At 40.2% G+C, this 57,671-nt stretch carries 54 protein-coding genes (1 of these 54 running past the window's edge); 42 read left to right on the plus strand and 12 right to left on the minus strand.

The window, feature by feature from the left end; all coding sequences use genetic code 11:
* Positions 1-176 precede the first annotated feature (176 nt).
* The 18 genes from A6E03_RS10220 (at position 177) to flhB (ending at position 16,991) form a co-directional block, all read left to right on the plus strand.
* Positions 177-1,658 (plus strand): sigma-54 dependent transcriptional regulator, encoded by a 1,482-nt coding sequence (locus A6E03_RS10220; protein ID WP_065593811.1) that lies wholly within the window; start codon positions 177-179, stop codon positions 1,656-1,658.
* Between the two features lie 127 nt (positions 1,659-1,785).
* Complete coding sequence (locus A6E03_RS10225) at positions 1,786-2,847, plus strand: PAS domain-containing sensor histidine kinase (RefSeq protein ID WP_065593810.1); 1,062 nt, start codon at positions 1,786-1,788, stop codon at positions 2,845-2,847.
* 2 nt (positions 2,848-2,849) lie between these two features.
* Positions 2,850-4,286 (plus strand): sigma-54 dependent transcriptional regulator, encoded by a 1,437-nt coding sequence (locus A6E03_RS10230; protein WP_065593809.1) that lies wholly within the window; start codon positions 2,850-2,852, stop codon positions 4,284-4,286.
* 100 nt (positions 4,287-4,386) lie between these two features.
* Positions 4,387-4,698, plus strand: a complete 312-nt coding sequence (gene fliE, locus A6E03_RS10235; protein WP_065593808.1) for a flagellar hook-basal body complex protein FliE — start codon at positions 4,387-4,389, stop codon at positions 4,696-4,698.
* A 17-nt stretch (positions 4,699-4,715) separates the two neighbouring features.
* Positions 4,716-6,449, plus strand: a complete 1,734-nt coding sequence (gene fliF, locus A6E03_RS10240; RefSeq protein ID WP_065593807.1) for a flagellar basal-body MS-ring/collar protein FliF — start codon at positions 4,716-4,718, stop codon at positions 6,447-6,449.
* Positions 6,442-7,494, plus strand: a complete 1,053-nt coding sequence (gene fliG / locus A6E03_RS10245; protein WP_065593806.1) for a flagellar motor switch protein FliG — start codon at positions 6,442-6,444, stop codon at positions 7,492-7,494. Before fliF ends, fliG begins: the two co-directional genes overlap by 8 nt.
* A gap of 101 nt (positions 7,495-7,595) precedes the next feature.
* The gene (fliH, locus tag A6E03_RS10250) at positions 7,596-8,393 is read left to right on the plus strand and encodes a flagellar assembly protein FliH (protein ID WP_065593805.1); all 798 of its coding nucleotides are present in this window, start codon (positions 7,596-7,598) and stop codon (positions 8,391-8,393) included.
* Positions 8,393-9,712 (plus strand): flagellar protein export ATPase FliI, encoded by a 1,320-nt coding sequence (gene fliI, locus A6E03_RS10255; RefSeq protein ID WP_065600810.1) that lies wholly within the window; start codon positions 8,393-8,395, stop codon positions 9,710-9,712. Before fliH ends, fliI begins: the two co-directional genes overlap by 1 nt.
* A gap of 54 nt (positions 9,713-9,766) precedes the next feature.
* A complete protein-coding gene (fliJ, locus tag A6E03_RS10260) occupies positions 9,767-10,210 on the plus strand; it encodes a flagellar export protein FliJ (RefSeq protein WP_065593803.1) in 444 nt (147 codons plus the stop codon).
* A gap of 116 nt (positions 10,211-10,326) precedes the next feature.
* Positions 10,327-11,484 carry a flagellar hook-length control protein FliK gene (locus A6E03_RS10265; protein ID WP_065600811.1) on the plus strand — a complete coding sequence of 386 codons (1,158 nt, stop codon included), beginning with the start codon at positions 10,327-10,329 and terminating at the stop codon, positions 11,482-11,484.
* A 40-nt stretch (positions 11,485-11,524) separates the two neighbouring features.
* Positions 11,525-12,007 (plus strand): flagellar basal body-associated protein FliL, encoded by a 483-nt coding sequence (gene fliL / locus A6E03_RS10270; protein ID WP_065593801.1) that lies wholly within the window; start codon positions 11,525-11,527, stop codon positions 12,005-12,007.
* A 7-nt stretch (positions 12,008-12,014) separates the two neighbouring features.
* A complete protein-coding gene (fliM, locus tag A6E03_RS10275) occupies positions 12,015-13,046 on the plus strand; it encodes a flagellar motor switch protein FliM (RefSeq protein ID WP_065593800.1) in 1,032 nt (343 codons plus the stop codon).
* Between the two features lie 21 nt (positions 13,047-13,067).
* The gene (fliN, locus tag A6E03_RS10280; RefSeq protein WP_065593799.1) at positions 13,068-13,451 is read left to right on the plus strand and encodes a flagellar motor switch protein FliN; all 384 of its coding nucleotides are present in this window, start codon (positions 13,068-13,070) and stop codon (positions 13,449-13,451) included.
* 42 nt (positions 13,452-13,493) lie between these two features.
* Complete coding sequence (gene fliO, locus A6E03_RS10285; RefSeq protein ID WP_065593798.1) at positions 13,494-13,880, plus strand: flagellar biosynthetic protein FliO; 387 nt, start codon at positions 13,494-13,496, stop codon at positions 13,878-13,880.
* Positions 13,867-14,736: a flagellar type III secretion system pore protein FliP gene (gene fliP / locus A6E03_RS10290; protein WP_065600812.1), complete on the plus strand. Its 870-nt coding sequence runs from the start codon at positions 13,867-13,869 to the stop codon at positions 14,734-14,736. The genes fliO and fliP overlap by 14 nt, the downstream gene beginning before the upstream one ends.
* Positions 14,737-14,745: 9 nt before the next feature.
* Positions 14,746-15,015, plus strand: coding sequence for a flagellar biosynthesis protein FliQ (gene fliQ, locus A6E03_RS10295; RefSeq protein WP_065593796.1), 270 nt, complete (start codon positions 14,746-14,748; stop codon positions 15,013-15,015).
* Between the two features lie 32 nt (positions 15,016-15,047).
* Positions 15,048-15,830, plus strand: a complete 783-nt coding sequence (fliR, locus tag A6E03_RS10300; RefSeq protein WP_065600813.1) for a flagellar biosynthetic protein FliR — start codon at positions 15,048-15,050, stop codon at positions 15,828-15,830.
* Between the two features lie 30 nt (positions 15,831-15,860).
* Entirely contained in the window at positions 15,861-16,991 is a 1,131-nt protein-coding gene (gene flhB / locus A6E03_RS10305; RefSeq protein WP_065593794.1) for a flagellar biosynthesis protein FlhB, read from the plus strand.
* 24 nt (positions 16,992-17,015) lie between these two features.
* Here flhB and A6E03_RS10310 read toward each other — a convergent pair whose 3' ends face one another.
* Positions 17,016-17,690 (minus strand): flagellar brake protein, encoded by a 675-nt coding sequence (locus A6E03_RS10310; protein WP_065600814.1) that lies wholly within the window; start codon positions 17,688-17,690, stop codon positions 17,016-17,018.
* 262 nt (positions 17,691-17,952) lie between these two features.
* Here A6E03_RS10310 and flhA point away from each other — a divergent pair, with 262 nt between their 5' ends.
* The 22 genes from flhA to A6E03_RS10420 all read left to right on the plus strand — a co-directional run bounded on the left by flhA (position 17,953) and on the right by A6E03_RS10420 (position 38,674).
* Positions 17,953-20,046, plus strand: coding sequence for a flagellar biosynthesis protein FlhA (gene flhA / locus A6E03_RS10315; protein WP_065593792.1), 2,094 nt, complete (start codon positions 17,953-17,955; stop codon positions 20,044-20,046).
* Positions 20,047-20,080: 34 nt separating this feature from the next.
* Positions 20,081-21,565, plus strand: a complete 1,485-nt coding sequence (gene flhF, locus A6E03_RS10320; protein WP_065593791.1) for a flagellar biosynthesis protein FlhF — start codon at positions 20,081-20,083, stop codon at positions 21,563-21,565.
* Positions 21,562-22,452 carry a MinD/ParA family protein gene (locus A6E03_RS10325; RefSeq protein WP_065593790.1) on the plus strand — a complete coding sequence of 297 codons (891 nt, stop codon included), beginning with the start codon at positions 21,562-21,564 and terminating at the stop codon, positions 22,450-22,452. The genes flhF and A6E03_RS10325 overlap by 4 nt, the downstream gene beginning before the upstream one ends.
* Positions 22,445-23,176 (plus strand): RNA polymerase sigma factor FliA, encoded by a 732-nt coding sequence (locus A6E03_RS10330; protein ID WP_065593789.1) that lies wholly within the window; start codon positions 22,445-22,447, stop codon positions 23,174-23,176. Before A6E03_RS10325 ends, A6E03_RS10330 begins: the two co-directional genes overlap by 8 nt.
* A 47-nt stretch (positions 23,177-23,223) precedes the next feature.
* Entirely contained in the window at positions 23,224-23,592 is a 369-nt protein-coding gene (cheY, locus tag A6E03_RS10335) for a chemotaxis response regulator CheY (protein WP_065593788.1), read from the plus strand.
* Positions 23,593-23,624: 32 nt separating this feature from the next.
* The gene (locus A6E03_RS10340) at positions 23,625-24,341 is read left to right on the plus strand and encodes a protein phosphatase CheZ (protein WP_065593787.1); all 717 of its coding nucleotides are present in this window, start codon (positions 23,625-23,627) and stop codon (positions 24,339-24,341) included.
* Between the two features lie 9 nt (positions 24,342-24,350).
* Entirely contained in the window at positions 24,351-26,516 is a 2,166-nt protein-coding gene (locus tag A6E03_RS10345) for a chemotaxis protein CheA (RefSeq protein WP_065600815.1), read from the plus strand.
* A gap of 15 nt (positions 26,517-26,531) precedes the next feature.
* Positions 26,532-27,650: a chemotaxis response regulator protein-glutamate methylesterase gene (locus tag A6E03_RS10350; RefSeq protein WP_065593785.1), complete on the plus strand. Its 1,119-nt coding sequence runs from the start codon at positions 26,532-26,534 to the stop codon at positions 27,648-27,650.
* 10 nt (positions 27,651-27,660) lie between these two features.
* Positions 27,661-28,428, plus strand: coding sequence for a ParA family protein (locus A6E03_RS10355; protein WP_065593784.1), 768 nt, complete (start codon positions 27,661-27,663; stop codon positions 28,426-28,428).
* A complete protein-coding gene (locus A6E03_RS10360; protein ID WP_065600816.1) occupies positions 28,428-29,483 on the plus strand; it encodes a chemotaxis protein CheW in 1,056 nt (351 codons plus the stop codon). Before A6E03_RS10355 ends, A6E03_RS10360 begins: the two co-directional genes overlap by 1 nt.
* A gap of 29 nt (positions 29,484-29,512) precedes the next feature.
* On the plus strand, positions 29,513-30,007 hold the full coding sequence (locus tag A6E03_RS10365; RefSeq protein WP_065593782.1) for a chemotaxis protein CheW: 495 nt from the start codon (positions 29,513-29,515) through the stop codon (positions 30,005-30,007).
* Positions 30,007-30,468 (plus strand): DUF2802 domain-containing protein, encoded by a 462-nt coding sequence (locus A6E03_RS10370; protein WP_065600817.1) that lies wholly within the window; start codon positions 30,007-30,009, stop codon positions 30,466-30,468. The genes A6E03_RS10365 and A6E03_RS10370 overlap by 1 nt, the downstream gene beginning before the upstream one ends.
* A 286-nt stretch (positions 30,469-30,754) precedes the next feature.
* Positions 30,755-31,369, plus strand: coding sequence for a cytochrome c biogenesis heme-transporting ATPase CcmA (gene ccmA / locus A6E03_RS10375; RefSeq protein WP_065593780.1), 615 nt, complete (start codon positions 30,755-30,757; stop codon positions 31,367-31,369).
* Positions 31,370-32,038, plus strand: coding sequence for a heme exporter protein CcmB (gene ccmB / locus A6E03_RS10380; RefSeq protein ID WP_065593779.1), 669 nt, complete (start codon positions 31,370-31,372; stop codon positions 32,036-32,038).
* A 42-nt stretch (positions 32,039-32,080) separates the two neighbouring features.
* A complete protein-coding gene (locus tag A6E03_RS10385) occupies positions 32,081-32,833 on the plus strand; it encodes a heme ABC transporter permease (RefSeq protein WP_065600818.1) in 753 nt (250 codons plus the stop codon).
* A 23-nt stretch (positions 32,834-32,856) separates the two neighbouring features.
* Complete coding sequence (ccmD, locus tag A6E03_RS10390; RefSeq protein WP_065593777.1) at positions 32,857-33,063, plus strand: heme exporter protein CcmD; 207 nt, start codon at positions 32,857-32,859, stop codon at positions 33,061-33,063.
* On the plus strand, positions 33,060-33,545 hold the full coding sequence (gene ccmE / locus A6E03_RS10395) for a cytochrome c maturation protein CcmE (protein ID WP_065593776.1): 486 nt from the start codon (positions 33,060-33,062) through the stop codon (positions 33,543-33,545). Before ccmD ends, ccmE begins: the two co-directional genes overlap by 4 nt.
* Positions 33,542-35,500 carry a heme lyase CcmF/NrfE family subunit gene (locus A6E03_RS10400; protein ID WP_065593775.1) on the plus strand — a complete coding sequence of 653 codons (1,959 nt, stop codon included), beginning with the start codon at positions 33,542-33,544 and terminating at the stop codon, positions 35,498-35,500. Before ccmE ends, A6E03_RS10400 begins: the two co-directional genes overlap by 4 nt.
* Before the next feature lie 3 nt (positions 35,501-35,503).
* Complete coding sequence (locus A6E03_RS10405; protein ID WP_065593774.1) at positions 35,504-36,055, plus strand: DsbE family thiol:disulfide interchange protein; 552 nt, start codon at positions 35,504-35,506, stop codon at positions 36,053-36,055.
* Positions 36,055-36,570 (plus strand): cytochrome c-type biogenesis protein, encoded by a 516-nt coding sequence (locus A6E03_RS10410; protein ID WP_065593773.1) that lies wholly within the window; start codon positions 36,055-36,057, stop codon positions 36,568-36,570. The genes A6E03_RS10405 and A6E03_RS10410 overlap by 1 nt, the downstream gene beginning before the upstream one ends.
* Positions 36,567-37,781, plus strand: a complete 1,215-nt coding sequence (gene ccmI, locus A6E03_RS10415; RefSeq protein ID WP_065593772.1) for a c-type cytochrome biogenesis protein CcmI — start codon at positions 36,567-36,569, stop codon at positions 37,779-37,781. Before A6E03_RS10410 ends, ccmI begins: the two co-directional genes overlap by 4 nt.
* Before the next feature lie 107 nt (positions 37,782-37,888).
* Positions 37,889-38,674 (plus strand): MlaA family lipoprotein, encoded by a 786-nt coding sequence (locus A6E03_RS10420; RefSeq protein ID WP_065600819.1) that lies wholly within the window; start codon positions 37,889-37,891, stop codon positions 38,672-38,674.
* A gap of 69 nt (positions 38,675-38,743) precedes the next feature.
* On the opposite strand, the gene A6E03_RS10425 is transcribed toward A6E03_RS10420, so the two are convergent.
* From A6E03_RS10425 to A6E03_RS10470, 10 genes are all read right to left on the minus strand, one after another.
* Complete coding sequence (locus A6E03_RS10425) at positions 38,744-39,343, minus strand: DUF2238 domain-containing protein (RefSeq protein ID WP_065600820.1); 600 nt, start codon at positions 39,341-39,343, stop codon at positions 38,744-38,746.
* Between the two features lie 253 nt (positions 39,344-39,596).
* The gene (locus A6E03_RS10430) at positions 39,597-40,523 is read right to left on the minus strand and encodes a N(4)-(beta-N-acetylglucosaminyl)-L-asparaginase (protein ID WP_065593769.1); all 927 of its coding nucleotides are present in this window, start codon (positions 40,521-40,523) and stop codon (positions 39,597-39,599) included.
* A 36-nt stretch (positions 40,524-40,559) separates the two neighbouring features.
* The gene (locus A6E03_RS10435; protein WP_065600821.1) at positions 40,560-41,933 is read right to left on the minus strand and encodes a leucyl aminopeptidase family protein; all 1,374 of its coding nucleotides are present in this window, start codon (positions 41,931-41,933) and stop codon (positions 40,560-40,562) included.
* Between the two features lie 16 nt (positions 41,934-41,949).
* Complete coding sequence (locus A6E03_RS10440; protein ID WP_065600822.1) at positions 41,950-42,942, minus strand: ABC transporter ATP-binding protein; 993 nt, start codon at positions 42,940-42,942, stop codon at positions 41,950-41,952.
* Positions 42,939-43,922: an ABC transporter ATP-binding protein gene (locus A6E03_RS10445; protein ID WP_065600823.1), complete on the minus strand. Its 984-nt coding sequence runs from the start codon at positions 43,920-43,922 to the stop codon at positions 42,939-42,941. Before A6E03_RS10445 ends, A6E03_RS10440 begins: the two co-directional genes overlap by 4 nt.
* On the minus strand, positions 43,922-44,944 hold the full coding sequence (locus A6E03_RS10450) for an ABC transporter permease (protein WP_065600824.1): 1,023 nt from the start codon (positions 44,942-44,944) through the stop codon (positions 43,922-43,924). The genes A6E03_RS10445 and A6E03_RS10450 overlap by 1 nt, the downstream gene beginning before the upstream one ends.
* Position 44,945: 1 nt before the next feature.
* Positions 44,946-45,932, minus strand: coding sequence for an ABC transporter permease (locus A6E03_RS10455; RefSeq protein ID WP_065600825.1), 987 nt, complete (start codon positions 45,930-45,932; stop codon positions 44,946-44,948).
* Between the two features lie 107 nt (positions 45,933-46,039).
* Positions 46,040-47,707, minus strand: a complete 1,668-nt coding sequence (locus A6E03_RS10460) for an ABC transporter substrate-binding protein (RefSeq protein ID WP_065600826.1) — start codon at positions 47,705-47,707, stop codon at positions 46,040-46,042.
* Positions 47,708-48,110: 403 nt separating this feature from the next.
* The gene (locus A6E03_RS10465; protein ID WP_065600827.1) at positions 48,111-49,409 is read right to left on the minus strand and encodes an outer membrane protein transport protein; all 1,299 of its coding nucleotides are present in this window, start codon (positions 49,407-49,409) and stop codon (positions 48,111-48,113) included.
* A 454-nt stretch (positions 49,410-49,863) separates the two neighbouring features.
* Positions 49,864-51,090 carry an outer membrane protein transport protein gene (locus A6E03_RS10470; RefSeq protein ID WP_065593761.1) on the minus strand — a complete coding sequence of 409 codons (1,227 nt, stop codon included), beginning with the start codon at positions 51,088-51,090 and terminating at the stop codon, positions 49,864-49,866.
* Positions 51,091-51,979: 889 nt separating this feature from the next.
* Here A6E03_RS10470 and fadI point away from each other — a divergent pair.
* Both fadI and fadJ read left to right on the plus strand, forming a co-directional pair.
* On the plus strand, positions 51,980-53,308 hold the full coding sequence (gene fadI / locus A6E03_RS10475; RefSeq protein ID WP_065593760.1) for an acetyl-CoA C-acyltransferase FadI: 1,329 nt from the start codon (positions 51,980-51,982) through the stop codon (positions 53,306-53,308).
* Complete coding sequence (fadJ, locus tag A6E03_RS10480) at positions 53,308-55,407, plus strand: fatty acid oxidation complex subunit alpha FadJ (RefSeq protein ID WP_065600828.1); 2,100 nt, start codon at positions 53,308-53,310, stop codon at positions 55,405-55,407. Before fadI ends, fadJ begins: the two co-directional genes overlap by 1 nt.
* A gap of 112 nt (positions 55,408-55,519) precedes the next feature.
* Here the strand turns inward: fadJ and A6E03_RS10485 are convergent, their stop codons facing one another.
* Positions 55,520-57,671: the 3' portion of an insulinase family protein gene (locus A6E03_RS10485; RefSeq protein ID WP_065600829.1), read on the minus strand. 626 nt of this gene lie beyond the right edge of the window; the window shows 2,152 of its 2,778 coding nt (coding positions 627-2,778); the start codon falls outside the window, past its right edge; its stop codon occupies positions 55,520-55,522.

Genomic DNA, 57,671 nt, shown 5'->3' on the forward strand with positions numbered 1-57,671 from the left:
ATAAATCAAATATATTTTATGATTTTACCACTAATATCACATTTACAGTATGGTCATCGCTTCATTGTGAGTCATGGTTGCCTTATTTTTCTTATGCTATAAAATGGTCGAGTGATTTCATTGATTTTTAATGAATAAGCCAATTAAATCAAAGAATTAAGGCGTATGATATTTTTATGGAAGGTTTAGCAAAGACTCTAATTATTGAAGATGATGAGCAGAATAGACATAACCTTAAGGTCATTCTTGAGTTTATCGGTGAGCATTGCCATGCTATCTCAACTTCAGAATTGTCTACTTTTGAGTGGAGAGCGCCTTGGAGTGCTTGTTTTTTAGGTCAAGCAACTAATACATCGCAAAAAGAACTGATAAAAAATTCATTAATTGCCCATAACCATATCCCAGTCATTATTATGACTGGGGCTATGTACGATCTTGATGATCTTACTAATTATGTTGGTGAGTTAAACCAGCCTGTTAATTATCCTCAATTAACGGATGCACTTCGTCATTGTCAAGAATTTATGGGCCGCCGTGGTCTTGGTATTCCACACCTTGGTCGAAAAAACACCTTATTCCGTAGTATGGTTGGGCAAAGTTCAGCCATTAGTACTGTACGTCACTTAATTGAACAAGTATCAGGCACAGAAGCGAGTGTTCTTGTATTGGGCGAGTCAGGTACGGGTAAAGAGGTTGTAGCTCGAAATCTTCACTATCATTCACCTCGTCGTAAAGGTCCATTTGTTCCTGTTAACTGTGGGGCAATCCCTCCTGATCTTCTCGAAAGTGAGCTTTTTGGTCATGAAAAAGGGGCATTTACCGGTGCAATTACAGCACGTAAAGGCCGATTTGAATTAGCACAAGGCGGGACGCTTTTCTTGGATGAAATTGGTGATATGCCAATGTCGATGCAAGTGAAGTTACTTCGAGTACTTCAAGAGCGTTGTTTTGAGCGTGTTGGTGGAAATCAAAGCATTAAAGCAGACGTTCGCATTGTTGCTGCAACGCATCGTAATCTGGATGACATGATCGAAAAAGGCATTTTCCGCGAAGATTTATATTACCGTTTAAATGTCTTCCCAATCGAAATGCCAGCACTGCGTGAACGTAAACAGGATATTCCGTTATTACTGCAAGAATTACTGACAAGAATGGAAGCTGAAGGTAGTTCTCGAGTCAGATTAACGCCTCGTGCTGTGAATTCATTAATGGAACATCATTGGCCTGGAAATGTTCGCGAATTAGCTAATTTGATTGAGCGATTAATGATTTTGTTTCCAGGAGAGTCTGTAGATGTAAATCACTTACCGACAAAATACCGTTATAGCGATATTCCTGAGTTTCAACCTGAAAATCACAGTCAGCAGACCATTGAAGAGCAAGAGCAAGCCGCGTTAGCGGATATGTTTGCACATTTTAGTGATGGTGGTGTCCCTCAAATAGCAGCACAAAACTTCGGACCTAAATCAAGTGATTTACCTGAAGATGGTTTAAATTTGAAAGAGATGTTGGCAGATGTTGAAGTCAATATGATTTGCCAAGCACTTGAAGCACAAAATGGAGTTGTTGCAAGAGCGGCAGATATGCTTGGTATGCGAAGAACAACATTAGTAGAAAAAATGCGTAAATATAATCTTACTAAAGATGATATCCGATAATTAAAATTACTGACAATTAATTGACTCGCTAAACTTACGGTTAAACGTAAGTTGTTGATAGTAAGTAATAAAAGGGCTGGCATGTAAAATGCATTAGCCCTTTTGTTGTTTTGGCGGGAATAAAGTTATGCAAGGTAATTCAGAGGGCGAAATCAGTTCACCTCTTGGCACAGTAGAAGAGCAAAATACACGATATAAACAAGTGTTAGATGTTATGCCGGCCGGTGTAATATTATTGAATACTCAAGGTGTCGTGTGTGAAGTTAATCCTGAAGCGATTAGGCTTCTTGGGCCTCCACTATTAGGTGAACGTTGGTTTGAAGTTATTCAGCGATCGTTTGACCCAAGAGAAGACGATGGGCATGAAATATCCCTACGTAATGGTCGTAAAGTACGTTTGGCTATTTCAGCATCAGAAACGGGTCAACTTATTCTTATTACTGATCTGACTGAAACGCGTTTACTGCAATCTCGTGTCAGTGATTTACAACGCTTGTCATCGTTAGGAAAAATGGTGGCTTCCCTTGCTCACCAAGTGAGAACACCTCTATCAAGTGCGATGTTATACGCATCGAATTTGGGTTCCCCTAATTTACCTGCCGCCACCCACAAACGTTTTCAAACTAAATTGGTTGATCGTCTCCATGATCTTGAAAAGCAAGTGAATGATATGTTGCTCTTTGCGAAAGGCGGAGATAACAAAGTGGTTAATTCTTTTACGATCGCTGATTTAGTTGCTGAATATCAACCAATGGTTGAAACCGCATTACAGTCAAACCAAGTTGATTACGCCTTAGAGATAGAAGAAGAAGATACCTTATTAATGGGTAATGCAAACGCCATTGCAAGTGCCATTAGTAATTTGATCATGAATGCCATTCAAGCGATTGGTAAGGAGTGTCAAATCGACGTCTTCTTTAGGCCGGTAAACGGATTTTTAAAAATATCGGTACAAGATAATGGTCCCGGTATTCCATTAGAACTACAAGATAAAATTATGGAACCCTTTTTTACAACACGCTCTCAAGGCACCGGTCTTGGTCTTGCTGTTGTTCAAATGGTGTGTCGAGCACATAAAGGACAACTTGAATTGTATTCAGAACCGGATGATGGTGCGTGCTTCACCATGTCGATCCCGCTAACAGCAACTTATGCTGAATCCGCAACTCAAACAGAATCTGGAGAATAACCATGGCGCAAAGTAAAGTACTGATCGTAGAAGATGATGAAGGCCTACGCGAAGCGTTAATTGACACCTTAGAATTGGCGGGTTATGAATGGATTGAGGCTGATAGCGCTGAAACGGCATTACTTATCCTAAAGAAAGAGCCCGTGGATATTGTTGTCTCTGATGTGCAGATGGCAGGCATGGGTGGATTAGCTTTATTGCGTAGCATTAAATTAAATTGGCCGAATTTGCCTGTTTTATTAATGACTGCTTATGCCAATATCGAAGATGCAGTTTCAGCAATGAAAGACGGTGCGATAGATTACATGGCAAAGCCATTTGCACCAGAAGTACTGCTTAATATGGTTAGTCGCTATGCGCCCGTTAAAAATGAACAAACAGGTAATGCGATTGTTGCTGATGAAAAGAGTCTGAAATTACTTAAATTAGCAGATAAAGTCGCTCGAACAGATGCGAACGTAATGGTGCTTGGGCCTAGTGGCTCAGGAAAAGAAGTCATGTCTCGCTATATTCACAATAATTCTCAGCGCAGTGAAGGTCCTTTTATTGCGATTAACTGCGCCGCAATTCCAGACAATATGTTGGAAGCAACCTTATTTGGTTATGAGAAAGGCGCCTTTACTGGTGCGGTTCAAGCGTGTCCAGGCAAGTTTGAGCAAGCCCAAGGCGGCACCATTTTATTGGATGAAATCAGTGAAATGGATCTTAACTTACAAGTTAAATTACTTCGAGTTCTTCAAGAAAGAGAAGTAGAACGTTTAGGTGGCCGTAAGAGCATTAAGTTAGATGTTCGTATTTTGGCAACCAGTAACCGAGATCTTAAGAAATACGTAGAAGAAGGGCATTTTCGCGAAGATCTATATTACCGTTTAAATGTATTCCCAATAGCATGGCCACCGTTAAAAGAGCGTAAAGGGGACATTATTCCTCTTGCTCAACATTTGGTTGAGCGTCATTGCCAAAAACAAGGATTACCAGTGCCGACGTTAACCTCTCAAGCTATTGCTAAATTAGAGGTGTATTCTTGGCCTGGCAATGTGCGTGAATTGGATAACGTGGTTCAACGTGCGCTTATTTTGGCTGAAGAAAATCATATTACGGCGGATGACATATTACTTGAAGGGGTTGATTGGTCTGATGCAAGAAGCTTACAGCAAATAGTGAGCAGTGAAGCGCCAACAATTAAACCGGAACAACAGGTATCGTCAATAAGTGAAGCGTCAAATGATCCAACTGGCAGCGTCAATGTGGAGTCTTCGAGTTCCTCTACCGGACTCGGTGGTGAATTACGCGAGCAAGAATACATTATTATTCTAGAGACAATAAAAGCGTGTGATGGAAAACGTAAAGATGTAGCTGAGAAATTAGGAATTAGCCCTAGAACACTCAGATATAAGCTTGCAAAGATGCGTGATGCTGGAATCGATATCTCAAGCTAAAACAATGCGTTGCACTTGTTTGTGTTTTGGTATGTAAATTGCTTTATATACTTCGGGTCGTAACATTAAGTCAATTAATTGACTGGGTCGGAGAATAGAAATGAAGATTGGTGGTTTACAGGACGAAATGCAAGCAATGATGCTTGATGCGTCAAATACAACGCGTCCAGCAACAGGTAAAGAAGTCGGTGCGGACTTCAGTGCAATGTTTGCAAAAGCAGTAAATAACGTAAATGGATTACAACAAGCATCAAGTGATTTAGCGGTGCGCTTTGATCGAGGTGATGAAGGGGTTTCATTATCAGATGTCATGATCGCACGTAATAAATCAAGTGTTGCATTTGATGCCACAATTCAAGTGCGAAATAAGCTAGTTGATGCTTATAAAACACTCATGAATATGCCTGTATAGTTTCTAGGAAATAAAGCGTGTCAGAAGAAAATAAAAAAACAGACTTAGCCATGTCTGGTGGTATGTCATCAGGAAGTGCTACGGCACTAGAGAGCTCAATTGATGTTCAAAATCCTGATATAGACGAGCAAAGTTCTTCAAAATTAGATTCAGCACTTGGAAATCTTGATTTATTACGCCAAGTAATATTGGTGCTCTCTGTTTCTATTTGTGTTGCGTTAATAGTGATGCTTTTCTTTTGGGTACAAGAACCTGAAATGCGACCGCTTGGTATGTATGAAACGGATGAATTAATTCAAGTTCTTGACCATCTTGATGCGCAAAAATCAGAATACAAATTGGATGGTAATACCATCTTAGTTCCAGCCTCTTCATTTAGTAAATTAAAATTAGATCTGTCTCGTGCCGGTTTAAATAAATCCGTCGGTGAAGGCGATGATATTTTATTACAGGACATGGGTTTTGGTGTTTCACAGCGTTTAGAGCAAGAGCGCCTAAAGTTGAGTCGTGAACGTCAATTAGCCAGTACGTTTGAGCAAATGCGTCCAATTCGTAAAGCTCAAGTGCTGTTAGCGATGCCAAAACAAAGTGTATTTGTTCGTCATAACCAAGAAGCATCAGCAACGGTATTCTTGACTATGCGTATGGGCGCTAGTTTACGACAAGAAGAAGTGGATTCAATCGTTGATATGGTTTCGAGTGCCGTTCCTGGAATGAAACCAACCCGTATAACGGTGACCGATCAGCATGGACGTTTATTAAGTTCAGGCTCTCAAGATCCAATGGCAATGGCTCACCGAAAAGAGCAAGAATTAGAACGTAAACAAGAGCAAACACTACGAGATAAAATTGATGCAATTTTAATCCCTGTATTGGGGTTAGGTAACTATACCGCTCAAGTTGATGTATCAATGGACTTCAGTGCTATTGAACAAACTCGTAAGCAGTTTGATCCACAGACACCTTCAACTCGAAGTGAATACACATTAGAAGATTATAATAATGGTAATGTTATTGCTGGGGTTCCAGGGGCGTTAAGTAATCAGCCTCCTGTTGATTCTGCAATCCCTCAAGACATTGCTGAGTTAAAAGACGGCTCAGTATTAGGTCAAGGTTCTGTACACAAAGAAGCAACGCGAAATTTTGAATTAGATACCACGATCAGTCATGAGCGTAAGCAAAGTGGCACTGTCGCTCGTCAAACGGTTTCAGTTGCAATTAAAGAGCGTCAAAGCATTAATCCTGACACTGGTGAAGTAACCTATACGCCAATAGCCGCTGAACAGCTTGAAAAAATCCGCCAAATCATCATTGGCAGTGTTGGTTTAAATGAACAGCGTGGTGATTTATTAAATGTATTAAGCGTTAAATTTGCTATCGAAGAACAGCCTATCGCTATTGATGTGCCAATTTGGGAAAATCCAAACTTTAACGATTGGATTAAATGGTTAGCTGGAGCATTAGTCATTATTGCTGTACTTCTCATTCTTGTACGTCCGGCAATGAATAAACTGCTGTTCCCTGAACAAGCTGCAAATGATAACGCCTCTAACGGTGAGGGGAATTCTGATGGAGACATGGGCTTAATTGGCAGTGATTTGGATAGTGATGGCTTTGAATTCGGTTCAGGTATCGACCTTCCAAATTTACATAAAGATGAAGACTTATTGAAAGCGGTTCGTGCTCTTGTAGCAAATGAACCAGAACTTGCGGCACAGGTCGTTAAAAACTGGGTATCTGAAAATGGCTAATGAGATTGTAGAAGCAGGAAAACAAGAGGAAGACAACCAAGAGTTTGATCTTTCTTCATTATCGGGCTCAGAGCGTGCAGCGATTTTATTACTTAGTTTAAGTGAAAATGACGCAGCAAGCATTATTCGCCATTTAGAACCAAAACAAGTTCAGAAAGTAGGTGCAGCAATGGCGACTGTGTCTGACTTAAATCAGACTAAAGTGTCCGCGATTCATCGTGCTTTCTTAGAAGATATTCAGAAATACACCACGATAGGTATGGGTAGCGAAGACTTTATGCGTAATGCACTAGTTGCCGCGCTTGGTGAAGATAAAGCAAATAATCTCGTTGACCAGATTTTATTGGGCAGTGGGTCGAAAGGTTTGGATTCGTTAAAATGGATGGATCCTCGTCAAGTGGCAAGCATCATTATGAATGAGCATCCACAGATCCAAACTATCGTATTGTCTTACCTAGACCCAGATCAATCGGCCGAGATTTTATCTCAGTTCCCTGAACGTGTGCGTCTTGATCTAATGATGCGAATTGCTCATCTTGAAGAAGTTCAACCATCCGCTCTGGCTGAATTGAACGAAATCATGGAGAAACAGTTTGCTGGTCAATCTGGTGCTCAAGCAGCCAAAATTGGTGGCCTAAAAGCGGCAGCAGAGATAATGAACTACCTAGACAACAGTATTGAAGGCATGTTGATGGATCAAATTCGTGACCAAGACGAAGAGACCGCAACACAAATTCAAGATCTTATGTTCGTGTTTGAAAATCTTATTGATGTACAAGATACCGGCATTCAAATGCTATTGCGTGATGTGCCACAAGAAGTTCTACAAAAAGCGCTTAAAGGTGCAGATGATGCGCTTAAAGAGAAAATGTTTAAGTGTATGTCAAAACGTGCAGCTGAACTTATGCGTGATGATCTTGAAGCGATGGGACCAGTACGAGTTGCAGATGTTGAAGCCGCTCAGAAAGAAATTCTGGCAGTGGCGCGTAGAATGGCTGATTCAGGCGATCTTATGCTTACTGGCGGTGCAGACGAGTTCGTATAATATGCTTTTAAGGCGTTAAGTTATCATTGAGCGGCTATTTCTTTGTATTATTGAAATGGCCGTTATGCTTTTTATCTTCTTCTTTTCTACAGGTTTTCATCATGAGTATCAGTACAAAACGTGGCTTTATTCGTCTTACCGATGAGAGTGAACTACAAAAAACCAATATTTGGGAATCGCCTGATTACTCTGATCCGAATCAACCGGCTCGTGAAACTGCCTTAAATTACGATCCTGGCTGGACGCCATCATTACCTAAAGAAGATGAACCAGAAGAATTTATTCTTACTGATGAAATTATTGAGCAGATCAAACAAGGCGCTTATAACGAAGGATTGTTAGAAGGCCAAGAATTCGGCTATAAAGAAGGCTTAGAAAAAGGCCAAGCAGAAGGTTTTGACGCTGGCAAGCCAGAGGGGTATCAAGTCGGTTACGACGAAGGTATCGCTGCAGGACAAGCTGAAATTCAAGAAAAAATTAAGCAATTAATTGAAATGGCAGATAAATTTTCTGCACCCTTAGCGTTAATTAATTCTCAAGTAGAAAAGCAATTGATAGATATGGTTCTCGCTCTGACAAAAGAAGTCATTCATGTTGAGGTAAAAACCAATCCTCAAGTACTTCTTGATACGGTTCGTGAGGCAGTAGAAACGTTGCCAGTGACAGAACGAGAGATCACAATTTCACTTAATCCAGAAGATCTGCAACGTGTTATTGATGCCTATGGCGAAGAGACATTAGCTCAAAAACAATGGACTCTTATGTCAGAACCTTCAATGAATGTAGGGGATATCAATATCCAAGCCTCTGATTCTAAAGTCAGCTACTTATTGGAAGAACGAATTAAAAGTGTGTTAGCTAAATTCTGTGGAGTTAACCGTCACCATGGGGATCAGTAATGTTGCCATTATCTGAACGCCTTTCCCAATATAAAACAACAGGGCTAACCACTCGCGCGATTGCGTCAGGTAAATTAGTACGTGTTGTTGGTTTAACGTTAGAAGCCACGGGTTGTCGTGCGCCTATTGGTAGTTCTTGTTTGGTTGAAACCATTAACGGTGAAATTGAAGCTGAAGTGGTGGGTTTTTCTGGTGAAAACCTATTTTTAATGCCTAACGAACAGGTTTCTGGTGTGCTTCCAGGGGCTAAAGTGACGCCTATCGTCGGTGGCAGCGGTATTCCCGTTGGTATGGAGTTATTAGGTAGAGTCGTTGATGGGGTGGGAAATCCGATTGATGGGCTGGGCGAGATATATACCGAACAAACCGCGTCTTTTACTTCAGAACCAATCAATCCATTATCACGAAAGCCAATTACAGAACCTCTTGATGTTGGTTTAAAAGCAATTAATGGGCTACTTACCGTGGGCAAAGGGCAACGTTTGGGGTTATTTGCAGGTTCTGGTGTGGGTAAATCGGTCACACTTGGCATGATGACTCGTGGTACCACAGCACAAGTGGTTGTCGTGGGTTTGATTGGTGAGCGTGGACGAGAAGTAAAAGAATTTATCGAAGAAATTTTAGGGCCAGAAGGACGAAAACGTTCTGTTGTGGTTGCTGCTCCTGCCGATTCATCGGCATTAATGCGATTAAAAGGCTGTCAAACAGCGCTGACTATCGCAGAGTATTTCCGTGACCAAGGGTTAGATGTCCTGCTTTTAATGGATTCTTTAACTCGTTTTGCGCAAGCTCAGCGTGAAATAGCCCTGTCTGTTGGTGAACCTCCCGCAACGAAAGGTTATCCGCCATCAGTCTTTGCTAAGCTTCCAGCATTGGTAGAGCGAGCAGGTAACGGCAATGATGACCAAGGTTCGATTACGGCATTCTTTACCGTGTTAACTGAAGGTGATGATTTACAAGATCCTATCGCAGATGCATCACGAGCGATTCTTGACGGACATATCGTACTTTCACGTGAAATGGCGGATGCAGGGCATTACCCAGCGATTGATGTTGAGAAATCGGTTAGCCGTGTTATGCCACAGATTACTGACGAAGAGCATATGCTCATGTCGAAAGCGGTGAGACAAGTACTGTCTATCTGTCGTAAAAATCAAGATTTGGTTTCGATTGGTGCGTATAAACCAGGAACGAACCCCGCGATAGATCAAGCGTTTACGCTTAAACCAAGATTAGACGAATATTTGCAGCAGCGCATGAAAGAAACGGTTCCTTTCGATATGTGTAAAAACATGCTGAAAATGTTGTTAAGTGGCTAGCGGCTATTTTACTCCCTTTACGGTAATCCCCTTTGATGACTATTAGGAAATTGCATGAGCAGCGCCTTTGATTTTTTACTAGAACAAGCTCAAGAGAGAGAGAACCAATCGGTACTGGCGTTAAATAAAGCCAAAGCTGAATTGGACAATTTTTATGAGCAAGTAAAACAAATTGAAAAATATCGTTTGGATTACTGTAATCAACTGCTAGAACGTGGTCAAAAAGGCTTAACTGCAAGTCAATATAGCCACTTGAATAAATTTCTCGTTCAGTTAGATGAAACGCTAACAAAACAAAAAAGCGCGGAATCTCACTTCACTTCCCAAGTGGATAATTGTCAAACCTATTGGCAAGAAACACGAAAACAGCGTCGTTCTTATGAGTGGATGATTGATAAGAAGAAAACGGAACGTCAAAAGGTTCTCGATAAACAAGAGCAAAATATGATGGATGAGTTTTCAACGTTACAATTTTCTCGACGAACTCAACGCGAATAGTCTTTGTGCTTCTCTTTTCTTTATTAAAAAGTGGCTTAATATTTGCTTTAAAATATCAAATATTGAGCCTCTAACGCTCTTGTCAAAAAATTTACACTCAATGTAGAGAATATACTATGAGCAGTCATGATTTATCATTAAACAGTATCAATAAAAATGTGCCTATAAAGCCTGATACAAAAACGGCTGCCGTAGAAAAACAGGATTCAGAAGGCTTTGTAGAAGAGCTAAAAGAGTTGATGGGGTTCAGCGAAAAAGAAGACGTCAAAAAAGCAGCGGTCGAAGATAAATCGACAGCGGATGACGTCGGTCAGTCAGAGAAAAAAGAAAAAGCCGACGAACTAGAAAAAAAAGAAGACAGCATAGAAGAAAAAGTGGGTGAAGGCTCTGAGCTATTGTCTCGCCTTGAACAAGCGAATGGCACACTTGTAGATAGAAAAAAAAACCTTGATAAAACCGCTGAGTCGAGTGAAAAAGGCCTAAATAGCAGTAAAGCAGTCGGTGATGAGTCTGGCCCAATTCAAGACATTCAATGGGGAAAACAAGCTAAAGCTGCTAATGGCGAAACTCAATCCAAAGGCGACGCTTCTGGCAACAAAGAATCGAATAAAGAGTTGTTAACGTCAACGGCTCTTATTGGCAAAGCGGAAGCGGAGTCAGGTAAATTAGCTGAAGCTAAAAAAGCGAAACTGGATATTTCAGCATTAGGCATGACAGATGTCGTTAATGGACAAGCAATCAATTTAACCGAATCAAAAACAACCGATTCTTTTGCCCAGCAACTAGCAACGGCATCAGGAACGACGGCAACACAACAGGCCACTTCAGCTCAAAAGTCGGATCCAGCGACAATGCCTTTAAATATTCGTCAAGAACAAGTGAGTGATGACGTTGCTGAGCGTATAAATATGATGATGGCAAAAAACTTAAAGCACGTTGATATTCGTTTAGACCCACCAGAAATGGGGCGTATGCATATTCGTTTGAATATGGGAACAGACAGCGCGGGAGTTCAGTTTACCGTATCGAACCAGCAAGCTCGTGATGCGATTGAACAAAGTTTACCTCGCCTACGTGAGATGTTCGCTCAGCAAGGTATTCAATTAGCGGATACATCCGTTCAGCAGCAAAGCTCTGGGGATTCATCACAATATGGGTATCAAAAAGAAGAGTCTTCACGCCAAGGTTCAGGGTTTGGAGAGTCCTCTACTGAAGAGCATGAAATTAATGTTCAAGTGTCAAAATCAAATGACGGCATTAGTTTTTACGCCTAATTTAGAATCATAATTAACGATTTACCTAAAAGGAAAAACAATGGCAGAACAAGGTGATTCATTAAACAATAAAAAGAAACTGACCATTATTATCGCATTGATTGTATTATTAGTTATTGGTGGTGCCGCGGCTTGGTTTTTCATGCTGAATGAACCAAAAGTGGAACCAACTGAGAAAGATATTGCTGCACTAGAAGCAAAAATGCCTGCGTTATATTTAAATCTCCCTCAGCCATTTATTTTTAATGTGACCGGTGATAAGCGTGATCGCCTCGTTCAATTAAAAGTACAAGTTGTCATGCGTGGTACAGATAATGAAACCACTGCAATTCAACATACACCTTTAATTGAAAGTGTCTTATTGTCGACTTTTGCAGCGGCTTCTGTTGAACAATTAAGAGAACCTCGTGGTCGTATTGATCTTCGAGAGCAGGCAACACGCGATATTCAAGATGCCTTTACCAAAATTACAGCTAAGCCTGTAATTGAAAAAGTATTATTTACTGACTTTGTAATGCAATAGGTTCAATGTGACAGATCTCTTATCCCAAGATGAAATTGATGCTCTACTCCATGGTGTAGATGATGTAGAAGACGATCTACCAGGTGCAGATGAAAACGTAGGTTCTACCAAGAGCTTTGACTTTTCATCACAAGATCGAATTGTTCGTGGTCGTATGCCTACGCTCGAATTGATTAATGAGCGTTTTGCTCGTCATATGCGTATTAGCTTATTTAATATGTTAAGAAAGACGGCAGAAGTATCGATTAATGGTGTATCAATGGTGAAATTTGGTGAATACCAAAACACACTTTATGTACCAACTAGCTTGAACATGGTGCGTTTCCGTCCATTAAAAGGAACGGCACTTGTTACAATGGAAGCCCGTTTAGTTTTCATCTTGGTGGAAAACTTCTTTGGCGGCGATGGTCGATTCCACGCCAAAATTGAAGGTCGTGAATTTACACCAACAGAGCGACGTATTATTCAATTATTACTGAAAGTGGTTTTTGAAGATTATAAAGAAGCTTGGTCTCCTGTCATGGGGGTGGAGTTTGAATATTTAGATTCAGAAGTTAACCCAACGATGGCGAACATTGTGAGTCCAACAGAAGTGATCGTAGTTAGTTCATTCCATATTGAAGTGGATGGCGGCGGTGGTGATTTCCACGTGGTATTCCCTTATTCAATGGTTGAGCCTATCCGCGAATTGCTTGATGCCGGTGTTCAAAGTGACAAGATGGATACCGATGTTCGTTGGAGTAAAGCGCTTCGTGATGAAATCATGGATGTGCCAGTAGAAATGAAAGTTAATTTATTAGAAAGCCAAATTTCATTACGTGATCTAATGGATTTACAGGTAGGCGATATTATTCCCGTTGAAATGCCAGAAGCGGCGACCGTCTTTATAGAAGAATTACCAACTTATCGCGGTAAGGTTGGAAAATCTAACGATAAATTAGCAGTGCAAATCACTGAGAAAATTAAACGACCTGATATGGTAAAAACGGATTTAGCCTTTTTAGGCAAAGACGTATTGTTTGATTTAGATGATGAATAAGTATAAATAAGGTAATTGAACATGAATTCAAATGAGCAACAAATGGCTGACGAATGGGCAGCGGCATTAAGCGAAAGTTCGGAAGCGGTTACTGCGCCTTTAGATGATTTAGAAGAAAGATCACCGGCATTTAATGAAGATGAACGCCGTAAACTTGATACGATTTTAGATATTCCAGTCACTATTTCTATGGAAGTAGGGCGCTCGCAGATCAGTATTCGTAATTTATTGCAACTTAACCAAGGCTCAGTGGTTGAGCTTGACCGTATTGCGGGTGAATCATTAGATGTCATGGTTAACGGTACGCTTATTGCTCACGGTGAAGTTGTTGTCGTGAATGATAAATTTGGTATTCGTCTAACTGATGTAATTAGCCAAACAGAACGTATCAAAAAGCTACGTTAATTTAGCTACTTAGCTAAGTCACTGAACGAAAAGGGAAGGTATATGAAACAGCTATGGTTATTGGCCCTCGTGCCCTTTCCTTTGTTCGCTGCAAGCACCAACAATGTTGATTTAGCAGCAACATTGGGTTCACTTATTTTTGTCATAGCGCTCATCTTATTTTTTGCATGGTTGCTAAAACGGATGAGGGTCCCAGGTGTCGTGGGGGGAGCTGGCAGTTCAATGAGTATTGTAAAGCAGCTTCCTGTTGGTACTAAAGAGCGTATTGCTGTTGTCCAAGTCGGAGAAGAGCAATTTCTGATCGGAATTACCTCTCAAAATATCAATATGCTGAGTAAGCTTGAAACCCCGTTAGAAATAACAGAAAAAAAGCTAACACCATTTTCAACCCAACTAAGCCAACTGATGAAAAAAGATGCTAAAAACTAATTTAATTGCCGCCACTTTGGCGGTTTTTTCACTCTTCTTTATGACATCCTCTGCATGGGCAATTGATGATTTAGCAAGCGCGATCCCTGCCACGGCTGCTAGCAGTGAAAATATGACCTTAACGGCGATGGAAAAAGATTCTGGTGCCGCGAAAACCATCGCACACGGTAGTAGTTCTGGTGGTGGTATTCCAGCTTTTACCATGACAACTAATGCGAATGGTGGTGAAGATTATTCGGTTAATCTTCAGATTTTAGGGTTAATGACGATGCTAGGCTTTTTGCCTGCCATGGTTATTTTAATGACCTCATTTACTCGTATTGTTGTGGTTATGTCGATTCTTAGGCAAGCCATGGGTTTACAGCAAACACCATCGAATCAAGTTATTATTGGCATCGCAATGTTTTTGACTTTTTTCATCATGGCACCGGTGTTTGATAAAATAAATAACACCGCTATTCAGCCTTATATCAATGAAGAAATTAATGCGCGAGAAGCGTTTGATGTCGCTCAAGTGCCTATGAAAGAATTCATGTTAGCGCAGACTCGAGTTAAAGATTTAGAAACGTTTGTGAATATGTCGGGTGTCGATGTCGACACTCCTGAAAACGTTCCTATTACGGTTATTATTCCTGCCTTTATCACTTCTGAATTAAAAACGGCATTCCAAATTGGTTTTATGCTTTTCTTACCGTTCTTAATTATCGATTTAGTGGTGGCCTCCGTCTTGATGGCGATGGGTATGATGATGCTTTCGCCTATGATCGTATCGTTACCGTTTAAATTAATGTTATTTGTACTGGTTGATGGTTGGAATTTAATTCTTTCAACTCTCGCCGGTAGCTTTATGACTTAAGGAGCAAGCATGACCCCTGAAATGGCGATTGAGCTATTCCGCGGTGCACTGTACATGGTGCTTATCATGGTGTGTGCCATTATTATTCCAAGTTTATTAATCGGCTTAGTTGTCGCTGTTTTTCAGGCTGCAACCTCTATTAACGAACAAACCTTAAGTTTTTTACCGCGTTTAATCGTAACGTTATTAGCATTGATGTTGTTCGGGCATTGGATGACGAGAATGCTAATGGAGTATTTTTACGAATTGATCGCGCGAATGCCTACGATATTGTATTGATGGTTTTATTTTAGTAAGCATAAGCTGATGTTATGGAATACCCAACTCAACTAGTTTTAGATTTTATAGCGACCTATTTTTGGCCCTATACTCGCATTTCAGCCATGTTAATGGTGATGTCTGTATTTGGGGCTCGTTTTGTGTCGCCAAAAATTCGACTTTATTTAGGGTTGAGTATCACCTTTGCTGCAATGCCAGCTATTCCCGCGATGCCATCTGACATTCAACTGGTCTCTTTTCAAGGCTTTATGATTACGGCAGAGCAACTCATTATTGGTGTTGCCATGGGGATGGTGACCGTCTTTGTTACCCAGACATTTGTATTGCTTGGGCAAATTTTAGGTATGCAATCAAGTTTAGGCTTTGCCTCAATGGTTGATCCTGCAAATGGTCAGAATACCCCTTTGCTTGGCCAATTGTTTATGTTCTTGTCTATCTTGTTCTTTTTGGGAACAGATGGTCATTTAGAAATGATCAATTTTGTAGTGATGAGTTTCACTACATTACCCGTCGGAATTGGAAAATTAACCAGCGTTGATTATCAATCCCTTGCAGGTTGGCTTGGCATAATGATGAAAGCCGGCTTAAGTATGTCTCTCTCTGGGATCATTGCTTTATTAACGGTTAACTTATCATTTGGTGTAATGACTCGTGCAGCACCTCAATTAAATATTTTCTCTTTGGGCTTTGCATTTGCACTACTGGTCGGATTATTGCTGACGTCTTATATCATTCTTGGTTTGTTTACCCATTACGACTTACATTGGGGTCGTGCAGAAGCCCAAATTTGTAGCTTGATAAGATTGGATTGCTAATGATTGAATTAAAAGTAGTGGAGGTCAGTCATGGCAGAAAGTGACGGTCAAGAACGCACCGAAGACGCCACGTCCAAACGCTTGCAACAAGCCAAAGATAAAGGGCAGGTTGCAAGGTCAAAAGAATTAGCGTCAGTATCGGTACTCGTCTGTGGTTCAGTGGCGTTAATGTGGTTTGGTGAAGATGTTGCCAAAGCCCTTTTCTCCATCATGGAACGTTTATTCTCCCTTTCTCGAGAAGAGATTTTTGACACCAATAAATTACTAGAAATTGTTGGCGGCGCATTAGGTGCATTAGTCTTTCCTGTATTATTGATACTGGTTACCTTGTTTGTTGCGGCATTAATTGGGGCTGCAGGTCTTGGTGGGATCAGTTTTTCAGCAGAAGCGGCGATGCCAAAACCATCGAAAATGAACCCAATGTCAGGCATTAAACGTATGTTTGGTATGCAAAGTTGGGTTGAGCTTTTAAAGTCGATCTTAAAAGTGTCACTTGTAGGAGGAACCGCCTTTCATTTGATCAATAAAAGTAAGGCCGATTTATTTCAACTGAGTTTAGATACTTATCCATCCAATATTTTCCATTCTCTTGATATTCTGTTGAATTTTATTCTATTAATAAGTTGTACTTTATTGATTGTGGTTGCGATTGATATACCTTTTCAAATTTGGCAACACGCGAATCAATTGAAAATGACAAAACAAGAAATTAAAGATGAATACAAAGAGACAGAAGGTAAGCCTGAGGTAAAAGGCCGTATTCGTATGTTGCAACGAGAAATGACACAGCGACGAATGATGGCAGATGTTCCCTCGGCGGATGTTATTGTTACCAACCCCGAACATTATTCAGTCGCTTTACGTTATGATCAAAGTAAAGACTCAGCACCAATTGTGGTGGCTAAAGGGGTTGATCATATTGCAATGAAGATCAGAGAAATTGCTCGTGAACATAATATTGATATATTGCCAGCACCACCGCTTGCTCGAGCGTTATACCACTCAACAGAAGTAGAACAACAAATCCCTGATGGGTTATTTGCGGCTGTTGCTCAGATCCTAGCATACATATTTCAGATGAAGCAGTATAAGAAAAAAGGTGGGACGAAACCTGAGCTTGATGAAGATACGTTAACCATTCCAGATGAGTTAAAGAAGTAGGAATAATGTAGTTATGCTATTTCTTTATAAATGCCAATTTTTTAGCATGCACTGGTGATGAATAGTCTGTAAGTCAGATGTATTTATACTTTCTGAATTAAACATAACCCCTAATTTAGAGTGCTTTTCTTTAGCATCAATATTTTTGATTTCGCCAGTAACCGTAATAGGATCGGTTGTTTCTAGTTCTATCGATACATTGACTTTCTGATTGATAAGATTGTCTGGATTCAACTTGGCTGGAAGTGAAATAGCACACCCCCCAACAGAAAAGTCAGTCATTAAGCCTGTAATGTTATGGCTTCCAACGGTTAAATTGCATGAAAACTTAGTTTCAAGGCGTTGATGAGTACGGATCTGTCTCATTGATATGCTGTTGGGTGCATGAAGGCAAATCATCTCCATTGGACGATAAATAACAGAGTGAACCTGTGTCCTAAATGCGATGACATCGCGATGCGTCGTATTGGTAATTGATCGAAAGGTAACTTCAGCGCCTTCTAGATAGATCTTATTAAACTCTAAAGGAGGTGACATAGGATATTCAATAAAGACGTATTGACCCTTTTTAAAGCCAATCAGAGTTGAACTTGCTTGGGCTGATTGACCATTAGGGCAAGTGATTTCGATAATGACTCTAGCACCAATATCCATTTTATTAAGTACGTTTTGATCAGTACTAAGTGATACGTCATTCATGTGGCTACCAAGTAAAAAACAAGCTTCTAATTATACAAATAACGATGTTATTTTCAATCTAGATTGTTATTTTCATTTGAAAATTAAGTGGTTAGCTCAAAAAGTTTACTTGTTGTTATCTCTGTCAGAAAAGTGGAAGATAAAGCCAAAAAAGTGACATTAATCTGGCTCGAAATTTGCTTTATTAGAAAGGTAATCATGTTATCAGTTATTTATTATTGATAATCGTCAGTAATAACGTCGAGTATAAGAAGCAAAAGTAATGAAATTTCAAATGCCCTTTCCAAATCAGCTATCTGGCTTAAAAGGTAAACGTATCCCGCCATTAGGTGCACCAATATTGGTGTTATCAACGTTAGCGATGGTTATATTACCAATACCTGCATTTTTACTCGATCTCATGTTTACTTTTAACATTGCTTTGGCAATGGTTGTGCTATTAGTCACCATCTATTCGCGTAGACCTCTTGATTTTGCTGCTTTCCCTACCATTCTTTTGGTCTCTACATTATTGCGTTTAGCATTGAACGTAGCCTCAACTCGAGTCGTACTCCTGCATGGCCATGAAGGTCCAGGAGCTGCAGGTAACGTCATCGATGCGTTTGGTAATGTTGTTATCGGTGGTAACTATGCGGTGGGTTTAATCGTATTTATTATCTTGATGATCATTAACTTTATGGTTGTAACCAAAGGTGCAGGACGTATTGCCGAAGTAAGTGCGCGTTTTACCTTGGATGCATTACCGGGTAAACAAATGGCGATTGATGCGGATTTAAACGCTGGACTGATCGATCAAGAACAAGCACGAACGCGTCGTTTTGAAGTAACAAAAGAGGCTGATTTTTACGGCTCAATGGATGGTGCGTCTAAATTCGTAAAAGGGGATGCCATTGCCGGTATTCTTATTCTTTTTATTAACATTATTGGTGGTCTGGCCATTGGTATGAGTCAGTTTGATCTTGGTTTTGGTGACGCGATTCAAATTTATACATTGTTAACCATTGGTGATGGTCTAGTTGCTCAGATCCCATCGTTACTATTGTCTATTGGTGCGGCGATCATGGTGACTCGTCAAAACACAGATGAAGATATGGGTGAGCAATTAGTATTCCAACTCGTTGATAATCCTAAAGCATTAATGGTGACCGCGGGTATTATGTTTGTGATGGGTATTGTCCCTGGAATGCCTCATTTCCCATTTATTCTTCTTGCCCTTCTTACGGGTATGTGGGCGTATTACCTGACTAAAAAGAAAGAGAAAGAGGGCGAAGATAAGAAAGCGGCCCCTCCAATGGAACTGTCATCATCTCAACCTAAAGAACTATCATGGGATGATGTGCAACCTGTTGATGTTATTGGATTGGAAGTCGGCTATCGATTAATTCCAATGGTAGACAAAGAACAAGGTGGTGAATTACTTGATCGTGTGAAAGGGGTTCGTAAGAAACTATCCCAAGATTTTGGTTTCTTAGTTCCAGCCGTACATATCCGAGATAATTTAGAGCTGCCACCAAACGTATACCGAATTACCTTAATGGGTGTTGCAGGCGGTGAAGCTGAAATTCGCCCAGATAAAGAATTAGCGATTAACCCCGGTCAAGTTTATGGGTCGATTGAAGGTGAACCAACCTTTGATCCCGCTTTTGGTTTAGAAGCCGTTTGGATCAATGGTGAACAAAGAGAGCACGCTCAAGCTCTTGGCTATACCGTTGTAGATGCAGCAACGGTGTTGGCGACACATTTAAGTCAATTATTAACAAATAATGCAGCGCAGTTGTTAGGTCATGAAGAAGTTCAAAACTTACTTGAGTTACTTTCACAAAGTTCCCCTAAACTGGTTGAAGGGCTAGTTCCAGATCAACTGCCGTTAGGTGCTGTTGTTAAAGTGCTTCAGAATTTATTGAATGAAGCAATTCCAGTTCGAGATATTAGAACTATTGTCCAAACTTTGTCGGAATATGCGCCAAAGAGTCAAGAACCTGACATTTTGACGGCCGCAGTTCGAATTGCATTAAAACGTCTAATTGTCCAAGAAATCAATGGTGTAGAGGCTGAAATGCCGGTTATTACATTAGTCCCTGAGTTGGAACAAATATTGCATCAAACAATGCAGGCATCAGGTGGTGAAACCACGGGAATTGAACCTGGATTGGCAGAACGTTTACAAGCCTCTTTAACTTTAGCGACTCAAGAGCAAGAGTTAAAAGGAGAGGCTGCCGTTTTATTAACTTCTGGGGTATTACGTTCGACATTAGCCAAGTTTGTTAAGAATACAATTCCTAACTTACGAGTGCTTTCTTATCAGGAAATACCAGATGAGAAGCAAATTAGAATAGTTCAAGCTGTTGGTCACTAACCGCGTCGACTTCATTTAGCGCAGGAATACGAAATTGAAAATTAAACGATTTTTTGCAAAAGATATGCGTTCAGCTCTAGTTCAAGTAAAAGAAGAACTAGGGAGTGATGCCGTTATTATGTCAACTAAGAAAGTAACGGGTGGTATTGAGATCGTTGCAGCTATCGACCCTAATTCGCAGCAGGGTTCATTTCCTACGAAAGCACCTCGTAAAATTGAAGAAGATAAAGTCAGTGTTGGAAAAGGGTCCATGACACGACGCTTTGCTAATATGATCAAACAATACGGTTCTAATAGCGGTTCGACTGCCCAAGAATCAGAACCTGCGAAAGCAGAAAGAGAAGAAGACAGCTTAGCCGCATTATTAAAGCGCCAATCTAAATTTCAGGGTCAACCTTCTAACTCTTATCAATCAATGACGTCTCAAACTCCAAAACTTGACACCTCAGGGATGACTCGTGCGATTCAAAGTAATCCTAATTTAGCGCACTTGATTTCTGATGAACCAATGAAACAGCAAAACAAGCCAGTACAACCAAGATTAGACCCTTCTCGTTATGAGAAAGGAAGACGAACAACACAAGAATCTAATGAAGATTTAGAGCACATGCGTTCAGAAATGTCGTCTATTCGTCGTTTATTAGAGCATCAAGTATCAGGCTTAATGTGGCAAGAAGTTGAGCGACGTGAGCCATTACGTGCAATGTTGATTAAACGTTTAGAAAAGATGGGTTTATCGGCAGAACTTGCTGACCAACTTGCGTGTTATATTCCAGAAGATACCGCGCCTAAAGATGCTTGGTCTGCACTGCTTAAACTACTTGCAGAGCAAATACCAACAGCGAAGGTAGATACATTATCTCGTGGTGGTATTGTTGCTTTGCTTGGCCCTACTGGGGTTGGTAAAACAACGACGATTGCAAAATTGGCTGCACGAGCAGCGATGGAGTATGGACCAGATCAAGTCGCGTTAGTCACAACAGATACGTTCCGAATTGGAGCCCAAGAACAGCTGGCTATTTATGGTCGTATTATGGGGTGTCCAGTCCGTATTGCTAAAGATGCAGATGAGCTTTCTTCTGTTTTATACCAATTACGTAATCGCCGTCTTATCCTTGTTGATACCGCAGGTATGGGGCAAAGAGATGTCCGATTAACAGAGCAACTTGATACATTAATGGAAAATAGCGGCTCAGAAATTAGCAGTTATTTAGTGATGCCAGCAACGGCACAGCGACGAGTATTACAAGAAACAATAGATCACTTTAAGCGCATCCCACTATCAGGGTGTATTTTAAGTAAGATTGATGAATCACTAAGTTTAGGCGAATTAATTAGCGTGACAATTGAAAATGGACTGCCAATAGCCTATATAGCAAATGGACAGCGAGTACCTGAAGATATTGTACTGGCTCAACCAAAATACTTAGTAGCAAAAGCAAATGAATTACTAGAAAAAACGACGGAAAAGGACCCTCATTTCTGGAATAGTGAAATGCCAGAGGCAGACAATTTATGATTGATAATAATATATACGATCAGGCTAGCGGATTACGACGACTGACGAAACCTACGTTAACTAAAGTAGTTGCCGTAACGGGTGGTAAAGGCGGCGTAGGTAAAACAAACGTAACATTGAATTTAGCACTATCACTTGCGCAGCAAGGAAAGAAAGTGATGGTGTTGGATGGCGATCTTGGCTTAGCAAATATAGATATTATGCTTGGTGTTCGAACGCATAAAAATTTAGGACACGTCCTTAGTGGAGAATGCGAACTTGCGGATATTATCGTTGAAGGCCCATACGGCGTTAAGATAATACCAGCGACATCAGGTTCTAAATCAATGGCTGAATTAAGTCCTGCGCAGCATGCCGGTTTAATTCGTGCCTTCAGTAGTTTAGAAGACAACATTGATGTGCTTTTAATTGATACCGCTGCAGGTATATCGGACATGGTAACGAGTTTTGCTCGTGCTGCTCAAGATGTACTTGTTGTTGTTTGTGATGAACCAACATCAATAACGGATGCTTACGCCTTAATTAAACTATTAAGTCGTGAGCATAATGTACAGCGTTTTAAAATCGTTGCGAACATGGTGAGAAGTTACCGAGAAGGTCGTGAATTATTTGCTAAATTAACCTTAGTGACTGATCGTTTCCTATCTGCAAATATGGAATTGGTGGCTTGTATACCGTTGGATGAAAAAGTTCGCTTAGCTGTTAGAAAACAAAAAGTTGTTGTTGATGCTTATCCTCGCTCTCCAGCAGCATTAGCGATGAAATCATTAGCGAATAAAGTGGTTACTTGGCCAGTACCAAGATCACCAAGCGGTCATTTGGAATTCTTCGTGGAAAAATTATTACGAGGAGACAATGCAGGTGAAGTCGAGGACGATTATGTCTAATGGGCTAACTTACGATCATAAAGGCATCGTTAACAGTCAGAAAGCGTTTTTAGAGCGTTACTCTGATTTAGTGAAACGAATTGCTCACCATTTAATGGCAAGATTACCGGCGAGCGTGCTAGTTGATGATCTTATTCAGTCAGGCATGATCGGTCTGTTAGAAGCTCAACAGAATTACGATGGCAGTAAAGGTGCAAGTTTTGAAACTTACGCTGGGATCCGAATTCGCGGTTCGATGTTGGATGAAATCCGACGTGGTGATTGGGTTCCTCGTTCTGTTCACAAAAACAGTCGTATGGTTAATTCTGCAATTAAAGCACTTGAGGCTAAACTTTCTCGTGAACCGGTCGATAAAGAGATAGCAGAATATTTAGAATTACCGTTAAACCAATATTATCAGATACTTAATGATGTAAATTGCGGTAAACTAGTCGGTATGGAAGATTTAGGTGTTTCTGATGATGTGATTACAACAGAAGAAAACGCTAACGATAATATTCCCTTTCAGGGTGTTGCCGATGAGCACTTTAGGGTCGCTCTTGTGAAAGCGATTAAAACGCTTCCAGAAAGAGAAGCCCTTGTTTTATCTCTTTATTATGATGAAGAGCTAAACCTAAAAGAAATTGGTGCGGTGATTGGTGTCAGCGAGTCTCGCGTCAGCCAAATTCACAGCCAATCAATGCAACGACTACGAGCCAAGTTATCAACTTGGACGGTAGAATAATTAAATCCCGTTACTTGCCCTCACTGGAGGCGATTTTGAATAAAAACATGAAGATCCTTATTGTTGACGACTTCTCAACAATGCGCCGTATTGTAAAAAACTTACTACGTGACTTAGGTTTTAATAACACCCAAGAAGCAGATGATGGGTTAACCGCATTGCCATTGCTTAAAAAGGGCGGTTTTGATTTTGTAGTAACAGATTGGAACATGCCAGGAATGCAAGGGATCGATTTGCTAAAAATGATTCGTGCTGATAACGAATTAAAGCATTTACCAGTATTGATGATCACTGCTGAAGCAAAGCGTGAGCAGATAATTGAAGCCGCTCAAGCTGGTGTAAATGGTTACATTGTTAAGCCATTCACAGCCGCAACATTGAAAGAAAAACTAGACAAAATTTTTGACCGTTTATAAGAAAATGTTGTGCTGTAAGGATTAGCCAGAAAATGATTTCATTAACCGATGCCAAAGAGCTTGTCGCTTTATTAGAAGCGGGTAAGCAAGAAGAAGCGGATCAAATAGTCGCTTCATTAACGGTTGTTAACGAACCTCCAATGCTGCAAGAAATAGGTTTTTTAACTCGTGACCTTCATGAGTCATTGAAGAACTTTAAACTCGATCATCGAGTGGTCACTATCGCTAATGATGAGATCCCTGATGCACGTAATCGTTTGCAATATGTGATTGATAAAACGGAAATGGCAGCCAATAAAACCATGGATGCGGTTGATCGTTCATTTCCTATTGCTGACGAGTTGCATGAGGGGCTACTTCAAGTTCGCCCTCAATGGAATAGCTTAATGAAAGGCAGAATTGAGTTGACTCAATTTAAAGCGTTATGTCACAACATTGATGGCCTACTTACTCAAGTTGAAGGGAACAGTTCAGAGCTACGTAATGAACTGACCAACATCTTAATGGCGCAAGATTTTCAAGATCTTACCGGTCAAATTATTAAACGAGTAATTACCTTAGTTCAAGAAGTTGAAGACCGATTGGTTGATATTTTGACGTTGTTTAAAGTAGAAGAGCGACTTGCTGAACAAGATGAACTCAATAAGCCTTCTAAGGCAGAAGGACCTATTTTAAATCCACATGAACGTGAAGATGCAGTTGCATCTCAAGATGATGTTGATGACCTATTAGCCAGTTTAGGATTTTAGAGGAATATTATGAGCTTTGAAATGGATGAAGACATCCTGCAAGATTTCTTAATTGAAGCAGGAGAAATTCTTGAGCTACTTTCTGAACAATTAGTTGAATTAGAAAAACGTCCTGACGATTCTGATTTGTTAAATGCTATTTTCCGAGGTTTTCATACTGTAAAAGGGGGAGCTGGCTTCCTTTCATTAACAGAGCTGGTTGATGTCTGTCACGGCGCTGAAAATGTGTTCGACATTCTTAGAACAGGTAAGCGTAAAGTTACTTCTGAGTTAATGGACACCATTTTAGAAACGCTGGATAGCGTAAATGTCATGTTCAGTTCAGTTCAAAATGGTGAGGTTGTCGATCCTGCGGAACAACGACTATTAGATTTACTTCATGATCTAAGTAAACCTGCGACAGAAGCTGAAGTATCTACAACGACAATGGTTGAGCCTATTATTGCTCAAGAACCCGTTGTGGAAAACACGATTCATGATTCAGTGGATGATATTACAGAAGATGAATTTGAAAAGTTATTAGATGAATTGCACGGCAAAGGTGCAGCTCCATCAAGTGCTTCTTCAACGCCAAAAGTACCACTTACTCCAGTCATGGACAGTGCCGCTGATGGAGACATTACAGATGATGAATTTGAACGATTACTTGATGAGCTTCATGGTTCAGGTCAAAGCCCAAGCAAGTCAACTATCGTACAAACACCAGTAGCACCAATTACTAATATTAAGTCTGTTGATGAAACCTTAGCGGGTGCTCCAGATTTGATGAGTGATGATGAGTTTGAAAAACTGTTAGATCAACTGCATGGTTCAGGAAAAGGACCAACAGATGAAGAGCTTGATCAAGCCGTAAAACCAGCGGCAGCAATGGCTCCGGCGGCGCCTGCACCAATAGTGAAAGAAGAACCAACACGAACAACAGCGCCAGCACCAACAAGAACTCAAGCACCAGAAGCAAAGCCTGTAGCAAAAGCACCTGCTAAACCACAAGCTAAACCTCAAGCAGAAAGCACGGTTCGTGTTGATACATCAACGCTTGATAGCATTATGAACATGGTTGGTGAATTGGTTCTAGTGCGTAACCGTTTAGTGAGCTTAGGCTTAAATAGCAATGACGAAGAAATGTCAAAAGCGGTTTCAAATCTTGATGTCGTTACTGCTGACATCCAAGGCGCAGTAATGAAAACTCGTATGCAACCGATCAAGAAAGTATTTGGTCGTTTTCCTCGAGTTGTACGAGATCTTGCACGTACACTGAAAAAAGATATCGTGCTTGAAATGCGTGGAGAAGAAACTGATTTAGATAAGAATCTAGTTGAAGCGCTTGCCGATCCACTTGTTCACTTGGTGCGTAACTCTGTGGACCATGGTATTGAAATGCCGGATGTTCGAGCTAAAGCCGGTAAAGAACGAACTGGTAAGGTTATCTTATCTGCCTCTCAAGAAGGTGATCATATACTGCTGAGTATCATCGATGATGGTGGCGGTATGGACGCGGACAAACTTCGTGGTATTGCCGTTACTCGTGGTTTGATGGACAGTGATGCGGCGTCTCGTTTAACCAATAAAGAATGTTATAACCTTATTTTTGCACCAGGTTTCTCGACTAAAACTGAAATTTCAGAAATTTCAGGTCGTGGTGTTGGTATGGACGTAGTGAAAACAGCGATCAACCAATTAAATGGGTCAATTGACATCGATTCAAGCATGGGTGAAGGCACCAAAATTGTTATTAAAGTGCCCTTAACTTTAGCTATTTTACCAACGTTAATGGTTGGGGTTGCTAATCAACCATTTGCTTTGCCGTTAGCTAGCGTTAATGAAATATTCCATCTTGATTTATCGAAGACAAATGTCGTTGATGGGCAATTAACAACTATTGTTCGTGAAAAGTCGATCCCATTATTCTTCTTGCAAGATTGGTTAGTTCCTCGTTCTCGTCAAACAGAGCGTAAAGGGTTAGCTCATGTTGTGATTATTCAATTAGGAGCGCAACGAGTTGGTTTCGTTGTTGATACATTAATTGGACAAGAAGAAGTCGTGATTAAACCGCTTGATGAATTACTGCAAGGCACGCCAGGAATGGCAGGTGCAACCATTACTTCTGATGGTCATATTGCATTGATCCTTGATGTTCCAAATTTGCTAAAGCGTTACGCCGTTCGCACGCGCTAATGCACAAGGACTGACATGGCAATAAAAGTATTAGTTGTAGATGATTCTAGTTTTTTTCGTCGCAGAGTAAGTGAAATCATTAATGCAGATCCTCGTCTTGAAGTTATCGACGTAGCGGTTAATGGTAAAGAAGCGGTAGAAAAAGCAAAATTATTAAAACCTGATGTCATTACTATGGATATTGAGATGCCAGTCATGGATGGCATCTCAGCAGTAAGAGAAATAATGAAGGTCTGTCCAACACCGACCTTGATGTTTTCTTCTCTTACTCATGATGGCGCAAAAGCAACGCTGGACGCATTAGATGCTGGCGCGTTAGATTTTTTACCAAAGAAATTTGAAGATATCGCGCGCAATAGAGATGAAGCGGTTAGTTTATTGCAAAAACGCATTGCTGAAATTGCTCGTAAGAAATTGTTTATGCGTCGTCCTGCTTTGGCTGCGCAAACGACAACATTGACGCCGCGTCCAACCGTTCGTGCTAACGCATCAACGGTGGTTCCCGCTAAAGCGGCTCCTGTGGCACCAATAGCGCAGCGTTTTAAAGCAACAGGTAAAAAATATCAGTTAACCGCGATAGGGACTTCAACGGGAGGTCCTGTTGCATTACAAAAAATATTAACGGCAATTCCGGCTAACTACCCGCATCCGATTATTTTAGTCCAGCATATGCCAGCAACATTCACTGCAGCGTTTGCTTCGCGTTTAAATAATCTTTGTAAGATCCAAGTAAAAGAAGCCGCCGATGGTGATGTACTAAAACCTGGTTGTGCTTATCTTGCTCCTGGTGGCTTACAAATGATGATAGATGGCCGCCCTGGTTCTTCTCGTTTGAAGATTTTAGATGGCGGAGAACGCATGAATTACAAGCCTTGTGTTGATATTACTTTTGGTTCAGCCGCTAAGGTGTATGGCGATAAAGTACTTTCTATGATCTTAACTGGTATGGGAGCGGATGGTCGTGAAGGCTGTCGTATGCTTAAGGCCGCAGGATCAACCATTTGGTCTCAAGATGAAGAAAGTTGCGTTGTTTATGGTATGCCTCAAGCAATAGATAAAGCAGGTTTATCATCAGAAAGTTTACCGTTAGAACGCGTAGCGGAAAGAATCCTGACTGAAGTCGGATTAAAGTAGGAAAATATAAATGATTGTCTGGAGCATAGCGAACCAGAAAGGTGGAGTGGGAAAAACGACAACAACTATCACACTCGCCGGTTTATTAAGTCAGCGTGGTAAACGTGTGTTGTTGGTTGACACAGACCCTCATGGCTCCTTAACAACCTATCTTGGGTATGACTCAGACAATTTGCCGTGTAGCTTATTTGAACTGTTTCAATTACCGACGTTAAATAAAGCGACGATAACGCCGTTTGTTTTAAAAAGTGACATTCCTGGGTTGGATCTTATTCCAGCGCATATGTCTTTGGCTACTCTTGATCGTGTTATGGGAAACCGTAATGGTATGGGGTTAGTATTAAAGCGAACATTAAAAGCCTTAGAAGATGACTATGATTACGTATTAATTGATTGCCCACCTATTTTAGGGGTGATGATGGTGAATGCGTTAGCAGCAAGTACACGTGTACTCATTCCAGTACAAACCGAATTCTTAGCGATGAAAGGTTTAGAAAGAATGATGAAAACATTGAATATAATGCAGCGAAATAAGCCATCTTTGTTTGATGTAACCATTATTCCAACGATGTACGACAAACGCACAAATGCTTCATTACAAACATTAATGGAATTGAAGTCTCTCTACCCAGAGCAAGTATGGGCTTCAGCTGTCCCTATTGATTCTCAGTTTAGAGATGCGAGTTTAAAAAGAATGCCGCCGTCATTTGTTTCCCCAAATAGTCGTGGTGTTTTTGCTTACAAAACATTATTGAATTATTTAGAGCGATTAGCTTAATGGCTGAGTTTAAAAAACTGACCAGTGAGGAAGCTCTTGATGACTATTTTTCATCACTGTTAAATGCAGAGGTTATTGAACTGACCCCTGTTATTGAAGAAATTGTTTTTGTAAAACCAGAGATTACATGGCATTCAAATTCAGTCACGGTAGAAGAGCCAGAGCCACAATATCAACCACAATTTTCAGCAAGTGTTGATGACAGTGATGATTATCCATTTGAGTTGCCACAGCTAGAAGATGTTCAGCGTTTACTGAGCCAATTAGAAAGCTCTCAGATTGAAGCTCAAATAGAGATAGATGCATTAATACTCGAAGATGTAGAGTTCAACGTTAATATTGAACCAATCCCAATATTGGTAGCAGAAGAAACTAAGAGTGAAACTGAAGACATACCAGAAGAAAATCTTGATCTTTCTGCATGGGATTTGTCAGATAAAATCACAGTAGCGCCTTCTTCTGAGGCGGAAATTGAAGAGCCTCAACCGGTTGAAAATACGCTTGCTACGATTGATGAAAATCAAGATGACACAACAGAGGTTCAATTAGAAACCAAAGCAGGCAAAGCACCACCGCCAAGTGGTTTAGATTGGGAAAATGTTGAGCATGACAACGAATTTCAAGTGTTATTTTTTGAAGTAATCGGTGTTACTTTTGCCGTTCCATTAGCTCAATTAGGGGGAATTCATCAAATCACTGAGTTGAATCACTTAATCGGTCGTCCTGATTGGTATCTTGGATTGCAAAATAACAAAGAAACTCAAGTTGATGCCCTTGATACTGCTAAGTGGGTTATGCCACAAAGTATCAAAGATGACAGCTATAAAGATGATTACCAATACCTAGTTATGCTTGGAGAAAGCAAATGGGGTTTAGCGTGTAATGCGCTCGCTGGGACTGAAAATATCACTAGCGATCGAATTCGCTGGCGTGAAACCGCGGGGAAGCGACCGTGGTTGTCAGGAATGGTAAAAGATAAGATGTGTGCCTTGATTCATGTTGAGGCGATGATTACGATGCTTAATGCCGGTCTCGACATTAAGGGAATAGAGTAAGATAACTCTAAAGAGGACGAGGAAAGAAGATGTCTCAGATTAATGAAGTAGGGATCCGTAAAGATCAAGTTAATGATGAAGTATTGCAGTGGGTAACGTTTCAACTAGAAGAAGAAACTTACGGTATTAATGTAATGCAAGTGCGCGAAGTATTGCGTCATACTGAAATTGCACCAGTACCGGGTGCTCCAGATTACGTTCTAGGTATCATTAATCTTCGCGGTAATGTAGTCACAGTTATTGATACTCGTTCACGTTTTGGTTTAATGCAGGGTGAGATTACGGATAATACACGTATTATTGTTATCGAATCTGAGCGTCAAGTTATCGGTATCCTTGTTGATAGTGTTGCGGAAGTTGTATACTTACGTTCATCAGAGATTGACACTACGCCAAGTGTTGGCACGGAAGAAAGCGCTAAGTTCATCCAAGGCGTTAGCAACCGTGATGGCAAGTTACTTATCTTGGTAGACCTAAATAAACTTTTGTCTGAAGACGAATGGGATGACATGGCAAGCCTATAATGGTTGATATATTAACTCAGCTCTCAGAGCTATTTGCAGTAACAGCAATGATCTTAGTTCTTGTGGTTTTTTTTATTTTAAATCGCAAGAATAAACAGTTAGTCACGGAATTTACGCTAGCTCAAAAACAAAATAAACAACTTCAAGATGAACAACAAAAGCTAAATAAGCAATTTGTTGAATTTCGTACTGGTTCTATTAATTTAGGGCAGCAAGTTGCTGAATTGACTAAATTAAGTCAACATTTTGATGATCGTTTAAATGAGCTAGAGAATACAGATGTCGACAGTCGTTTGTATTCAAGAGCCAATAAATTGGTTCAGTTAGGTGCTGGTATTAACGAGTTAATGGAGGAGTGTGAATTGCCTAAAGCAGAAGCCGAGTTAATGATGTCTTTACAAGCCAAAATTGCAAAAGGCAAAGGTTCTATCCCGCCATTACGATTGGAAGACGAAGATTAATATTCGGCTCCCATCTTAAAAAATGAATAAGCTCCTCATTTGAGGGGCTTTTTTTACGCCTATAGAAAAAGTGATTTATGATTAAAATATCAAAGTAACCATAAAGTGGTATTTGTTTATCTTTTCAGTAACCAGTTGATACCCTTATAGATTATAAGGTATTTAAAAAATGAAACGAAAGGACATACTTATTTACTTATCTATCTAAATAGATTTGTTTTATATCTAAGTTTCATCGTTTTTGCTGTGCTAGAATGCCGATAATATTTTTTAACAATAGACAGTTATGCTAGAAATTCGCAACGTAACCTGTATTCGAGATGAACGCGTTTTATTTGAACAGCTCAGTTTTACCATATCTAGTGGTGAGCTAATCCAAATTGAAGGGCAAAATGGTGCAGGTAAAACAACATTACTTCGCATTATTGCAGGGTTAGGTTATGCGGATGAAGGTGATATCTATTGGAATGGAGAATTAACCAAGAAAAACCGTGAAGAATTTCATTCAAACTTACTTTTTCTTGGTCATCATACTGGCGTTAAGCGAGAGCTAACCACCTTTGAAAATCTCGCATTTTATCAATCGATGCATAATAATTACGATGAAGCAGCAATTTGGGATGCTTTGGCTCGTGTTGGATTAGCAGGCAGAGAAGATGTTTCTGCTGGTCAATTATCAGCAGGACAGCAACGTCGCGTTGCATTAGCTCGTCTTTGGTTAAGCAACCATAAATTATGGATTTTAGATGAACCGTTAACTGCGATTGATAAACAAGGTGTGAAAGTACTTGAGCAGTTGTTTATGGATCATGTGAAGCAGGGTGGTATTGTTTTATTGACCACTCACCAGGATTTATTTAAAGACAGCGATAAATTGAAAAAAATAAGATTAGGTGAGTAGATGCTGACTTCAATGACAACCATTATTCGACGTGAATTATTAATCGCATTTCGTCGTAAAGCAGATGTACTTAACCCTTTGTGGTTTTTTATTATCGTCATCACTCTTTTCCCATTGAGTATTGGTCCTGAACCGATGCTATTAGCGCGTATTGCTGCTGGTATTGTATGGGTTGCCGCTCTTTTATCGGCGTTACTTTCTTTAGAGCGATTATTTAGAGATGATTTTTCAGATGGCTCTTTAGAGCAAATGATGTTGATGCCAACGCCTTTATCTGTTCTTGTTCTTGCTAAAGTGTTCGCTCATTGGGTTTTGACTGGCTTGCCTCTTATTATTATTAGCCCATTACTTGCTATTTTATTGTCTTTAGATTTCAATTCTTGGTTAGCCATCGTGTTAACTTTATTGCTTGGTACGCCAACATTAAGCTTTCTTGGTGCGGTTGGTGTCGCATTAACGGTAGGATTACAGAAAGGGGGGGTGTTATTAAGCCTTCTTATTCTACCTTTATATATACCAGTTCTAATTTTTGCTACATCAGCGATTGATGCTGCTAGCCTAGGTATGGCTTATAATGGTCAATTAGCTATTTTAGGCGCTCTTTTTATGGGCTCCGCAACACTGACTCCTTTTGCCATTAGTTCGGCACTGCGAGTGAGTGTTCAATAAACATAATTATAATTTTATATTTGAAGTAAGTGAGATAAACCAATGTGGAAATGGCTTCATCCTTACGCTAAACCTGAAAAAGCGTATCAATTAAGTACCACGCTATTGCCGTGGTTTGCGGTGATTTCAATCATTAGCTTAACGGTGGGAACCATTTGGGGTCTAGCCTTCGCGCCTTCTGATTATCAACAAGGTGATAGTTTCAGAATTATCTATATTCATGTTCCTTCTGCTATCTTGTCGATGGGGGCCTACATGTCGATGGCAATCGCCGCTTTTATCGGTCTCGTATGGCAATTTAAATTGTCTGATATGGCAGCTGCGGCAATGGCTCCTATTGGCGCTGTATTTACCTTTATTGCATTATTAACCGGTGCTGTTTGGGGTAAACCAATGTGGGGTGCATGGTGGGTATGGGATGCACGTTTAACCTCTGAGCTTATTCTTCTTTTCTTATACTTAGGGGTGATTGCGCTTTATAGTGCATTTGATGATCAACGAACCGCTGCTCGTGCTGCTGGTATTCTTGCTATTGTTGGTGTCATTAACCTACCTATTATTCATTTCTCAGTAGAGTGGTGGAATACGCTTCATCAAGGTGCAAGTATCACCAAGTTTGATAAACCTTCCATTTCTTCAGATATGTTGTGGCCTTTATTATTAAATATTATTGGTTTTGCAACTTTCTTTGGTTCTGTGACTCTTATTCGCTTTAGGAATGAAATTTTAGCAAAAGAGAGTCATCGTCCTTGGGTTAGAGCATTGGTAGAATCAAAATCTACTGCATCTAAATAACGAGAGATAAAGGAATTATTGTCATGCATTTTGATACATTCAGTGATTTTTTAGCCATGGGCGGTTATGCCGTGTATGTATGGGGCGCATTTGGTGCCACTTTTCTCTCATTATTCTGGATTTTATTTTCTAGCTTAGGCAAGCGTCGCCAATTGCTAAAAGAAATTGAACAGAAAATGGCACGAGAAGAACGAATTAAAAAAGCAAAAACTATGGAGAACACACTATGAATCCAAGACGTAAAAAACGCCTAGGATTGATCCTTGCTCTATTCTTTGGGGTCAGTGCAACGGTTGGCTTGATGATTTATGCATTGAATCAAAATATGGATTTATTCTATACCCCAACGGAACTCGTTAACGGTAAACCTGATGGCACTAAACCTGAGGTTGGTCAACGTCTTCGTATTGGTGGGATGGTTGTCGCTGGTACTGTAAAGCGTGACAGCGAATCTTTAGAAGTTTCATTTAAAGTTGCCGATATTGGTCCAGAAGTTACGGTTACTTATAGCGGTATTCTTCCTGATTTATTCCGTGAAGGGCAAGGTATTGTAGCGCAAGGTGTTCTTGTCGATGCAACCACAGTTAAGGCTCATGAAGTACTGGCAAAACATGATGAAGAGTACATGCCGCCTGAAGTTGCAGAAGCAATGAAGAAAACGCATGAGCCACTTCAATACACAGATCAACAAAAACAAGGAACAGGTCAATGATCGCAGAACTCGGTCATTTTGCCTTAATTGCTTCTTTAGGACTTTCCATCCTATTGAGTATATTGCCAATATACGGTGTAAGCCGTGGCAATAAAGCATTAATGCAAAGTGCAAGACCATTGTCGTGGGGTATGTTCTTACTCCTTGGCTTATCATTTGGGATCTTAATGTGGGCGTTCTACATTAATGATTTTACCCTGCAATACGTAGCAAGTAACTCAAACAGCTTACTTCCTTGGTACTACCGTTTAACGGCAGTTTGGGGTGCTCACGAAGGGTCATTATTGCTTTGGGTTCTTATCCAAGCAGGTTGGACTGTAGCCGTTGCTACCTTTAGCCGTGGGATGCCACAAGAATCTGTTGCTCGTGTATTAGCGGTAATGGGGTGGATTAACGTCGGTTTCTTACTGTTCATTATCCTTACATCAAATCCATTCTTACGTACTCTGCCATTCTTCCCAATTGATGGTCGTGACTTAAATCCGCTTCTACAAGATCCGGGTCTAATCATTCACCCACCAATGCTATACATGGGTTATGTAGGTTTCTCTGTTGCGTTCTCTTTTGCAATCGCGTCTTTAATGGCAGGTCGTTTAGATACGGCTTGGGCTCGTTGGTCTCGTCCTTGGACAATCGCGGCATGGTCATTCCTAACGGTAGGTATCTCTCTAGGTTCGTGGTGGGCATATTATGAACTTGGCTGGGGTGGCTGGTGGTTCTGGGATCCAGTAGAAAACGCATCATTCATGCCTTGGCTTGCTGGTACTGCATTAATGCACTCATTAGCGGTAACAGAGAAGCGTGGTACGTTTAAAGCGTGGACAGTGTTACTTGCGATCTTAGCGTTCTCATTAAGTTTATTAGGCACTTTCCTTGTTCGTTCAGGCATCTTAGTATCGGTTCACGCCTTTGCTTCTGATCCATCGCGAGGCATGTTCATTCTTGGTTTCCTAGTCATGGTAATCGGTGGTTCACTGCTATTGTTTGCATTGAGAGGAGCGTCAATACGAGCTCGTGGTAATTTCTCACTGTTCTCTCGTGAAAATGCCTTATTAGCAAACAACACGTTATTGATGACCGCATTAGTGGTGGTTCTTGTTGGTACGTTACTGCCGTTAGTTCATAAACAACTTGGTTTAGGTTCTGTATCTATTGGTGCACCCTTCTTTGATATGTTGTTTGCGTGGTTGATGATCCCATTTGCTTTCTTAATGGGGATTGGTCCACTGATCCGCTGGAAACGTGACAACTTAGGTCATTTAGCAAAACGCATGGTAATTACAGGCGCTATCACAGTTCCTCTAGCTGCTGTCTTTATGGTTATTTTTGCAGATAGATTCCAATTCATGCCATACCTTGGTTGGATGATGTCTATTTGGATTGTGATCTTACACGGTTTTGAATTGCATGAACGTGCAACTCACCGTCATACGTTCTTTGTTGGTTTAACTAAATTAGGTCGCAGTCACTGGGCAATGATGTTTGCACACATTGGTCTAGCCGTAAGTATTATCGGTATTGCAATGGTACAAAACTACAGCATTGAAAAAGATGTACGTTTAGCACCAGGTGAGCATATTGAAATGAACGGATACCAGTTCTACTTTGCCGGTGTGCGTGATACTGACGGTCCTAACTATGACGGTTATACCGCTGATTTTGATATCACTCTTGATGGTAAGGCGATTAATACCCTTCATGCTGAAAAGCGTTTTTATGAAACCTCAGGTTCTATGATGACAGAAGCAGCAATTGATCGTGGTTTTACTCGTGATCTATACATCGCAATGGGTGAGCGTTTGGATGATAACCGTTCATGGGCTGTACGTATTTACTACAAACCATTCGTACGTTGGATCTGGGCTGGTACATTATTTATGGCGATTGGTGGCATATTAGCGTTATCTGATAAGCGCTACCGTTTCCGTAAAACAGCAAAAAAACAGGAAGCTTAAATCATGAATAAGAACTTTTTATTTGCACCTCTAGCTCTGTTTTTAATTTTAGTTGCCGTGTTTGCTACTCAGTTAACACGTAACTCAAATGGTGATGATCCAACCAAACTCGAGTCAGTGTTAGTTGGTAAGCACGTACCAGAATTTCGCTTAGAAGATTTGGCGGAAGAAGGTAAATTGTATGATCAAAACATCTTTAAGGGTGAACCTTTACTATTAAACGTATGGGCGACGTGGTGTCCAACGTGCTATGCAGAACACCAATATCTAAATACCCTTGCAACTCAGGGCGTTAAGATCATCGGTATGAACTACAAAGATGAGAGAGCGGGTGCGGTTCAATGGTTGAGAGAGCTTGGTAACCCGTATCTAATCACTCTATTTGATGGTGATGGCATGCTAGGTATGGATTTGGGTGTGTACGGCGCACCTGAAACCTTCTTAATCGACAGCAATGGTATTGTTCGTTACCGTCACGTTGGTGATGTGAATGATCGCAATTGGAATGAAGTATTAAAACCAATGTACGATCAACTTGTTGCGGAGGCTAAATAATGAACAATAGCTTACGTAAATGGGGTCTTCGTAGTTTTGCTGCCATCGCATTGAGTTTCTTTGCGGTGCAAGCAAGTTATGCAACGATTGACCTATATAAGTTTGATTCACCAGAACAAGAACAGCAATTTAAAGAACTAGGACAAACACTGCGTTGTCCTAAGTGTCAGAACAATAACATTGCTGATTCAAGTGCTGAGCTTGCTCAAGACATGCGCCATAAAGTGTATGAAATGACGAAAGCTGGAAAAACAGACGAACAAATCGTTGCTTATATGATTGATCGTTACGGAAATTTCGTAACTTACGATCCGCCATTAACCGCAGGCACATTAATTTTATGGTTAGGGCCATTAGGTGTACTTGTGTTTGGTTTTGGTTTTATTGTCCTTCGTAGCCGAAAGAGTAAAACCGTGATAGAAGCGAATTCAGAAGAGTGGGATAACGAACATGAAGAACGTTTGAACGCACTATTAGATGAGAATAACAATGAAGATGGGAAGGTAAACAAATGACTTTGTTTTGGATTTCGACCTTAGCCCTAATTTTTGTTGGTGTGGTATTTATCGTTCTTCCTTTATGGAAAGCAAGAGAGCAAGATGATGAAGCCCGCCGAGATGAATTGAACAAAGCGTTCTATAAAGATCGCTTAGCTGAACTGAAAGAAGAAGATGCCGAAGGCCTAGTAAATAATCAAGATGAGTTAATTACAGAGCTAAAACAATCATTGCTTGATGACATTCCAGCGAAAGAAAAAGCACAGCAAGATAACCTAAATGCACGATTGTTTATCCTGCCTTCTGTCATTATCTTTATTGTAATTACTTACGGTTTATACTTTAAGTTTGGCAATATCGATAAGATTGAAAAATGGCAAGAAGTAAGTGCACGCTTACCTGAACTGTCTAAGCAATTAATGAACCCTGAAGGCGTTTCTCTTAGCGATTCAGAAATGACAAACCTAACATTGGCATTACGTACTAAATTACATAATGAACCAAAAGACGCGATGGGTTGGTTCCTATTGGGTCGTATTGGTATGTCAAATCGAGATATCGATACGTCGGTAGGTGCGATGAAAAAAGCGTATGCACTAGAACCAACAAACGTTGAGATTAAATTGGGTTATGCTCAAGCGTTAATGCTTTCGGGTGATGATGCAAAAGCAGAACAAGCTAAGAAAATGCTAAAACAAGTACTTCGTAGTGACTCAACCAACTTACGTGCATTATCGTTATTAGCGTTCAGTTCGTTTGAGCGTCAAGATTATAAAGGTGCCGTTTCAGCATGGAAAGCAATGCAAATGCTGATTGGTCCTGATGATTCTCGCTATGAAATGTTGACTCGTAGTATTGAGCGTGCTCAATCTAAGATTAACCCAGAAGCGAGCCTAGATAAGCAAGTACCGATTACGATTAACCTAGGCAGCAATGTAACGCTACCTTCGCAAGGTGTTGTGATTGTATCCATCCATCCTGCTGATGGGTCAGCAATGCCTGTAGCCGCAGCTCGTATCCCATTAAGTCGTTTCCCGCTTAAAATCATGATGTCAGATGACAACAATATGATTGAGCAGCGTAAACTGTCTGATATGCCTAACTTTATTGTTCGAGCTCGTATCGATCAAGATGGTAATGTATCGACTAAAGAGGGCGATTGGTATGGTGAAAGCACAGTAAGTACATTAGGTAAAAATGTATCTGTTGAGATTGATAAGCAATACTAATATCTCTTAACAAGTGGCATACTACGGCGGGTAGGAGCATTTAGCTTCTGCCCGTTTTTTTACATATAAACTATAATAATATTAATAAAAGCTAGGCAAGGTGTATTGTGCTTAAAAGAATATGGATATCTTGTTCATTATTGTTTTTTATTGCAGGGTGTTCTCAAACCCCAAAGCAAGACAATGATGAATTAGAAACAACCGAAGTCGTAGTGGTTGAATATGATGACTCTCATCATGGGGATCCCTTAGAGGGATTTAACCGTACCATGTGGGATCTTAACTACGATATATTAGACCCCTATTTAGTGCGTCCAGTTTCTGTTACTTATGTCGATTACACACCCACGCCGGTTCGGATGGGTATCGCCAATTTCTTAGCTAATTTAGATGAACCATCAAGCATGATAAATAATCTGTTGATGGGTAATGGTGAAGTCGCATTGGTGCATTTTAATCGCTTTTGGTTAAACACAACGCTAGGTTTAGTCGGTTTAATTGATATTGCCAGTGCGGCGGACATCAATAAACCAGACAGTAAATCTTTTGGTGATGCACTTGGTCATTATGGTGTCGGTAATGGGCCTTACTTTATGTTACCTGGATATGGACCATGGACATTGCGTGAAGCAGGGGACTTTGTTGATGGGCTTTACATGCCGTTATCTTATTTAAACTTTTGGCAAGGTTTAGGGAAGTGGGGTTTAGAGGGCATGGAATCTCGCGTTCAGCTTATCTCGCAAGAACCTATGTTAGAAGCATCACCTGATCCATACGTATTAACGCGTGATGTGTATTTACAACGCCAAGATTTTAAAGCAGAAGTTGAACCCGAAGTAGACTTAGAAGCTGAAGGCGATCTTGATGATTATCTCGATGAAATAGACGAATAATATGATATTTTCAGGTTTCAGGAGTGACTATTCTCCTGAAACCTGAAACCTGAAACCTGAAACCTGAAACTAGTTACTTTTACGTTGGGTTACCATCAATAATAAAGCGACTAACGCCCCTGAGGTATCACACAACATATCTTTTTGAGCATCCCAAATATCCCCTTGTGAGCCTAAAAAGGCAATCCCTTCTTCACCACCAGCAACTGCCGCATACCACCATTCAATGATTTCATAGCCGGCAGCCACACTCATTAGGGTAAATAAACCAAATGCCATCGCGAGTGGTGCAGAGCACTTCTTGGTTTTAATTAGGTATTCCGCAATAGGATAAGCATAAAAACCAATAGAGAAATGAGCGACGCGATCAAAATTATTACGCTCAGATCCAATTAAGTCATTAAACCAATCAAAAGGTACATCGGCAAACGTATATTTAGATCCCATGGTATGCAAAATTAGCCAGATAAACATTAATGCATACGCCGTTTTACTAAACTTAAAACGTGTGCTCATATATAAAATACCGGCTAGAATAAATAATGCAGGTAAGATTTCTGCAATCCAAACGACTCTTGATACAGGGCTAAAAGCAGAGAAAAGGAAAACACACGAATACAGTGAAGTGAGAGTCGCGAGGAAAGGTTGTGTTCTAAGTGATGAAAACATAGTAAGTCCCTTAGATAAGCTCAATAAAATACGGTATATGCTATCAGAGTAAATATGAAAACCGATGGTCTTAATAAGTAAGAATGGATAAATACTTAGTTAGATTTATATTAGATCTTATCATGTAAAAAACACAGTAAAAACGTTTAACGCCGTTACATGATATTTTAATCGAGCAATTCAAGTGTGGTCACATAAGAAAAGCCAGAGATGATCTCTCTGGCTTTGTAAAATAGCAGCGTATAATTCGATTTTATTTTGTCATAATAACTTCGGCTTGGCGTTCTTCAGGTTTATCCATGCCGGATTCCCAGAACCAATAAGTGATATTTCCCGGGCAATTTAAGCTGACTACCTTATGATTGCCTTTATTATCAATCGCATGAATGGTAACCCCTTCGGTGTAGCCATCTTTGAGGTAAGTTAGATCATTAATCGCTTCATACACCGCTTCGTCTAATGACATTCCCATTTTCATATACAGGATAACAGAGTGAGCAGTAGCGCAACGGATGCTCATTTCACCAGTATGAGTACAAGCACAAGCCCCATAACGGCTATCCGCGTAAGATCCTGCGCCAATAATTGGGCTATCACCTAAACGTCCTGGGTATTTCCAAGCCCAACCAGAAGTTGATGTTGCCGCACTGATTTTACTTTGATGATCCGATGATAAAAATACCGTCGTATCACGAACACGTTCAGGGTCGGTAGCATTATTAGATAGTGGTGCTAAAGGGACGTTAGGGAACGCTTTTTGCTCTTCTTCTGTCATGGCAAGTGCGAGTTTTTCCCACCATACTTGCTTAGAATCTTCAATTAAGTTGTCACCGGCAACGGCATTTACTTCATTCGCAAAAATAGCCGCACCTTCACCAACCAAAATTTCATGATTTAGCTTTTGCATTACTTGGTAAGCAACATCAACAGGATGCATATACCCTTTCAACGCACCAACAGCCCCCGTTCGTAAACTGTCACCATCCATAACAGAGGCGTCTAATTCCATTTCCCCAAGTACGTTAGGCCAACCACCGTAACCTACAGTACGAACTCTAGGGTCTAACTCTACAATTTTAATGCCTTCAATCAGCGATAATAAGCCATCTTCTTGTGCTTGTAGACGGCGAGCTGATTCTTCAATTCCAGGGAATGCTTCGGAGTTAGCGAGTAAGATCATATAGTGAATACCTTATTATATTTATGATAAAGAGAATTATTGTTGAGCAATATGCTGACAAATTTGAGAAAGTAACAGCACTCCAAATCCACTGGTTGCACAAGGGTGAATATGACGGTGAGTCATCCCTAATGACATAGACGCTGAATCAATATGAATCCATTTTTGCGTCGGTGCGACAAAGTGCTCTAAGAACGTTGCTGCCACACAAGCGCTGCCATCGGGCTCTTCGCTACCATGACGTAAATCTGCAAAATCACTTTTTAATGCAACTTCATATAATCCACCGGTTGGCATTTGCCATAACGCTTCAGCACATGATTTTCCGGCTTCTTTGGCGATAGTCATTAATGAGTCATCATTTCCCATTAATGACGCATATTCTTTGCCTAATGCAATTCCGGTTGCACCAGTTAAGGTTGCAATATCAATAAGATAGTCTGGATTGTAAGTGTCTTGTGCATAATGAAGAACATCAGCTAACACCATACGACCTTCTGCATCTGTAGTAATAATCTCAACACTGGTGTTTGAAAGCATAGTTACGACATCGCCAGGTTTAACGGCATTGCCTGAAGGCATATTTTCAACTAAACCACACAAACCAATCACTCTTATTGGTAGCTTTTGTTCAGCAATGGCATTAAGGGCACCCACAACCGCAGCTGCACCACCCATATCTACTTTCATCGTACTCATATAGCGAGGTTGCTTAATACTGATACCACCAGAATCAAACGTAACCCCTTTACCGACAAGAACTACCGTTGATAGGGGGTCTTTAGGATGATAATCCAAGCATAAAAGTCGAGCGTCTTTATCACTGCCTTGAGCTATCCCCATTAAGCCGCCAAAACCTTGGGTTAACATGTCTTCCCCAGAAAGAGAGGAAAGAGAAACATTATTAATGGCAAGATCTTCAACAGCGTGAACAAAACTTTCAGGGTAAAGGACATTCCCCGGTTTATTCATTAACTCGCGTGAGATTAATTGGCTTTTTGCTAAAGATTGACCTTGTGAAAAAGCAGATAAAAGAGAAGATGATGAACTATTCAACGCAAATATAGCCAATGTAGGAGCTAATTTTGGACTGTTATTGTGCTTATAGCGATAAACCGAAAGTGATAAGCCAAAAGAAAGCCATTTCATCCAAATCTCGGATTGGAACAGAGATAACACATCGTCATTTAAGAAGAGATTTAATTCTGTTGCCGTTTTAAATGTCGTCGCAATAAGGTGCCCGATATCTTGAATGTTAGCAATGGTGTACGTACTTAGAGTAATGAGTCCATCGCACTCTAAAGTATCACGGTCAATTTCAAGATCTTTAGTTGAACCACAATTTATCTGTATGTTTTTAACAATGCGATGTTCAGAATCAGTCGTGCGTATGAATGTAAAATGTTGCATGGAAAATCCTTTTTAATTATTCGTATAAATAACAACGTACAAAATGATTGTCTGACAGTGTCGTTACGCCAGGCATACGTTCTTTACATTTTTCTGTTACGTGAGTACAACGCCCCGCAAATGGACAACCTACTGATTCTGGTGTCCAAAGTGGTATTTCCCCTTTATTGCCTTTCAATTTGGTATGAATCGATTTACTTGGATTGGGTACTGCTGAAACTAATAATTGAGTATATGGGTGCTGAGGATCATGAATAATATCGTCTGTATCGCCCCATTCAACCATGTGTCCTACATACATAACGGCGAGGTCTTCTGCGATATAACGAGCAGTCGCTATGTCGTGAGTGATGTAAAGTAGAGACATTTCTTTCTCAAACTTCATCTCTTCCATTAGGTTAAGAACACCAGCTCGGATAGACACATCCAACATTGATGTGGGTTCATCAGCCAATACCACCTCTGCACCAACTGCGATATTACGAGCTAAATTGACACGTTGACGTTGGCCACCTGAGAGTTGGTGGGGAAATTTAGCCGCGGTCTCTTTTGGTGGGATTAAGCCCACTTGTTCTAGAAGATCATGAACACGATCCTCTAGTTCTTTTTGATTACCCGGAGTCACTTTCTTATGAATAATAAGTGGTCGGGCAATATGATGAAAAATATTATGAGTTGGGTTCAAAGAGCCGAATGGGTCTTGCCATACCATTTGCACGCCTTCACGATATTTCATGAGATCATTTTTCTTAACGATCTCTTGAATATCACGGCCTTTGTATTGGATAAGGCCGTCTGTTGGTGCGTACATTTTTGCGATCATTTTTGCTGTGGTGGACTTGCCAGAACCTGATTCACCAACAACAGCAAGACCACGACTCTTGTACATTTTGAATGACACGTCGTTGATTGCACGCATCATTGGATTTTTAAGTGTGTGACTGCTAACAGGGAAATCTTTAACGAGATTTTTACCTTCAATCAATAGTTTGCCAAGTTTGTTGCTCATAATGATTCCGAATACTGAGGTTGAGTATATAAGTGACAATTTGAAAAGTGGCCAGCTTCAATTTCACATATCTGTGTCGCTTGTTTAAAACATATATCTTGAGTTTTGGTACAACGAGATTGAAAGCGACAACCTTGTGGGATTTCTAATAAATTAAGAGGGTTCCCAGGGATCCCGGTTAATTTGGTTTTTGGTCCCGTTAACGGTGGGAATGAGCTTCCCAATCCTTTCGTATATGGATGGTAAGGTGAGGTAAGGATCTCTTTTGACGAAGCCACTTCAATCAATTCACCTGAATACATGATCCCTATGCGATCTGAGAACTCAACCATTAATGATAAATCGTGCGTAATGAAGAGAATGGAAAAACCAAACTCCTCTTTAAGCGCATAAATCTTCTGTAAAATTTCACGTTGAACAACAACATCCAGTGCGGTTGTTGGTTCATCCATGATGATCATTTTAGGATTTAGCGCCAATGCAATAGCAATAACCAAGCGTTGACGCATACCACCAGAGAACTGGTGAGGGTAATCGCTTAAACGACTCGGGTGAATATCAACGATTTCTAATAAACCTTGAGCACGAACAACCGCTTGCTCGCGGGTCATGGTGGTGTGGCGCATGATCACATCACAGAACTGCTCTTCCATAGGAAGTACAGGATTCAATGCGTTCATGGCACTTTGGAATACCATGGACATTTTACTCCAGCGGAAAGCCTGCATTTGAGGATCGCTGTATTTTAAAATGTCTTGTCCATCAAATATAACTTCACCACCAGTGATGAATGCAGGCGGCTTATGCAGGCGCATTAAAGAGAATGCAATGGTTGATTTACCACATCCTGATTCACCCGCCAAACCAAAGACTTCACCTTTACCGATGTCAAAACTCACATTGTTTACAGCACGTACATCACCTGATTCAGTAATGTAATCCACACATAGATTGCGGATAGAAATTTGTGGGTCAGTCATTATTGTATTCCTCTCTCAATATGCGGTGGAAAAGCAGTTTCAGGGGCTGCTGAATGAGCTTGGTTTACCGCTTTTTCCCAACGACGCATTCCTTTGTGAGATCTAAGTTGAGGGTTTGCGATTTCATCAACCGCAAAGTTTAATAAAGATAAACCAAGAGCAATGAAGATAAGAGCCAAACATGGCGTTAAAATTTCCCACCATGCGCCGATCAGCATAGAAGAAGAGGTTTGTACGTTATATAGCATTACGCCCCAACTAATGGCATTAGGGTCACCTAATCCAAGGAAAGATAAGCTGGCTTCGGTCATGATGGCGAGTAATACACAGCCAATAAAACTGGCCCCTACAATTGAAATTAAGTTCGGTAAGATTTCGACAGAAATGATGCGCCAAGAAGACTCACCTAATAGTTCAGCCGCACGAATGAATTCCTTTTCACGTAGAGATAAAGTTTGTGCTCTTACGACTCGAGCTCCCCATGCCCAGGAGGTAATTGCAATAACAATGGCAATGGTTGTTGGGCCTGCTTGCCCAATAAAAGCGGCAATAATAAACAGTAAAGGAAGCTGAGGAACCACAAGCATAATATTCATCGCTGCGGTTAGAACTTCATCGACGCGCCCCCCAAAATACCCCGCAGACACCCCAATAAATGTTGCCAAAAGACACACTAAGATCCCTGCACCAAAGCCAACAGCCAAAGAGGTGCGAGTGCCATAAACAAACTGAGACCAAATATCACGGCCCATACGAGAAGTGCCTAATACGTGATCCGCTTTTTCTGACATCATTAAGGTACGTTTGTTGGTTGCAAGGTGTGTTGCAATCCAACCATCTGGATTGTTTTGTGCCGCTTTTACAACAAAAGAAGGGTATTCATGTGGATTTCCCGCCCCAACATCCGGTGCATGCTTTGTTAATAGTGGCGCGAAAATCGCGATAAAAACAAAGGCCAATAAAATACAGAGTCCAAACAGAGCTTTAGGATTGCGGGTAAGTAATGCAAATAAAGATTTCATTTTATTTTTCTCCATTACGTAAACGAGGGTCTAAAAAGACAATGAAGATGTCGGCCATAAAATTAAAGAACAACATGAATAGAGTCATAAGAAGCAATTGCCCTTGTAATACTTGGTAGTCTCGGGCATGAATTGCATTTAATAAAACGGTGCCTAATCCTGGGTAGTTAAAGATCATTTCAATAATTAATTGACCACTGATTGCGGTACCAAGTGCCATCGATAATGCAGTAACACTTGGTAGCATGGCATTACGTGCTGCGTAATTGAAAACAACGCGATTCTCAGTCAGACCTTTGGCTTTTGCCATGGTAATAAAATCTTCATTAAGAAGGTTTATCATGTTGTTACGCATGCTGATTAAGAATCCACCAATTTGAGTGATGGTGGCACAAAAAAGAGGAAGAGCTGCGTGGTAAAGTACATCTTTATAAAATGCCCAACTAGACCAGTCAGGAGTATCGCCAGAAGTATAAGCATTACCCGAAGGGAACCACTCTAAACCAACCGCAAAGATAAACATGACCAACATGGCAACCACCACGGATGGAATGGACTGCACTACAAGCATCGCTGGCGAAACTATTGTGTCGTAACGGCTACCGCGTCGCCAAGCAGCAAAAATACCAAGAACAGAACCAATGCAGAATGAAAGAATAACGGCAGTTCCAGTTAAAAATAGTGACCAACCAATGGCTCCACCCAGTAAATCCGTTACGGATATTGGGTAGAATTTAATAGAGGTACCCCAGTTCCAAGTGAAAATATTAGACAAGTAAGTAAAGTATTGTTCATATAAAGGGGCATCGACGAAGCCTAATAATTTTCTCATTGCATCAATACGTTCAGGACTTACATAAGTCATGGCGTTAGCAAACATCATAGTGACTGGGTCACCCGGCATTGCCCGAGGTAAAATAAAATTTAGCGTTGCAGCAAAAATTAAGGCTAGAAAGTAGAAGAAAAGTCGACGTACGAAAAAGCTCATAACCTATTCCTATTAAAAGTAATGAAAATAAACTTGAGAGCAGCATGAAATGGTGAAATCTTCATGCTGCTAGGTGTGTTTTAACGCAGTGTTACTTGAGGTTTAAGTTATGTTCTAGGCTTTAAATCAAGAACATGAAGTAAGCGCTCAGGAACACCAGCCCATGACAATGGTCGGCCTTTTGGATTTTCAGCATTCCACCATCCAGTAAAACGACTTTCATTAAATTGATAAACATCTACGCCAGACATAACAGGAACCGTTACTTGATTTTCAGCAATAATTTGTTGAATTTGATGAGCAATATTTTGTTGCTCTTCAATGCTTGCGGTTTTGTAGAATTTATCTAATAGCGTATCTAATTGAGTGTCTTTGAAGAAATGCATCGCAAATCGTGGCATGTTTCCGCCAGCTTGATTACGCGAGTGGTATGCACTGTTCCAATAAGGATGAGGATCGGCACCGTTAAAGTAATTGGTGTAGGCTACATCATAAGTCCCAGAGACCATCGCTTTGTTATAGACAGCAAAGTCAGCGGTACGGGCTGTTGCGTTAATTCCAGCGGCGCGAAGTTGTTCTACACCAAGTTGTACGGTGTTATTGAAATCAGTCCAACCGTTAGGGGATTGAACCTCTAGTAAAATAGGCTTACCTGTTGGTGTTTCAACGAATCCATCACCATCAATGTCTTTAAACCCTGATTCCTCAAGTAATGCTTTTGCACCTGCCACATTGTAGGTGTTGTAGCCCTTGTATTTGTTGTAAATGTCTTTATCTGCCCAGAACTTAAATACTTCACCAAGACCTGATGCGTAGTCATTCACAACGCCATTACCATAAAAAGCGATATCAATGATTTTTTGTCGGTCAATAGACATAGAGAAAGCACGGCGGAAATCAACGCTGTTAATCGCTTCATGGTTCCCCGGTTTTGGCGATTTAAAGTTCAACATAAATGCTTGTGCACTCGCGGCAGGGTACCAATATTTATGGTGTTTATTTCTAGCGACGTAAGTGCTATCAATGTCTGGGATAAAGGCAGCAGACCAATCAAGTTCAGATTTAATAATGCGACTTAATAGTTGGTCATTATTCGCAATTTGTGGCACACGTAAACAGTCCACTTCTAAATTATCGTTATCCCAGTAGTGTGGGTTTCGACATTGAACATAAAGCTGAGGAGTAAAAGTGTCTATTTCAGTAAAAGGGCCAGAACCAACAGGATTTTCATTAGTGAAGCTTTCAGGGTTTTTAATGTCTTTCCAAATATGCTTAGGAACGACAGGAATGTTGGCTATTTCATAAGGTAAATTTGAATGTGCTTCGGTTAAATCAAAAATAACGTTATTACCTTCTTGGCGAACATTTTTCAGCCAACGGTTAATACCACGGGGATCTAATTCTGGTTTTGCTTTTATTAATTCAAAAGAATAAACAACATCTTCAGCGGTGAACGGTTTTCCATCCGACCACTTTACGCCTTCACGTATTTCGTAAGTAACCTGAGTTAAGTCTTCTGACATGTAGTAGTTTTTTGCCAGACGCATTACCGGTTTATTACCATGCATTTGATTAAAAATAACCAAAGGTTCGTAAACAAAATCGGTTGTTGTACGTAAATTTGTTGATAAGTACGGGTTAAAGTTACGAATAAGCACGGGATAGAAATCGGAGACAATAGTGAGCTGATTTTTTTCTTCTGCGAACGCACTCTGAGAAGATAATGCAGCGAGTATAACTAACGCGAGTCGAGATGACTTAGCTTTTAAAGACATAAAGCTTCCTTACTTAATGATTAATGCAATAAACCATAGTCATGGAATTAACTTTCATGAAAAGGTGAGTTCGTCGTTTTATTTTGAATGTAAATAAGTGTTTTTTAGAATTAAATAATAGTTAAGATGTTGATAAATAATATTAAATTCTCTACCGATTATTTATTGGTATGCTGTAGTTAACGGACAGTGTAGTCTGCATTAGAGTTAATTAAGAGTGGATAAAAGGCACATTTACTAGACATCCGTATCCAAGAGAATTATTTGTGACATGCGTAAAAAATAGGCGAGATGTTTATATTTTACTCAATAAGCATTGAGAGAAAGCGTAGGCTCTTTTTAGAGATAAAAAAATGGCGCTCATCATAAGATGAGCGCCATTCTGTTTGGTTCTATGTATTTATTAGAAGCGGTAGTTCGCTTGAACACCAACTAGCCATACATTACCAGTGGTTTCGCCTTCAAATTCACCGCCAAATAGTGAAGATGAAGTATCATCTTCATGCATTTTTGCATCTTTAGCGAAGATGTAAGTAAAGCCAGCATCAAGAGTTAAATTATCAGACCATGCATAACCTGCACCCATGCTTAACCATAAGCGGTCAGTTTCTGGGATTGTTGCTGTACGGTGCTCTTCACTTACCGCAGAAGTATCATATGCAACACCAGTACGTAGCGTTACTTTTTGATTAAGGGTGTAAGTACCGCCAAATGCTAGACGGTAATTATCTTCCCAGTTTTCATGTTTTATCGTATCTGTTGGACGATTTGGCATTTCAGCATCTAGTTTTTCAAAGCTGCTCCAATCAGTCCAGTTAAAGCTAGCATGAATAGCAACTTTATCATTTAGTTGGTGGAAACTAGCTAACTCTGCCGTTGCAGGTAATGCTAAAGCCATCGAACCCTTGCTATAAAAATCATTTAAGAAACCGGGACCAATTTCATTAAAAGCAAACCCTTCTGCATGACCTTCAAGGTTTAATTTCACTTCAGATTTATAGCTAAAACCAATGCGGTTAGCATCATTAATTTGCCAAGCTGTACCTACTTGCCATCCCCAAGCCTCATCTGTGCCTTCCATGTACTTTAATGTTGTGCCCTTAGGTGCTTTTCCAAGAGGACCTAGATTTGTTTCATTTGGTGTTGTTGCACCAAAGCTACCTTCTGCGATCACATAACGAACACCACCACCAACGCTAAATTGTTGGTTGATTTGGTAAGCCATGTTTACGTTAATTTCTTTGGTAATTACGCTCGCTTCATTACCATGGTTTGTACCTGTGAAGTCAGCTCCTAGATCTGTTTCCATGCCGTAATTAGTACCAACCGCAAAACCAACTGCTAGCTGTTCATTCACACGATAAGAAACGTATAAGTTAGGGATAAATGCATCGTGTGCAAAGTCTTCAGATTTTGTTGAAGTTGCGCTCATGCTCGATTGACCCTCAACATCAATGTTTGGGTTTACATAAATACCACCAACCGAAACTTGAGTCCCTTCTAAGTACGTTAGCATTGCCACGTTGCGCCATTGTGCGTCAGCACCATCAGCGATAGCAGCTTCACCTGCGTATGCGCGGCCTAAACCTGTTGCTGAGTACTCTGCCAATTGGAAGCCTGCTGCCATAGAATTTGTGCTTGCTACTGAGCCTAATAGACCAAGTGCGATGGCAAGAGATAGGCGATTTTTATTATTGTTCATTGAATTTTCCATATTGGTACAAGTGTACGCTGAAATTGGTGGTAATAAGTAGGAGTGGATAATACGTTTTAGAGTAAAAACTTCAAACAAAAAATTGATTTATTCGAGTTTTAAGTGCTTTTTTCTGAAAAAAAGGTCATTTTTAGGTGATATTTCTGTACTCATCTGGTCGGATGTGTTAATTGGGCGCACAGCTGTAGGTTTGAATTTTAATTGAGGGTATATGTGTACGCTGAAATTGTGGTGGAAGCAGGACTAGTTTTTAGGGGCTAGGAAGAGCAGGGTTCAGATCGCTTCGCTTGCAGGGTTCAGGGGGATTGCTTTGGGCTTTTAGCTCTTACTCGTCCCTAATCTCTAGTCCCTCGAAGCGAAGCGTTCTAAAGACTGTTTCTTAAAGATCAAAAAAGGCCAGCGTATGCTGACCTTTTTGTATTTACACTTTTAAGAGTAAATCTTAGAAGCTGTAGCTGTACTGAACACCTGCAAGAATTGCATCTGCGTGTGTAGTTGCTGTTAGGGTTTGAAGCGATGATTCTTCAACTTTAACATCATCACCCATTAGGTAAGTGAAGCCGAAATCAACCGTGTGTTTTTTCTCAAAGTGGTAGCTGAAACCAGCAGAGAACCACTGACGATCTGAATCAGGTACAGAAATCGATGTTAATTCGTCTTGAGCTGCTGTGTCGTACATGTAACCTGCACGTAATGTCCATGCATCATTTAAGAAGTATGTACCACCAATCGCGTAGTGCATGCCATTCTGCCAGTCATATGTACTTTCACTTAAGCCACTTGGGTTATTGGTGAATTTGATTTGATCGAAATCACTCCAACCAATGTATTGAACAGAGTAATGTACCGCAAACTTAGTGTCTTTGATCTCATGGTAACCAGAGAATTCAATCATATCAGGTAGTGGTAATGTTACTTTTTGATTGCCGTCTTCCGCTTCAATTTCTGGGCTATAGTGGTATGAGAAACCGAAACGGTTACGTTCATCTAATTCGTAGACAGTACCAAGATTGAATCCAAGACCTGTACCTGTAGCATCAATATCAACTAATGTTGCAGCTGTTGCTATATCGCCAGTGACTGGGTTTTTAACTGATACTTGACGTTTTAAAGTGCCGGCACCATAAATAATATCTAACCCACCACCAACGCTCCATTGTTCGTTAATACGGTATGATGTAGTTAGAGCAAAGTTAACACTTTTAATCTCAGTGGTTCCACCTAGAGCACTTGCACCAATTGTTGTATGACTTGTACCAAAATCATTTTCAAAATTATTTTCTGTACCGAAATTGGAATAAATGCCAGCACCGAATGCCCATTTGTCATTTAAACGATGGATATAGTAAATATTAGGAACTGGTGTGCCACTGCCATTATTTGCATCATCAATGTCTTGAGCGCCATATTTGATATCACTAACTTCGATGTCAGTATCAATGTAGTTTAAGCCAGCTGAAAACTGTGATGAATCAAAAAGAGCCATAGCGGCGGCGTTACGTGACATTACAGATGCGTTATCAGCGATTACTGCATCACCAGCAAATGCGCGGCCTAGGCCTGTTGCTGATTGTGCGTTTAGTTGGAAACCGGCAGCGGTAGCTTGTTGTGTTGCAAGAGTGATGGTAGCTGCTAACAGTGTTTTTGAAAACAAGCGTTTCTTATTCATAATTATTATATTCCATATATTGTTATTTCCTTTCAATTTCTATGACTGAAAAGATTTATTTTAGTTGAGACTGAAATCTCGATGACGAGATAATAACGATCAGATCATAGACGACAAATCCGACCACTGCTAAAAAAGCATTAAAATTCGTGATCTGGTCGTGATTTGTATATAACAGACTAGCTATCTTGTATTTATAGAGCTTAAACTCTAATTTATCATTTGATTGCTGTTGTTTTCATTTTGTGTAACTATTTGTTTTTTATAATAAATATTTATCATATTGTTTAATTTAGAGCTTAAGCTCTAAATTGTATTCAGATAAGGTTAAATTGATGATTAATCATGGGTTTTGAGCGTAATTTTGGTTGGAATGTTAATGAGTAGTAAGCGGTATTTATTTTGTGATTAATGCCTGGTTGGTTGATGGGGCTGATGAATAAGTAGTAAAAGAACATAAAATTGATCTATTTCAATAAATTAATTCTGAGACGCGTTATAGTTGATCTCGTTATCTGGTTGAGTAATCAACCCGTTGAGCAAGATAACATTTCCTTTTGAAGGCTGACTTTACTTTCTCCTTATCAGGTGAAACTGATTTTACAATTGGCTATATCGTTAATTGTTTTTTATTCTGACCACATCGATTGATGTGGTTTTTTTTTATCAAAATAGTTTGCAGATTACATCCTCGCTTTTTCTATTCAGCTTATGTTCATTCTCTATTTCATCACTTTTTCATTATTTTCATCGATAGATAATTATTTTTTAGTGATTAATAATTCTTTGCTCACATTTCTACTATAACCCACTTTATATAATTAACAACTTAGTTACAATTCAGGTCTGACCACTTAAAGTACGATTTGGTATTACGCAAGGAGATGCGATGTCAAACGCTAAATTTTCAAAGGCCTATCAACCATTAACGACACGACAAGGTGATCGAATTGCGGTTGTTTCAGGTATTCGGACCCCATTTGCTAAACAATCAACCGCTTTTATCTCTACGCCTGCGGTAGATTTAGGAAAGCTTGCGGTTAAGGCATTAATGGATAAAACGGACATTGATCCTAAGTTGATTGATCAAGTTGTCTTTGGGCAAGTAGTGCAAATGCCAGAAGCGCCAAACATTGCGCGTGAAATTGTCTTAGGTACAGGAATGAACATCGGTACGGATGCGTATAGTGTAACTCGTGCCTGTGCGACCAGTTTTCAAACAACGGCAAACGTGGTTGAAAGTATCATGGCGGGAAGCATTGATATCGGTATTGCTGGCGGGGCTGATTCATCTTCTGTTCTGCCTATTGGGGTATCAAAAAAAATGGCAGCAACTCTGCTTGCCCTCAGTAAAACAAAAACCATGAGTCAAAAGCTCTCTCTTCTTCGTACTTTATCGATGAAAGACATTGCGCCAGTTCCTCCTGCGGTAGCGGAATACTCGACAGGAATTTCAATGGGACAAACCGCAGAGCAAATGGCAAAAAGTCACGGCATTACGCGTGAAGAGCAAGATGCATTAGCGCACCGTTCGCATTCGTTAGCGGCTAAAGCATGGCAAGATGGATTGATACAAGATGAGGTCATGACCGCTTTCCCTGAGCCCTATAAAATGTGGCTAGATCAGGATAATAATATTCGTCATGATTCTGAACTGGCAAGCTATGCCAAGCTACGTCCTGCCTTTGATCGAAAATACGGCTCAGTGACTGCTGCCAACAGTACGCCATTAACCGATGGGGGTGCTGCAATATTATTGATGAGCGAAAAACGTGCGAAAGAATTAGGCTATGAGCCATTAGGTTATATTCGATCTTTTGCTTTTAGTGCAATAGATGTTCATAACGATATGTTAATGGGGCCATCTTATGCTACGCCAATGGCGCTCGATAAAGCGGGGATTTCCTTATCAGACCTTACTCTTATTGATATGCATGAAGCGTTTGCAGCACAAACCTTATCGAACGTAAAAATGTTTGCATCGAATAAATTTGCGAAAGAATGTTTAGGACGTGATAAAGCCATTGGTGAGATTGATATGGATAAATTCAACGTCCTTGGTGGATCTATTGCTTATGGTCATCCTTTTGCCGCGACGGGAGCAAGAATGATCATTCAAACATTACGAGAGCTAAAACGTCGTGGTGGTGGATTTGGGCTAAATACAGCGTGTGCCGCTGGTGGTCTAGGTGCGGCAATGGTATTGGAGGTTGAATAATGATCGTAGAAAAAGAAAATAACTCGATTGAGCTTGTTGAAAATACCAGTGCATTTGTCTGGCATAAAAATGATGATGGCATTGCCTGGCTGACGATTAATGTTCTCGATGAAAAAATGAATACGTTAAAAGCAGAGTTCGCAGAGCAAGTATCTCAAGTATTAGATGAAATTGAAGCGCAGAAAAAAGAGATCAAAGGCTTGGTTATTCAATCTGGTAAGCCTGATAATTTTATTGCCGGTGCAGATATCAGCATGATAGCCAATTGCCAAAGTTCAGCAGAGGCTCAAGCATTGGCTGAAAAAGGCCAGCAATTGTTTCAACGAATTGAAGATCTACCATTTGCCACGGTTGCCGCTATTCATGGTCCTTGCCTAGGTGGTGGATTGGAGTTGGCGTTAGCGTGTGATTATCGTATCTGTAGTGATGACAATAAAACCAAATTAGGTTTACCTGAAGTACAGTTAGGTTTACTTCCAGGATCTGGTGGAACACAACGACTGCCTCGATTAATCGGTTTGCTTGCAAGCTTAGATATTATTTTGACTGGCAAGCAATTAAGGCCTAAAAAAGCCCTAAAGCTAGGCGTTGTTAATGCATCAGTACCACAAACTATTTTATCTCGAACTGCCGCGGAGTTTGCGCTAAAGAAAAAATCAAAAACAAAATTAGCCGCGAAAGAATGGGCAGTATCAAGAAACCCCATTGGTCGTAATGTGATTTTTTCTCAGGCTGCAAAACAAGCCCAGAAAAAAGCGCGTGGTAACTATCCGGCCATTGCAGCGATTTTAGATAGCATTGAACATGGATTAGAAAAAGGCATTAAAAAAGGATTACAGCGAGAAGCCGAGCAGTTCGGCAAACTTGCCATGACACCAGAATCCGCCGCATTACGATCGCTATTTTTTGCTATGACAGAGATGAAGAAAGAAAAAGGCAGTGATGCTGAACCTAAGATTATTCATCGAGTCGGTGTACTAGGTGGTGGATTAATGGGGGGCGGTATTGCTCATGTCTCTATTGCTAAGGCTAAAAAGAACGTCACGATAAAAGACATCAGTAACGATGGGCTACTAAACGCTTACCAATATCATTATCAGCGTCTAGATAAATTAAGAAAACGTCGAATAATCAGTAAAGCTAAATTACAGCAACAAATGCTGCAATTAACGGGCGTGACTGATTTTAATGGGTTTAAAAAATTAGATGTTGTGATTGAGGCTGTTTTTGAAGATCTCACTTTAAAACAAGAGATGGTGAAAGCAGTACAAGAACAAGGAAAAGAAGACGTTATTTTTGCTACGAATACCTCTTCACTGCCAATAGGTCAAATAGCCGAAGGGGCTCAAAAGCCTGAAAGCATTATTGGTCTGCACTATTTTAGCCCGGTAGAAAAAATGCCGTTGGTCGAAGTGATCCCTCATGAAACCACCAGTGATGAAACGATTTCTACCGTGGTTTCTTTAGCTAAGCAACAAGGTAAAACGCCTATTGTTGTTAAAGATTGCGCTGGTTTTTATGTTAATCGAATTTTAGCGCCATATATGAATGAAGCCGCTCGACTATTGTTAGCAGGTGAACCCATCGAAGTGATTGATGAAGCGTTATTAGATTTTGGTTTCCCTGTTGGTCCTATTTCCTTATTGGACGAAGTTGGGGTCGATATTGGTGCTAAGATCATGCCGATATTAGAAGCTGAATTAGGCGATAGATTTCGTAGCCCTGATGTATTTAAAACCTTAATAGACGATAAACGATTAGGTAAGAAAACTAAGCGTGGTTTCTATGTCTATAAAGGGAAGAAAAAAGAGCCCGATCAAGAAGTCTATTCGTTACTAAACATTAAACCTCAATCGCAACTAACTAAAGATGAAATAGCGATGCGTTGCGTATTACCTATGTTATCTGAAGCAAAACGTTGTTTGGATGAAGGCATTATTCGCTCAGAAAGAGATGGGGATATTGGCGCTATTTTTGGGATTGGTTTCCCTCCTTTCTTAGGAGGGCCATTTGCTTACATGGAAATGTTAGGTGAAGAAAAATTAGCGACGTTAATGCGGAAATATGCTGATAAATACGGAGATCGTTTTTCATTGTAAAAAGTGGCTTGATTTTTAATGAGTGACATAAAAAAGCCATCATAATTTAAGGATTATGATGGCTTTTAAGTTTTTATAACATCGACTTAATGACACGGGTATAAATAAAATGTTATCCGAGATTCACATCTTTTGCTCTAAGTTGAAATTCATCAATAGAGTCAATGTCTAACCCGACATCAAGGCGATCATATTGTTGGTGCTCAGTTCCTTGGCAATGCATGATTAATCGATTTGCGGTTCTAGGTTTCAATATTCCCACCACAAAACGTAGCATTTGAGTACGAGTTAAACCTTTAAGATCTTCGGTTACTCGTTCTTTATGATCAAAATTAAGATCTTTATTACCGATACAGGCCCAAAAACGCTGTGCTCGGCCACGTAAATTGGTGTCTGGATCTGATATTTGATCAATTAAGCCTTGTTTACTGCTCTGCCATTGGGCTTCATTTAACTCTAATAGCACCATATAAAAAGCATTTAAAAATTCATCAATTGAATCTAATAAAATAGCAGGAGGTGCCATTGGAGATTGTACGTATAAGATTAATCCGGGATGTTTATTTAGTGGGAGGTTTCCTGTTCCCACCATATAACCAAGTTGTTGCTTTGTTCGTATTTCGTGAAAGAAAGACGCCGACATTAAATGGTTTGCTAAGGTATACAAAGCAAAACTCTGAGGGTCTTCTTTTGGTGATTGGTAATAAACCAGTAAGGCTGAATCTGAGTGGTCACAAAACAACTCTCGTTGGAATGTACCTGAATTACCTAACATAATGAGAGGGCGGAAAGATTCCTCATACGTTTGATTTTGCATGCGTAATGCATTTTTCAGAGAATCTCCTAAATCAATCGCTTGCTCTTTTGACCAATCACCATAAACAAACATCTCAACATGTAATTCAGCAAACATTGATTGAACAAAGCTAGGCAGTTCGTCTACCTCAATACTTTCTAATGCTTCAAGAAGGACAGGATAAGGGGGGTTATTTGGCTGTAAAATTCCTGATAAGGCATTAAATAGCTGCGATATTGGACGTTCTTTTGAAGCGTTATTCCAATGTCTAATTAGTTGATTTTTAATGAACTCAAATCGCTCAGTCTTGAATTCTCGAGTCATAAAGCGAGTTAAAATGACATCAAGTAACAATGGTTGTTTTTGACTGAATCCCGATAGCGTTAATGTTACACCACCTTGATGACAATAAAGGTTATACCCCATTCCTGCAATTTCTGCTTGGTAGGTTTGTTCACTTAACGCATCCATAAGCATTTCCACACATAGACGCGTCTTTACTATTTTTCTAGGGTCAGATATCGAATGTGGGCTATCGATAGCAATGTAAACCATTCCTTTAGGTACGTGAAATTCTTCTTCCTGCTTATGCCACAAGCGAAATCCAGGTAAGTCTTCAACTAAGATTGGAAATTCGGTAACCCCTTCTAGTTCTTGAGGTTCGAGATCGTAACAAATGTATGGGTTTTTTTCTGGTAACTGTAATTCAGGGTGTAACTCTTTCGTATTCCAAGCCGTGATTTGTGTAGGGCTAAGAGGCTGAACAGAATAAGGGGTTTGATACCATTTATCTTCACGATCATACTCTAAGTCTTGCGCGACTAAAGTGACTCGCATTTGCTCTGGAGTGAATAAATCTAATAAATCATGAATTTGTTGTTCATGATAACCGTCCATCATGTAATCAGCGTACATGACATCTTCAGCATTGAAGCGTTGTAAATTCATTACTAAATGGCTAACTAAATCTAAAGGTTTACTTTTTTCTTGGAAGCGAAAAGCAGATTCTAAAACGGCTTTTTTCTCACTGTAGCGCCATTCATCAAGCCCTTGTTGCTTAATTAATTCAATATATTGGAAAGTGAGAGTGATAATTTCATCGGTCTTATCTATCCCTTTTTCCGTTAAATTATATGAAAGTGTGAACTCTCTGAAATTACTGCCACTGACACCGCCCCCAGCGGTTAATGAATTAATATAACCTAACTTTTTTAGGTATAGCATTAGGCTGCCATCACCTTCATAACCCAATAGATGACCAAGATAATTTAAAGGTTTAGTTTTATAGAGACGGTCTTGATTTGGTAAGTGAAAAGCTAAGCTCAGCTTACGTACTTCTTTTAATGGCTCAACATTTATCCAGCAGCCTTGCTCTTTATCGGTGACATAGGGAACATCAACGACTTTATGACCAAGGTTTTGATTTGGAATAGAACCAAAAGATTGAGTTGCAAGCAGTTCTAACTCA

The organism is Aliivibrio sp. 1S128 (assembly GCF_001691065.1).
In the GTDB taxonomy this organism is placed as follows: domain Bacteria; phylum Pseudomonadota; class Gammaproteobacteria; order Enterobacterales; family Vibrionaceae; genus Aliivibrio.

What these genes read in the sequence shown, in the direction of transcription:
- A6E03_RS10385 (WP_065600818.1), top strand. Translation starts at nt 32,081, where the DNA reads ATGTGGAAATGGCTTCATCCTTACGCTAAACCTGAAAAAGCGTATCAA.
- ccmE (WP_065593776.1), top strand. Translation starts at nt 33,060, where the DNA reads ATGAATCCAAGACGTAAAAAACGCCTAGGATTGATCCTTGCTCTATTC.
- A6E03_RS10220 (WP_065593811.1), top strand. Translation starts at nt 177, where the DNA reads ATGGAAGGTTTAGCAAAGACTCTAATTATTGAAGATGATGAGCAGAAT.
- fliR (WP_065600813.1), top strand. Translation starts at nt 15,048, where the DNA reads ATGGAATACCCAACTCAACTAGTTTTAGATTTTATAGCGACCTATTTT.
- A6E03_RS10330 (WP_065593789.1), top strand. Translation starts at nt 22,445, where the DNA reads ATGTCTAATGGGCTAACTTACGATCATAAAGGCATCGTTAACAGTCAG.
- ccmB (WP_065593779.1), top strand. Translation starts at nt 31,370, where the DNA reads ATGCTGACTTCAATGACAACCATTATTCGACGTGAATTATTAATCGCA.
- fliN (WP_065593799.1), top strand. Translation starts at nt 13,068, where the DNA reads ATGAATTCAAATGAGCAACAAATGGCTGACGAATGGGCAGCGGCATTA.
- ccmI (WP_065593772.1), top strand. Translation starts at nt 36,567, where the DNA reads ATGACTTTGTTTTGGATTTCGACCTTAGCCCTAATTTTTGTTGGTGTG.
- fliJ (WP_065593803.1), top strand. Translation starts at nt 9,767, where the DNA reads ATGAGCAGCGCCTTTGATTTTTTACTAGAACAAGCTCAAGAGAGAGAG.
- A6E03_RS10450 (WP_065600824.1), bottom strand. Translation starts at nt 44,944, where the DNA reads ATGAAATCTTTATTTGCATTACTTACCCGCAATCCTAAAGCTCTGTTT.
- fliE (WP_065593808.1), top strand. Translation starts at nt 4,387, where the DNA reads ATGAAGATTGGTGGTTTACAGGACGAAATGCAAGCAATGATGCTTGAT.
- A6E03_RS10440 (WP_065600822.1), bottom strand. Translation starts at nt 42,942, where the DNA reads ATGAGCAACAAACTTGGCAAACTATTGATTGAAGGTAAAAATCTCGTT.
- fadJ (WP_065600828.1), top strand. Translation starts at nt 53,308, where the DNA reads ATGATCGTAGAAAAAGAAAATAACTCGATTGAGCTTGTTGAAAATACC.
- flhB (WP_065593794.1), top strand. Translation starts at nt 15,861, where the DNA reads ATGGCAGAAAGTGACGGTCAAGAACGCACCGAAGACGCCACGTCCAAA.
- A6E03_RS10400 (WP_065593775.1), top strand. Translation starts at nt 33,542, where the DNA reads ATGATCGCAGAACTCGGTCATTTTGCCTTAATTGCTTCTTTAGGACTT.
- A6E03_RS10455 (WP_065600825.1), bottom strand. Translation starts at nt 45,932, where the DNA reads ATGAGCTTTTTCGTACGTCGACTTTTCTTCTACTTTCTAGCCTTAATT.
- fliL (WP_065593801.1), top strand. Translation starts at nt 11,525, where the DNA reads ATGGCAGAACAAGGTGATTCATTAAACAATAAAAAGAAACTGACCATT.
- fliQ (WP_065593796.1), top strand. Translation starts at nt 14,746, where the DNA reads ATGACCCCTGAAATGGCGATTGAGCTATTCCGCGGTGCACTGTACATG.
- A6E03_RS10460 (WP_065600826.1), bottom strand. Translation starts at nt 47,707, where the DNA reads ATGTCTTTAAAAGCTAAGTCATCTCGACTCGCGTTAGTTATACTCGCT.
- fadI (WP_065593760.1), top strand. Translation starts at nt 51,980, where the DNA reads ATGTCAAACGCTAAATTTTCAAAGGCCTATCAACCATTAACGACACGA.
- A6E03_RS10340 (WP_065593787.1), top strand. Translation starts at nt 23,625, where the DNA reads ATGATTTCATTAACCGATGCCAAAGAGCTTGTCGCTTTATTAGAAGCG.
- fliI (WP_065600810.1), top strand. Translation starts at nt 8,393, where the DNA reads ATGTTGCCATTATCTGAACGCCTTTCCCAATATAAAACAACAGGGCTA.
- A6E03_RS10470 (WP_065593761.1), bottom strand. Translation starts at nt 51,090, where the DNA reads ATGAATAAGAAACGCTTGTTTTCAAAAACACTGTTAGCAGCTACCATC.
- A6E03_RS10265 (WP_065600811.1), top strand. Translation starts at nt 10,327, where the DNA reads ATGAGCAGTCATGATTTATCATTAAACAGTATCAATAAAAATGTGCCT.
- A6E03_RS10310 (WP_065600814.1), bottom strand. Translation starts at nt 17,690, where the DNA reads ATGAATGACGTATCACTTAGTACTGATCAAAACGTACTTAATAAAATG.
- fliH (WP_065593805.1), top strand. Translation starts at nt 7,596, where the DNA reads ATGAGTATCAGTACAAAACGTGGCTTTATTCGTCTTACCGATGAGAGT.
- A6E03_RS10355 (WP_065593784.1), top strand. Translation starts at nt 27,661, where the DNA reads ATGATTGTCTGGAGCATAGCGAACCAGAAAGGTGGAGTGGGAAAAACG.
- A6E03_RS10425 (WP_065600820.1), bottom strand. Translation starts at nt 39,343, where the DNA reads ATGTTTTCATCACTTAGAACACAACCTTTCCTCGCGACTCTCACTTCA.
- cheY (WP_065593788.1), top strand. Translation starts at nt 23,224, where the DNA reads ATGAAGATCCTTATTGTTGACGACTTCTCAACAATGCGCCGTATTGTA.
- fliP (WP_065600812.1), top strand. Translation starts at nt 13,867, where the DNA reads ATGCTAAAAACTAATTTAATTGCCGCCACTTTGGCGGTTTTTTCACTC.
- A6E03_RS10465 (WP_065600827.1), bottom strand. Translation starts at nt 49,409, where the DNA reads ATGAACAATAATAAAAATCGCCTATCTCTTGCCATCGCACTTGGTCTA.
- A6E03_RS10360 (WP_065600816.1), top strand. Translation starts at nt 28,428, where the DNA reads ATGGCTGAGTTTAAAAAACTGACCAGTGAGGAAGCTCTTGATGACTAT.
- A6E03_RS10230 (WP_065593809.1), top strand. Translation starts at nt 2,850, where the DNA reads ATGGCGCAAAGTAAAGTACTGATCGTAGAAGATGATGAAGGCCTACGC.
- A6E03_RS10365 (WP_065593782.1), top strand. Translation starts at nt 29,513, where the DNA reads ATGTCTCAGATTAATGAAGTAGGGATCCGTAAAGATCAAGTTAATGAT.
- A6E03_RS10410 (WP_065593773.1), top strand. Translation starts at nt 36,055, where the DNA reads ATGAACAATAGCTTACGTAAATGGGGTCTTCGTAGTTTTGCTGCCATC.
- A6E03_RS10325 (WP_065593790.1), top strand. Translation starts at nt 21,562, where the DNA reads ATGATTGATAATAATATATACGATCAGGCTAGCGGATTACGACGACTG.
- A6E03_RS10225 (WP_065593810.1), top strand. Translation starts at nt 1,786, where the DNA reads ATGCAAGGTAATTCAGAGGGCGAAATCAGTTCACCTCTTGGCACAGTA.
- flhA (WP_065593792.1), top strand. Translation starts at nt 17,953, where the DNA reads ATGAAATTTCAAATGCCCTTTCCAAATCAGCTATCTGGCTTAAAAGGT.
- A6E03_RS10370 (WP_065600817.1), top strand. Translation starts at nt 30,007, where the DNA reads ATGGTTGATATATTAACTCAGCTCTCAGAGCTATTTGCAGTAACAGCA.
- A6E03_RS10445 (WP_065600823.1), bottom strand. Translation starts at nt 43,922, where the DNA reads ATGACTGACCCACAAATTTCTATCCGCAATCTATGTGTGGATTACATT.
- A6E03_RS10350 (WP_065593785.1), top strand. Translation starts at nt 26,532, where the DNA reads ATGGCAATAAAAGTATTAGTTGTAGATGATTCTAGTTTTTTTCGTCGC.
- ccmD (WP_065593777.1), top strand. Translation starts at nt 32,857, where the DNA reads ATGCATTTTGATACATTCAGTGATTTTTTAGCCATGGGCGGTTATGCC.
- A6E03_RS10405 (WP_065593774.1), top strand. Translation starts at nt 35,504, where the DNA reads ATGAATAAGAACTTTTTATTTGCACCTCTAGCTCTGTTTTTAATTTTA.
- A6E03_RS10430 (WP_065593769.1), bottom strand. Translation starts at nt 40,523, where the DNA reads ATGATCTTACTCGCTAACTCCGAAGCATTCCCTGGAATTGAAGAATCA.
- A6E03_RS10345 (WP_065600815.1), top strand. Translation starts at nt 24,351, where the DNA reads ATGAGCTTTGAAATGGATGAAGACATCCTGCAAGATTTCTTAATTGAA.
- A6E03_RS10435 (WP_065600821.1), bottom strand. Translation starts at nt 41,933, where the DNA reads ATGCAACATTTTACATTCATACGCACGACTGATTCTGAACATCGCATT.
- fliG (WP_065593806.1), top strand. Translation starts at nt 6,442, where the DNA reads ATGGCTAATGAGATTGTAGAAGCAGGAAAACAAGAGGAAGACAACCAA.
- ccmA (WP_065593780.1), top strand. Translation starts at nt 30,755, where the DNA reads ATGCTAGAAATTCGCAACGTAACCTGTATTCGAGATGAACGCGTTTTA.
- fliO (WP_065593798.1), top strand. Translation starts at nt 13,494, where the DNA reads ATGAAACAGCTATGGTTATTGGCCCTCGTGCCCTTTCCTTTGTTCGCT.